This window comes from Halomonas sp. TH-94 (assembly GCF_057473365.1).
Window position 1 is genome coordinate 1 of the sequence record NZ_JBYCKL010000030.1, and the last position, 40,740, is coordinate 40,740.

38 protein-coding genes are annotated in these 40,740 nt (G+C 63.1%); 28 read left to right on the plus strand and 10 right to left on the minus strand.

The genetic code is table 11. From position 1 onward, the window contains the following. The 4 genes from frdD to frdA all read right to left on the minus strand — a co-directional run. The coding region (frdD, locus tag AC2VNO_RS05080; protein WP_486933117.1) for a fumarate reductase subunit FrdD at nt 1-286 on the minus strand (286 nt) is incomplete at its 3' end. Beyond that, nucleotides 283-681, minus strand: coding sequence for a fumarate reductase subunit C (locus tag AC2VNO_RS05085; protein WP_486933118.1), 399 nt, complete (start codon nt 679-681; stop codon nt 283-285). The genes frdD and AC2VNO_RS05085, both read right to left, overlap by 4 nt. A gap of 11 nt (nt 682-692) precedes the next feature. Beyond that, nucleotides 693-1,412 (minus strand): succinate dehydrogenase/fumarate reductase iron-sulfur subunit, encoded by a 720-nt coding sequence (locus AC2VNO_RS05090; protein ID WP_486933119.1) that lies wholly within the window; start codon nt 1,410-1,412, stop codon nt 693-695. Continuing rightward, the gene (gene frdA, locus AC2VNO_RS05095) at nt 1,409-3,214 is read right to left on the minus strand and encodes a fumarate reductase (quinol) flavoprotein subunit (protein ID WP_486933152.1); all 1,806 of its coding nucleotides are present in this window, start codon (nt 3,212-3,214) and stop codon (nt 1,409-1,411) included. The genes AC2VNO_RS05090 and frdA overlap by 4 nt, the downstream gene beginning before the upstream one ends. Nucleotides 3,215-3,497: 283 nt before the next feature. Here frdA and AC2VNO_RS05100 point away from each other — a divergent pair, with 283 nt between their 5' ends. From AC2VNO_RS05100 to AC2VNO_RS05130, 7 genes are all read left to right on the plus strand, one after another. Continuing rightward, nucleotides 3,498-4,952 (plus strand): anion permease, encoded by a 1,455-nt coding sequence (locus tag AC2VNO_RS05100; RefSeq protein WP_486933120.1) that lies wholly within the window; start codon nt 3,498-3,500, stop codon nt 4,950-4,952. 103 nt (nt 4,953-5,055) lie between these two features. After that, nucleotides 5,056-5,901, plus strand: coding sequence for a TatD family hydrolase (locus AC2VNO_RS05105; RefSeq protein ID WP_486933121.1), 846 nt, complete (start codon nt 5,056-5,058; stop codon nt 5,899-5,901). Nucleotides 5,902-5,950: 49 nt separating this feature from the next. Then, nucleotides 5,951-6,508, plus strand: a complete 558-nt coding sequence (locus AC2VNO_RS05110) for a DUF1285 domain-containing protein (RefSeq protein ID WP_486933122.1) — start codon at nt 5,951-5,953, stop codon at nt 6,506-6,508. Beyond that, on the plus strand, nt 6,505-8,736 hold the full coding sequence (locus AC2VNO_RS05115) for an ATP-dependent helicase (protein WP_486933123.1): 2,232 nt from the start codon (nt 6,505-6,507) through the stop codon (nt 8,734-8,736). Before AC2VNO_RS05110 ends, AC2VNO_RS05115 begins: the two co-directional genes overlap by 4 nt. Beyond that, nucleotides 8,733-9,563, plus strand: coding sequence for a sulfurtransferase (locus AC2VNO_RS05120; RefSeq protein WP_486933124.1), 831 nt, complete (start codon nt 8,733-8,735; stop codon nt 9,561-9,563). Before AC2VNO_RS05115 ends, AC2VNO_RS05120 begins: the two co-directional genes overlap by 4 nt. Before the next feature lie 83 nt (nt 9,564-9,646). Beyond that, nucleotides 9,647-10,621: a Gfo/Idh/MocA family oxidoreductase gene (locus AC2VNO_RS05125; RefSeq protein ID WP_486933125.1), complete on the plus strand. Its 975-nt coding sequence runs from the start codon at nt 9,647-9,649 to the stop codon at nt 10,619-10,621. Between the two features lie 11 nt (nt 10,622-10,632). Beyond that, on the plus strand, nt 10,633-11,727 hold the full coding sequence (locus AC2VNO_RS05130) for a DegT/DnrJ/EryC1/StrS family aminotransferase (protein ID WP_486933126.1): 1,095 nt from the start codon (nt 10,633-10,635) through the stop codon (nt 11,725-11,727). A 66-nt stretch (nt 11,728-11,793) separates the two neighbouring features. On the opposite strand, the gene AC2VNO_RS05135 is transcribed toward AC2VNO_RS05130, so the two are convergent. After that, complete coding sequence (locus AC2VNO_RS05135) at nt 11,794-13,464, minus strand: electron transfer flavoprotein-ubiquinone oxidoreductase (protein ID WP_486933127.1); 1,671 nt, start codon at nt 13,462-13,464, stop codon at nt 11,794-11,796. Nucleotides 13,465-13,836: 372 nt separating this feature from the next. Between AC2VNO_RS05135 and AC2VNO_RS05140 the strand changes: the two genes are divergently transcribed. From AC2VNO_RS05140 to AC2VNO_RS05150, 3 genes are all read left to right on the plus strand, one after another. After that, nucleotides 13,837-14,586 (plus strand): electron transfer flavoprotein subunit beta/FixA family protein, encoded by a 750-nt coding sequence (locus AC2VNO_RS05140; protein ID WP_486933128.1) that lies wholly within the window; start codon nt 13,837-13,839, stop codon nt 14,584-14,586. 40 nt (nt 14,587-14,626) lie between these two features. Next, on the plus strand, nt 14,627-15,553 hold the full coding sequence (locus AC2VNO_RS05145) for an electron transfer flavoprotein subunit alpha/FixB family protein (protein WP_486933129.1): 927 nt from the start codon (nt 14,627-14,629) through the stop codon (nt 15,551-15,553). Between the two features lie 184 nt (nt 15,554-15,737). Further along, on the plus strand, nt 15,738-16,349 hold the full coding sequence (locus AC2VNO_RS05150) for a superoxide dismutase (RefSeq protein WP_486933130.1): 612 nt from the start codon (nt 15,738-15,740) through the stop codon (nt 16,347-16,349). A 98-nt stretch (nt 16,350-16,447) separates the two neighbouring features. On the opposite strand, the gene AC2VNO_RS05155 is transcribed toward AC2VNO_RS05150, so the two are convergent. Further along, nucleotides 16,448-16,852, minus strand: a complete 405-nt coding sequence (locus AC2VNO_RS05155; protein ID WP_486933131.1) for a hypothetical protein — start codon at nt 16,850-16,852, stop codon at nt 16,448-16,450. A gap of 203 nt (nt 16,853-17,055) precedes the next feature. Between AC2VNO_RS05155 and AC2VNO_RS05160 the strand changes: the two genes are divergently transcribed. The 6 genes from AC2VNO_RS05160 to AC2VNO_RS05185 are packed head-to-tail and all read left to right on the plus strand — an operon-like array spanning nt 17,056 to nt 21,952. After that, nucleotides 17,056-17,829, plus strand: a complete 774-nt coding sequence (locus AC2VNO_RS05160) for a DUF3450 domain-containing protein (RefSeq protein ID WP_486933132.1) — start codon at nt 17,056-17,058, stop codon at nt 17,827-17,829. Further along, nucleotides 17,826-19,199 (plus strand): MotA/TolQ/ExbB proton channel family protein, encoded by a 1,374-nt coding sequence (locus AC2VNO_RS05165; RefSeq protein ID WP_486933133.1) that lies wholly within the window; start codon nt 17,826-17,828, stop codon nt 19,197-19,199. Before AC2VNO_RS05160 ends, AC2VNO_RS05165 begins: the two co-directional genes overlap by 4 nt. Then, nucleotides 19,183-19,716: a MotA/TolQ/ExbB proton channel family protein gene (locus AC2VNO_RS05170; protein ID WP_486933153.1), complete on the plus strand. Its 534-nt coding sequence runs from the start codon at nt 19,183-19,185 to the stop codon at nt 19,714-19,716. The genes AC2VNO_RS05165 and AC2VNO_RS05170 overlap by 17 nt, the downstream gene beginning before the upstream one ends. Then, nucleotides 19,709-20,116 carry an ExbD/TolR family protein gene (locus AC2VNO_RS05175; RefSeq protein ID WP_486933134.1) on the plus strand — a complete coding sequence of 136 codons (408 nt, stop codon included), beginning with the start codon at nt 19,709-19,711 and terminating at the stop codon, nt 20,114-20,116. The genes AC2VNO_RS05170 and AC2VNO_RS05175 overlap by 8 nt, the downstream gene beginning before the upstream one ends. Then, complete coding sequence (locus AC2VNO_RS05180; RefSeq protein ID WP_486933135.1) at nt 20,113-20,868, plus strand: energy transducer TonB; 756 nt, start codon at nt 20,113-20,115, stop codon at nt 20,866-20,868. Before AC2VNO_RS05175 ends, AC2VNO_RS05180 begins: the two co-directional genes overlap by 4 nt. Before the next feature lie 4 nt (nt 20,869-20,872). Beyond that, nucleotides 20,873-21,952 carry a tetratricopeptide repeat protein gene (locus AC2VNO_RS05185; RefSeq protein WP_486933136.1) on the plus strand — a complete coding sequence of 360 codons (1,080 nt, stop codon included), beginning with the start codon at nt 20,873-20,875 and terminating at the stop codon, nt 21,950-21,952. A gap of 37 nt (nt 21,953-21,989) precedes the next feature. Here AC2VNO_RS05185 and xthA read toward each other — a convergent pair whose 3' ends face one another. Then, entirely contained in the window at nt 21,990-22,823 is an 834-nt protein-coding gene (gene xthA, locus AC2VNO_RS05190; protein WP_486933137.1) for an exodeoxyribonuclease III, read from the minus strand. After that, a complete protein-coding gene (locus tag AC2VNO_RS05195) occupies nt 22,820-23,083 on the minus strand; it encodes a hypothetical protein (protein ID WP_486933138.1) in 264 nt (87 codons plus the stop codon). The genes xthA and AC2VNO_RS05195 overlap by 4 nt, the downstream gene beginning before the upstream one ends. Nucleotides 23,084-23,229: 146 nt before the next feature. Here AC2VNO_RS05195 and rhlB point away from each other — a divergent pair, with 146 nt between their 5' ends. Both rhlB and dinG read left to right on the plus strand, forming a co-directional pair. After that, the gene (gene rhlB, locus AC2VNO_RS05200; protein WP_486933139.1) at nt 23,230-24,504 is read left to right on the plus strand and encodes an ATP-dependent RNA helicase RhlB; all 1,275 of its coding nucleotides are present in this window, start codon (nt 23,230-23,232) and stop codon (nt 24,502-24,504) included. A gap of 5 nt (nt 24,505-24,509) precedes the next feature. After that, nucleotides 24,510-26,645: an ATP-dependent DNA helicase DinG gene (gene dinG, locus AC2VNO_RS05205; protein ID WP_486933140.1), complete on the plus strand. Its 2,136-nt coding sequence runs from the start codon at nt 24,510-24,512 to the stop codon at nt 26,643-26,645. Nucleotides 26,646-26,706: 61 nt separating this feature from the next. Here the strand turns inward: dinG and AC2VNO_RS05210 are convergent, their stop codons facing one another. Further along, on the minus strand, nt 26,707-27,783 hold the full coding sequence (locus tag AC2VNO_RS05210) for a 3-deoxy-7-phosphoheptulonate synthase (protein WP_486933141.1): 1,077 nt from the start codon (nt 27,781-27,783) through the stop codon (nt 26,707-26,709). 311 nt (nt 27,784-28,094) lie between these two features. On the opposite strand from AC2VNO_RS05210, the gene rpoE reads away from it, so the two are divergent. From rpoE to pdxJ, 10 genes are all read left to right on the plus strand, one after another. After that, entirely contained in the window at nt 28,095-28,700 is a 606-nt protein-coding gene (gene rpoE / locus AC2VNO_RS05215) for an RNA polymerase sigma factor RpoE (protein ID WP_486933142.1), read from the plus strand. A 182-nt stretch (nt 28,701-28,882) separates the two neighbouring features. Further along, nucleotides 28,883-29,590, plus strand: coding sequence for a sigma-E factor negative regulatory protein (locus AC2VNO_RS05220; RefSeq protein WP_486933143.1), 708 nt, complete (start codon nt 28,883-28,885; stop codon nt 29,588-29,590). Continuing rightward, nucleotides 29,590-30,585: a MucB/RseB C-terminal domain-containing protein gene (locus tag AC2VNO_RS05225; RefSeq protein WP_486933144.1), complete on the plus strand. Its 996-nt coding sequence runs from the start codon at nt 29,590-29,592 to the stop codon at nt 30,583-30,585. The genes AC2VNO_RS05220 and AC2VNO_RS05225 overlap by 1 nt, the downstream gene beginning before the upstream one ends. 145 nt (nt 30,586-30,730) lie before the next feature. Further along, nucleotides 30,731-32,155 (plus strand): DegQ family serine endoprotease, encoded by a 1,425-nt coding sequence (locus AC2VNO_RS05230; protein ID WP_486933145.1) that lies wholly within the window; start codon nt 30,731-30,733, stop codon nt 32,153-32,155. A gap of 198 nt (nt 32,156-32,353) precedes the next feature. After that, nucleotides 32,354-34,171 (plus strand): translation elongation factor 4, encoded by a 1,818-nt coding sequence (lepA, locus tag AC2VNO_RS05235; RefSeq protein WP_486933146.1) that lies wholly within the window; start codon nt 32,354-32,356, stop codon nt 34,169-34,171. 13 nt (nt 34,172-34,184) lie between these two features. Continuing rightward, nucleotides 34,185-34,988, plus strand: coding sequence for a signal peptidase I (gene lepB, locus AC2VNO_RS05240; RefSeq protein WP_486933147.1), 804 nt, complete (start codon nt 34,185-34,187; stop codon nt 34,986-34,988). Nucleotides 34,989-35,012: 24 nt separating this feature from the next. Next, nucleotides 35,013-35,705, plus strand: a complete 693-nt coding sequence (gene rnc, locus AC2VNO_RS05245; protein WP_228577325.1) for a ribonuclease III — start codon at nt 35,013-35,015, stop codon at nt 35,703-35,705. After that, a complete protein-coding gene (gene era / locus AC2VNO_RS05250; RefSeq protein ID WP_486933148.1) occupies nt 35,702-36,601 on the plus strand; it encodes a GTPase Era in 900 nt (299 codons plus the stop codon). The genes rnc and era overlap by 4 nt, the downstream gene beginning before the upstream one ends. A gap of 2 nt (nt 36,602-36,603) precedes the next feature. Beyond that, nucleotides 36,604-37,305, plus strand: a complete 702-nt coding sequence (gene recO, locus AC2VNO_RS05255; protein ID WP_486933149.1) for a DNA repair protein RecO — start codon at nt 36,604-36,606, stop codon at nt 37,303-37,305. A gap of 31 nt (nt 37,306-37,336) precedes the next feature. Next, nucleotides 37,337-38,152 (plus strand): pyridoxine 5'-phosphate synthase, encoded by an 816-nt coding sequence (gene pdxJ, locus AC2VNO_RS05260; RefSeq protein ID WP_486933150.1) that lies wholly within the window; start codon nt 37,337-37,339, stop codon nt 38,150-38,152. Nucleotides 38,153-38,159: 7 nt separating this feature from the next. Here pdxJ and AC2VNO_RS05265 read toward each other — a convergent pair. Then, on the minus strand, nt 38,160-40,740 hold a 2,581-nt coding region (locus tag AC2VNO_RS05265), incomplete at its 5' end, for an ATP-binding protein (protein WP_486933151.1).

Consider the following 40,740-nt stretch of genomic DNA (forward strand, 5'->3'; position numbering starts at 1 on the left):
GCTCGTCGCGTCCCAGGCGCAAGTCGAAAAGCCCATGTCGAATACGATGTGCGGCATGAAAGAGCGGCAGGCAGACTACGGCTCCGACGAACAATATGCCGGGAAGGCTGAACAGCAGTGAGCGGGCGCGTTCGGCATCGAGAGACACGATGCCGAGTGGGATCAGCAATGCCAGGAACAAAATGGCAGCCGGAACGACCACGGCGAAACAGACGCCGCCAGCGCTGAACAACCCCCACCAAAGCGGCTCGTCATAGGCCTGTCGATGCAAAGCGCTTTTTTTCATCGCGCACCTCCTGTGAATAGCCACACGAACAGCAACAGAACCAGCGCTACCCCGGCCCATTGTCCTGCCACGATGGCTTGGCTCGGCAGGGTCCGCCCCGCAATGCGCAGTGGCATCACGCGGGGGAAAAGTAGGAAGAAGGTCCAGGCATGATAGAGGCTCGCGACCAGGGCCAACCCGTTCAGCATCAGCACCGGTGTTGCGCTCATGAACTCGAGCCAGCTCGACCAGGCAGCATCGCTGCGCAGCAGAGCGATCATTCCGCCTATCAGACAAGCGGCGAAGAACAGCAGTGGCAGTACCGTCGCCTCTCTCACCATGTAAGCCACGAAATAGCGATGCTTCAACCACCAGGTTCGTTTCAGCGGGGGAAGCGCGTCGGAAGATTTGTGCATGGTATCCCCTCCTATCCCTTGAACAGTGCAATCAGCGTGTGCTTCGCCGCTTCCACTTTTCCCTGATTGACGGCAGCGGCCGGATCCACGTGCTTGGGACACACTTCGGAGCAAAAGCCGACGAAGGTACAGCTCCAAACGCCCTCGTGGCGATTGAGTTCGGCCATGCGTTGCGCCTTGCCTCGATCGCGGCTGTCGAGATTGTAGCGATGGGCGAGGGCGATGGCTGCCGGTCCCAGGAACTCGGGATTCAGGCCGAACTGTGGGCAGGCCGAATAGCACAGGCCGCAGTTGATGCAGTTGGCGAACTGCTTGTAGCGAGCCAGCTGGGTCGGTGTCTGGCGGTAGGGCTCCGTGTTTTCCGCATCAGTATCGATGAGATAAGGTTTCACTGCGGCCAAGTGTTCAAGGAAGACTTCCATGTCGACCATCAGGTCCCGGCGCACCGGGAAATGAGCCAGCGGCTCGATGCGAATGTCGGCCGGGTAGTCGCGAAGGAAGGTCTTGCAGCCGAGCTTGGGCATGCCATTGACCATGACGCCGCATGAGCCGCAGATCGCCATCCGGCAGGACCAGCGGTAGCTCAAGCTGCTGTCCAGTGTTTCCTTTATGTGGGTGAGGGCATCGAGCAGCGAGGTGCTGTCATCGATGGGCACCTCGTAGCGCTGCCAGAACGCCTCGGCCGCCTGTTCCGGCAGATAGCGCTTGATGCGGATGGACTTGGTACTCATGAGTGCGCTCCTTGCCCACCTTGGCTCGCGGTGCGGCCAGCTTCGCCATAGACCCGCTCGGCGGGTGCCGAGATACTCACGTCGACATCCTGCCACTGCAGCTCGGCCGAAGCGTCGCCGCGGTAGAAGACCTGGCTGTGCTTCAGGCAGTGGAGGTCGTCACGCTGCTGCATGCCTTCGTCGAGGCGCTGGTGGGCGCCGCGGGATTCGCGCCGCTCCAGCGCACCGAGGCAGGTCGCCTCGGCGATATCCAGGCCGAAACCCAGCTCGATACATTCGAGCAGCTCGGTATTGTAGATGCGGCTCTTGTCGCCGACGCGTATATGGCGATAACGCTCACGGAGCTTGCGGACGTTATCAAGGGCATCCTGCATGCCGGCTTCGGTTCGATAGATGCCGCAGCCGTTCTCCATGGTCTGGATGAGCTCATGCTTGAGTGCTACCCAGTTCTCTTCGCTGCTGCCTTCGCATAGCGTGGCCAGGGCCGCCTGTTGCCGTCGCGCCTGCTCCTGTCCCGGGCGAGCGTCGACGAAGTCATGCTCAGCCGCCGTCCGGCTGGCCCGCTCACCCGCAAGGCGACCGAATACCAGCAGCTCGGTGAGCGAGTTGGAGCCGAGCCGGTTGGCCCCGTGCAGTCCCACGGAGGCACACTCGCCGGCAGCGAAAAGCCCTTTGATCCGTGTTTCGCACTCGGCATCGGTTTCGATACCGCCCATGGTGTAGTGAACGGCCGGACGGATGGGGATGGGTTCGTGTACCGGGTCGACGTTGATGTACGACTTGGCCAGATCGCAGATGAACGGCAACCTCTCTTTCAACACGGCTTCGCCGAGATGGCGCAAGTCGAGGTAGACCACGTCGCTGCCGGCAAAGGTGCCGGTGCGGCCGGCCTGCTGCTCCTGCCAGAATGCCTGGGAGAGCTTGTCACGGGGACCCAGTTCCATGTACTTGTTCTGGGGCTGGCCCAGCGGAGTCTCCGGGCCGAGACCGTAGTCCTGCAGGTAGCGATAGCCATCCTTGTTGAGCAGGATGCCGCCTTCGCCGCGGCAGGCTTCGGTGATCAGAATGCCGGAACCCGGCAGGCCGGTGGGGTGGTACTGCACGAACTCCATGTCGCGCAGCGCTACGCCGTGCCGGTAGGCGATCGCCATGCCATCGCCGGTGACGATGCCGGCGTTGGTATTGAAGCGGAACAGCCGGCCGGCACCACCGGTAGCGAGTACCACGGCCTTGGTGCGCAGCAGGGTCAGTTCGCCGGTGGCTACCTGCAGGGCGATCACTCCGGCGACGGCCCCGTCGGTGACGGCGATGTCGAGGACGAAATACTCATCGAGTCGTTCGATCTCGGGATATTTGAGCGACGTCTGAAACAGGGTGTGCAACAGGTGGAAGCCGGTCTTGTCGGCAGCGAACCAGGTGCGTGCCGTTTTCATGCCACCGAAGCGACGCACCTGGATGCTGCCGTCGTCCTGTCGACTCCACGGGCACCCCCAGCGCTCCATCTGTACCAGTTCGCGATGGGCATGGCGCACGAAGTAGTCGACCACACCCTGTTCGGCAAGCCAGTCGCTGCCCGCAACGGTATCGTCGAAGTGCGCCTGCAGGCTGTCTTCTGCGCTGGTCACCGCCGCTGCGCCGCCTTCGGCAGCCACCGTATGGGAACGCATGGGATAGACCTTGGAAAGCAGGGCGATACGCTGACCGCTGCCGCTTTCTCGGGTCTGCTCGGCGGCAGCGATGGCAGCGCGAAGGCCTGCGCCGCCGCCGCCCACGATGACGATATCGAAATCTCTTTCCAGCATGGCTCCCCTTCCCTCTGATGCCTGATGCGCCGAGCCGTCGCAGCGCTTGCCCTTGGAGACTAGCATTGGCGCTCTGAGACAAGCCATTGGATCATCAGTGCTTGCCTATATATCTTGAGATAGGTCAATCAAGCGTTCGATAGCACCTTGCGCCGCTATTCACCGCCTCCGGCGCCAATTAATCTTCCGCTGGAAAGCCAGGGGTCGCATTGTCGTGTCTCGACGATTGCCTCAGCGCCATACTCATCAGCCTTGCTAAGGGCCGCTCATGATGTCTGCATGGATGTCTCACCTCTCTTGGAAATCACTGGCACCGGTACTGGTGGCTTTGCTGGTGGCGCTTTTACCAGCGCCCGAAGGCTTGCCCCCGCATGCCTGGTACTTCTTTGCCATCTTTCTCGGCTGCGTGGTCGGGCTCATCCTCGAGCCGCTGCCTGGCGCCGTCATCGGTCTTATCGGTGTCACGGTGGCAGCGCTGCTGGCCCCCTGGGTACTCTATTCACCTGAGCAGCTGGCTGCTCCTGGCTTCAACGTACCCAATAGCGCGTTCGCCTGGGCCGTGTCGGGATTCAACAATTCCGTCGTGTGGCTGATCTTCGGTGCCTTCATGTTCGCGCTTGGCTACGAGAAGACCGGGCTGGGGCGGCGTATCGCCTTGTGGCTGGTCAAGACCATGGGCCGGCGTACCCTGACGCTGGGGTATGCGGTAATGATCGCCGACACGATACTGGCGCCGTTCACACCCTCGAACACTGCCCGCAGTGCCGGCACGATTTATCCGGTGCTGCAGAATCTGCCACCGCTCTACGACTCCAAGCCCAACGATCCCAGCATGAAGCGTATGGGCAGCTTCCTGATGTGGACTGCCATCGCTTCCACCTGTGTCACCAGCTCGCTGTTCCTGACGGCTATGGCGCCCAACCTGCTGGCCATCGCCCTGGCCGAAACCGCCACCGGCGTTCGCATTGGCTGGGGTGACTGGTTCCTGGCGGTGGCGCCGGTCGGTATCCTGCTGCTGCTTCTGGTGCCGCTGCTGTGCTACTGGCTTTGCCCGCCCGAGGTGAAGTCGGGCAGTGCTGTGTCCGACTGGGCCGAAGGAGAGCTCAAGACGCTGGGGCGTCTGACACGTAACGAGCTGTTGCTTGTCGTATTGGTATTGATCGCTCTGCTGCTCTGGATCTTCGGCGGTGACGTTATTTCGGCGTCATTGGTCGGGCTGGTCGTGATCTGCGCCATGCTGCTCATCGGTATCATTAGTTGGAACGATATTCTTGCCAACAAGACGGCCTGGAATACCTTTGTCTGGTTTGCGACTCTGGTGGCGCTTGCGGGGGGCCTCAGCCAGGTAGGCTTCGTCGGCTGGTTCGGCAATCTGGTCGGCGCGCGTATCAGCCACTTCGATCCGCTGATAGCGATGCTGGCGCTGACGGTAATCTTCTATTTGCTGCATTACTTCTTCGCCAGCGTTACGGCGCATGTCACGGCGCTACTTCCCGTCATGCTGGCGGCGGCTTCGGGAATCCCGGGGATCGACATGAACATGTTCGTGCTGTTGCTCCTGCCGACCTTGGGTTTCATGGGTATCCTGACGCCCTACGGTACCGGGCCGAGTCCGGTCTACTACGGCAGCGGTTACTTGCCCGGGCCGCTCTGGTGGCGTCTCGGTGCCATCTTCGGGCTGCTGTTCCTGTTGGTATGGCTGGCGATAGGCGTCCCCTGGCTCATGCTCATTCTCTAGCATCCAGACTGGCGACTTGCGCCACTCCGCGTCGACGTGGAGTGGCGTTTTCGTATACCCTGCATCTCCTTTCAGGACATTGCAGAGGAACAACGAGACGCCCATGTTCGTCGACTCCCACTGCCACCTCGATCGCCTCGATCCCGTGACGCATGAAGGCAGCCTGGCGGCCGCCCTCGATGCGGCCCGCGCCCGCGATGTACACCAGTTTCTGGCCATTGCCGTCACGCTAGACGATGTACCGGCCCTGGCCGAGATCGCCCGCGAGCACGACGATGTTGCCATCAGTGCCGGCGTGCATCCGCTGCACCTGCTGGAACAGGAGCCCGAGGTTGAAACCATCAAGGAAGTTGCCGATCGCTTCGGCGCGGTAGCCATCGGTGAGTGCGGGCTGGACTATCATTATCTCGACAAGACGCCTGGTCGTGTGCCGTCGCGGGAGGTGCAGCTGGAGCGTTTTCGGCGTCAGCTGGTGGCGGCAACCGAACTCGAGCTGCCGGTGATCGTGCACACCCGCGATGCTCGCGACGAGACCATCGCGATGATTCGTGAGCACAGCGACCCGGACATCGGCGGGGTGCTGCACTGTTTCACCGAGGATCTCGACATGGCGCGTGAGGCGGTGAGGCACGGTTTCTACATCTCGCTTTCAGGCATCGCTACCTTCCGCAATGCCGATTCGCTGCGCGAGGTGGCCCGCCGGGTTCCCCTCGATCGCTTGCTGATCGAGACCGACAGCCCCTATCTGGCGCCGGTGCCGCATCGCGGCAAGCCCAACGAGCCGGCATGGGTGGTGGAAGTGGCCCAGTGCATCGCCGATGTTCGCGGTATCAGCCTCGATGAGGTGGCGATGCAGACCACGGCCAATTTCTATCGCCTGTTCCGTGCAGCAGCGCCCGAACCCAGCGCCGAGACACGCGACATTCTAGTGCGTGCCGGTCTGGTATAGCCGGCCGAGATGAATTACACGTGAAGGCATAACACTTCGAGGCGCAAGCATGAACCTTGATCCACTCCTCAACCACGTCGAGCCCGAAGGTGCCATTCCCCCCGTGGACCGTTGGCAGCCGACCCACGCCGGTGAGATGGATCTGGAGATCGCCGCCGATGGTCGCTGGTTCCACGAAGGCAGCGAAATGAAGCGTCCGCGACTGGTGCGGCTGCTCTCGACGCTACTTCGCCGCGAAGAAAACGGCGAATACTACCTGGTGACCCCGGTGGAGAAACAGCGCATTCGTGTGGTCGACCGACCCTTCGTGGTGGTCGAGGCCGAGTACGATGACGCGGCCGCCTGCTGGTGGTTGTCGACCAGTGCCGGCGATCGCCTGCGGCTCGATGAGACGCATCGGCTCCAGCTCAGTGCCACCCCGGACGGGACTCTGATTCCCGAGGTGCCGGTGCGTTTCGGTCTTGCTGCGCGTTTGGGCCGTAACGTCTACTACCGTTTGATCGAAGCCGCCGATCAGCGCTTGAGCGACGAGGGCATGATCGAACTCGGACTTACCAGCGCCGGCAACTGGCAACCGCTGGGCGAACTGCCTGCCGAGGACGCGTGAGACTGACGACAGAGCAACGCGCCGTCGTCGAGCACGGCGCCGGGCACGCTCGAGTCGCGGCAGTGGCGGGTGCCGGCAAGACCACGACGCTGGTCGCACGTGTACTGCATCTTCTGTCCCGCGGCGTACCGGCGCAGCGCATTTTAGTCTTGATGTTCAACCGCTCGGCCCGCGAGGATTTTCAGCGCCGTCTGGTCGAGATGGCGCCTGCCGGCCAGCGCCTGCCAGACGTACGTACCTTTCACTCTCTGGGCCACCGTTTGACGGTGAGCCTGACCCGCTGGGGCGCCTTGGCTCCGCGTCGTCTGATTGCCGCCGACTGGCAGGTGGAGCGGCTGCTGAGGCAGGCAACCCTGGAAGTGCTGGAAGATGGCGATCGGCGCGAACTGGCACTCGAAGCCGACACGCTGGAAGCGTTGGCCCACTTCTGTGGCCTGGTCAAGGCCGAGATGGTGCCGGCAGCCACGCTGCTGGACCGGCTCGATGTCGATGAAAACAGTGGCCACTTCGCCGACGCTTTCGAGCGCCTCGAAGCGCTGCTCGCCGAGCACGGGTTGATGACCTATTCTGATCTGCTCTATCGCCCGCTGCGGGCGCTGGAAGCCGATGCCGCACTTGTCGGCCGGGTCCAGGGCTTCCTCGATCATGCGATTATCGATGAGTATCAGGACATCAACCAGGCCCAATTGCGCCTGCTGGCGCTGCTGGCCGGGCGCAGTGCCGACGTCATGGCGGTGGGGGATGCCAATCAGTGCATCTACGAATGGCGCGGCGCCCATCCTGACACCATGCGTGAGCACTTTACCGGCACCTTCGGCGAAGCGACCGATTACCCACTGTCCACTACGTTTCGTCACGGCCATTCGTTGGCGTTACTGGCCAACCATGCCATTGCCGCCAACCGCCGTCGGCCCGATCAGCTGTGTCTGGCCGCCCCCGACAACCCGCGCACCGAAATCGCCGTGGGGCAGGGCAGGGCGCCGTTGCTGGCTACCTTGGAGCAGTGGCGTCGCCGCGACGGAGCTCTGAGCGATGCCTGCCTGCTGGTGCGCAGCTGGGCGCTGTCGGTGCCCGTTCAGCTACAGCTATTGCAGGCCGGCATCCCGTTCCGGCTCTCTCGAGAAGACCGCTTCGTCTTTCGCTTGCCGCTGGTCCAGGCGCTGGCCGGCTACCTGCGCCTGTCGCGTACACCGGCACTACTGAGCGACCCCGGGCATCTGTTACGCCTTCTCGAGCAGCCGACGCCATTCGTCGCACGCGAGCGTTTGGTGGCTCTGGCGCAGCGTCTGGCGCAAACGCGGCACTATCCCGAACGGGACGATCCCCTGCTGGCCGGCCTCAAGCCCATGCAGCGCCGTAATCTCAAGCGCCGCTGGACGCTGCTGTGTGAGCTGCCGCGCCTGGGCGATTGGGAGCCTGCGCGGCTGCTGGCGCACATCGTCGATGCGTTGGATGCCGAGAAGGTGCTCAAACGCGCCGCCGCTCGCCGCGAGAAGGGCGAGGAGGACGTGCGCCTGCTCGACGTGCTGGTGGAGCAGGCGGGAGAGAGTCCCGATATCGATGCCTTCATCGAACTGCTCGAGCGGCCCGTGGAGAATCATGCCGATGGCGTTCTGGTCACTACCGTTCACGGGGCCAAGGGTCTGGAATGGCCGCTGGTCATCGTCTCCGGCGTCAACGAGGAAGACTTCCCCCACTACAGTCGCGACAATCCTCTGTCGGCCGAACGACTCGAGGAGGAGCGGCGGCTGTTCTATGTGGCCGTGACCCGCGCCCGGGATCGATTGCTGCTGTTGCATGACAGCGGCGATCACCGACCCAGCCGTTTTATCGACGAGACGCGATGGGAAGAGTGTCGGCAGGTGGCCGCCCGCTTGATGGCTCCCCAGGATGAAAGCGCTTCGCTCAGTGTGACTTCACCTGCATTGGTCTCTCGCTATCTCGACGCGTTAGGGTGCGACGATATTCCGTTGGTGCCACTAGCACCCGGGGTCGCCGAGACGGGGAGCCGCTATTCGGCTCAGCTCTTTCATCCAGGCCAGCGACTGCGTCACGCGGTCTTCGGTGAGGGTGAAATCGTGGTGGTAGAAGGCGACCCTGCAGATCCCGTTATAGAAGTAAACTTCGTACAGGCTGGCCGTCGGCGTTTGCTGGCGTGTCGCGCCCCCATCGAACTGAGAGGGGAAAAGAGTGCCGTCACCGGGCTGGCCCAAGGAGAGCGAGCATGAGTCAGGTGTTGATAACCGCAGCCGAACTGGTCGCGTCGCTGCAAGAAGCTAACCCCCCGAAGGTGCTGGATTGCCGGGCAAGATTGGGCGATCGCGAGGCGGGGCGGCGTCTGTGGGAGAGCGGCCACGTACCGGGCAGTCTGCATTTCGACCTCGATAGCGATCTGGCAGGCCCGCCGGGTGAGGCTGGCCGCCACCCGCTGCCATCCTCGGAGAGGTTTGCCGACACACTCAGACGGCTAGGTATTTCGACCAAGCAGCCGGTGGTAGTGCTGGATGACATGGGAGGCCAACTGGCCGCAGCCAGAGCGTGGTGGATGCTCGCCGTGTGGGCCGGACATCCCGATGTACGCGTACTCGATGGCGGGCTGAGCGCCTGGCAGGAGCAGGGCGGTGGTTTGGCACTTGGCGAGGAGCCGTCGCCAATACCGAGCGATTGGCAGCCATCCTTCGACGACGGTGCCTGGATGGGCGCCGACGAGGTTTTCTCGGGGCGGGAGCTAAAGGTCGATGCCCGCAGTGTGGAACGGTTCAACGGCGAGGCCGAACCCATCGATCCGGTGGCAGGGCATATACCTGGCGCGTTCTGTCGTCCCAGCGGCGACAACCTGACGGAAGCAGGCCACTTCAAAGACGCCGAGACGCTTGAAATCGAGCTGCCGCAAGCCGAAGCCGTCGTGGCCTATTGCGGCTCCGGCGTCACGGCGTGCCACAACATTCTCGCCTACGCCATTGCCGGCCTACCCCTGCCGCGTCTCTACCCCGGTTCGTGGAGCGAATGGATCCGCGATTCGGCGAGACCGATAGCCCGTTTACCGCCAGACTGAACTTGAAGTACCGGGTGCGCGCCCTGTAATTTCATCCGCTCATTAAATGGAATTAATCGAGAACGGTACAGAGGGAGAACAATATGAATTTCGCGCTCATAGGTGCTGCCGGCTATATCGCGCCTCGCCATATGCAGGCCATCAAGGATATGGGGCACGACCTCGTGGCCGCTTACGATATCAACGACTCGGTCGGCATCATCGATTCGATATCGACCCATTGCTCCTTCTTCACCCAGTTCGAATACTTCCTCGAGCACGCCTGGCGGCTCAAGCGGCAGGGTGACAGAGCCATCGACTACTGGGTCGTCTGTTCACCCAATCATTTCCACAGCGCCCACATCACGGCTGGGCTGCACCTCGGCTGCGATGTGATCTGCGAAAAACCGCTGGTGTCGACGCCGGCCCAGCTCGATGAGTTGCGCTGCGTGGAGCAGGAGACCGGTCATCGCGTCTACAGCATCATGCAGCTGCGCCACCATCCGGCCATCCACGAACTTCGCGACAAGGTGGTGGCGGAGCAGCGAGATGGGCAGTACGACGTGGAACTGACTTACATCACCGCACGAGGTCCTTGGTATCTGGCCAGCTGGAAGGGGGATTCGCGTAAATCCTTCGGTGTGATGGCCGAGATCGGCATCCATTTCTTCGACATGCTGCATGTCATTTTCGGCGAGTTGAAGCGCGCCGTCCTGCACTATCACGATGAGCACAAGGCTGCCGGCTACCTCGAGTACGAGAAGGGAAGGGTGCGCTGGTTCCTGTCCATCGACGCCGAGGATCTCCCCGAGCACGTTCGCGGAAAACACTCGACCTACCGCAGCATCACCTGTGACGGTGAAGAGTTCGAGTTCTCGAGCGGCTTTTCGGATCTTCACACCGTCAGCTATCGCGAAATTCTCGCCGGTCGCGGCTTCGGCATCGAGACCGTACGTCACTGCCTCGAGACCGTCTATCATCTGGGAAATGCGACGTCGGAAGTGCCGCGAGAAGCCGAGGCCCACCCACAGCTGTCTCGTATCGCCCCGATGCAAATGAACCCTGGCACGCACGGCTGAAGGAGGGGCAGGTGAACTTCATCGACCTTGCCGCGCAGCAGGCACGCATCAAACCTCGACTGGACGCTGCCATCCAGAACGTACTGGCTCACGGACGTTATGTCATGGGGCCTGAAGTGGTCGAGCTGGAACGGCGCTTGGCCGACTATGTCGGTGTGGCTCACTGTATCGGCTGTGGCAACGGCACCGACGCGCTGCAGATAGCACTGATGGCGCTCGATGTGGGGCACGGGGACGAAGTGATCGTTCCGGGTTTCACGTTTATCGCCAGTGCCGAAAGCGTGGCTCTCACCGGCGCCAGACCGGTCTATGTGGATATCGATCCGCACACCTATCTGCTTGACCCCGCAAAGATCGAGGCCGCTATCACACCGCGAACACGAGCCATCATGCCGGTATCGATGTTTGGCCAATGTGCCGACATGGAGGCGATCGAAGCGCTGGCTCGGCGCCACCACCTTGGCGTGGTAGAAGATGCCGCCCAGAGCTTCGGTGCCACGCGCCACGGGCGGCGCTCCTGTGGGCTGTCGCGTATCGCCTGCACCAGCTTCTTTCCCAGCAAGCCCCTTGGGGCCTACGGCGACGGCGGAGCGCTATTCACCGACGACGAAGCGTTGGCCGCACAGGTGCGACTGGTGGCCCGGCACGGTGAGTCCCGCCGCTATCATCACTCACGCATTGGCATGAACAGTCGTCTGGATACCCTGCAGGCCGCCATCCTGCTGGCCAAGCTGTCGATATTCGACGAAGAGGTCACGCTTCGCCAACAGGTGGCTGAGCGTTACGACAAGCTGTTGCGCGAGTCCGGCAGCGTCACCCCACCTTGTGTAGCGCCGGGGAATACCAGCGTTTACGCTCAGTACAGTATTCGCGTGCCGCAGCGCGACGCACTCCAGGCGAAGCTTGCTGACGCCGGCATACCGACGGCCGTGCATTACCCACTTCCGCTCAGTCATCAGCCCGCCGTGGCCGATCGCGAGTGCAAGTTGCCCGTTGCCGAAAGGGTATGCCAGGAGATCATCAGTCTACCGATGCATCCCTACCTTGAGAGAGAGCAACAGCGGCAAGTGGTCGAGGAACTCCTGAAGGCGCTGGGCGAAAGCTGATTCGGCGGCGTGCAGCCATGAAATGAAAAGGGCGTGCCGACCGGCACGCCCTTTTTCCTGACACCGTCACATGTTGGGGTAGTTGGGCCCGCCGCCACCCTCCGGCGCCACCCACTTGATGTTCTGCGCCGGATCCTTGATATCGCAGGTCTTGCAGTGCACGCAGTTCTGGAAGTTGATCTGGAAGCGCGGCTTGCCCCCGTCGTCCTCGATCACCTCGTAGACACCGGCCGGACAGTAGCGCTGTGCCGGTTCGGCGTACGTCGGCAGGTTGTCGCGAATCGGCAGTTCCGGGTCCACTAGCTTCAGGTGGCTCGGCTGATCCTCTTCGTGGTTGGTGTTCGACAGGAACACGGAAGAGAGCTTATCGAAGGAGAGTTTGCCGTCAGGTTTGGGGTAGACGATCTTCTCGAATTGGCTGGCCGGCTTCAGTGCCGCATGGTCCGGGGTGGTGTCGTGCAGGTTGGGCAGCTTGCCGCCCAGCAATTGGTTGGCGAAGTTGTAGGCGCCGCCAGCCACGGTACCGTACTTGTGGATCGCCGGGCCGAAGCTGGCGCTCTCCTTGAGTTCGGCGTAGGCCCAGCTCTGCTCCCATTTCTGGGTGAAAGCTGTCAGATCCCGTCCACCCTCGTCACCGCTTGCAATAGCCTCGAAGACCGCTTCGGCCGCCACCAAGCCGGACTTCATGGCGGTATGCAGACCCTTGATCTTGGAGAAGTTGAGGGTGCCCGCGTCACAGCCGATCAACAGGCCACCGGGGAAACTCATCTTCGGCAGGCAGTTCAGGCCGCCCTTGGTGATCGCCCGGGCGCCGTAGGCCACGCGCTTGCCGCCCTGAAGGTGCTTGGCCAGCACGGGATGATGCTTCATGCGCTGGAATTCATCGAAGGGCGAGAGCCAGGGGTTCTGGTAGGAGAGGTCCATGATCAGGCCGACCACCACCTGATGGTTATCGGCGTGATACAGGAACCAGCCACCGTGGGTATCCTTGGCCAGCGGCCAGCCCGAGCCGTGCAGTACAAGCCCGGGCTCGTGCTGCTCGGCGGGAACGTCCCACAGCTCCTTGAGGCCGATACCGTAGTGCTGGGGATCCTTGCCTTCGTCGAGCTTGAAGCGCGAGATCAGGCTCTTGCCCAGATGGCCGCGGGCGCCCTCGGCGAAAAGCGTGTACTTGGCACGCAGTTCCATGCCCGGCGTAAAGCTGTCCTTGGGGGTGCCGTCGGCGGCCACCCCCATGTCGCCGATGAGAATGCCGCGAACGGTCCTGTCCTCATCGTGAATCACTTCTTGAGCGGCGAAGCCGGGGAATACCTCGACGCCGAGGGCCTCGGCCTGCTCGGCCAGCCAGCGGCTCAGATTGCCGGCACTGATCACGTAGCGCTTCATGTCGCCGCCGGTGTTGTGCATGCTCTTGGGAACCAAGGCATTGGGCAGCTTCTGGGCCTTCTCGGCATCCTTGAGCAGGTAGACTTCATCGCGAGTCGCCGGTGTAGTCAGCGGAGCGCCGCGCTCTTCCCAATCGGGAAACAGCTCGGCGAGCGCCCGAGGCTCGAATACGGCTCCCGAGAGGATATGGGCGCCGACTTCGGAGCCCTTTTCCACGACGCAGACCGTCAGCTCCTGGCCGGCTTCGTTGGCCTGTTGCATCAGGCGACAGGCAGCTGAAAGCCCCGAGGGGCCGGCTCCCACGATCACCACGTCGAAATCCATCGAATCGCGTTCTACTTGCTCAGACATCCACTCGCTCCTCCCTCGGCTTCGGCGTCGGACGGCTACCACCAACGTCGAAAGAAAATAAAACGGTCGTTTGCTTCTCGATATTCTCCATGATAGGCATAATAAACGACTCAGGACACCCCTACGATGGCAATGTGCCACACTGCCGTACCCCTGGAAGCCCGTGAAGGGATTGTTGCTACCAGCCTGGGTGTGGCAAATTGATGGGGTTTTTCCTTTTGGCGCCTATCAAACGCTTGCATGAAACGCCATGCATGACATGAGCAGGGACATGCCGCCCGGTTTCGCGGAATCGCTGACTCGCCCCGATCGTCAGTGGGCATCAGCGAGGCCCTAACTACAGGTTCACCCATTGAACCAAGCGAGGACACCATGAAAGTACTCGTCGCGGTCAAACGCGTCATCGACTACAACGTCAAGATTCGCGTCAAGGCGGATCACACCGACGTCGACCTCACCAACGTCAAGATGGCCATGAACCCCTTCTGCGAGATCGCCGTGGAAGAAGCGGTGCGGCTGAAAGAGAAGGGCGTGGCCACCGAGGTGGTTGCCGTGACCATCGGCCCCAAGGCCGCCCAGGAGCAGCTGCGTACCGCCCTGGCGCTGGGCGCCGACCGGGCCGTGCATGTCGAGACCGAAGAGCGCGTCGAGTCGCTGGCCGCCGCCAAACTACTGGCCAAGGTGGTGGAAGAAGAGCAGCCGAGTCTGGTCATCCTCGGCAAGCAGGCCATCGATACCGACAACAACCAGACCGGTCAGATGCTGGCGGCACTGGCCGGACTGCCCCAGGGCACCTTCGCCTCGGAAGTCGTGGTCGAGGGAGACAAGGTTCAGGTCACCCGTGAGATCGACGGCGGCTTGCAGACCGTCGAGCTCTCCCTGCCGGCCATCGTCACCACCGACCTGCGTCTCAACGAGCCGCGCTACGCCAAGCTGCCCGATATCATGAAGGCCAAGAAGAAGCCGCTGGACGTCAAGAGCCCGGCCGATTACGGCGTCGAGGTGGCAAGCCGGCTCACGCTGCTCAAGGTCGAATCGCCGGCCGAGCGCAAGGGTGGCATCAAGGTGGGCTCCGTCGACGAGCTCGTGGACAAACTCAAGAACGAAGCCAAGGTGCTTTAACACCGTTCTTTGAAAACCGAGCTTAGAAAGGAGTGAATTCATGAGCATCCTGGTACTCGCCGAACATCATGACGGCCAGCTCGCCGGCGCCACCGCCCACGTAGTCGCCGCCGCCCAGGCCATCGGGGGTGACATCGACATCCTGGTCGCCGGAGAGAACGTCGGCGCCGTGGCCGAGGCCGCTGCCAAGCTCGACGGCGTGAGCAAGGTTCGTGTCGCCGACCACGCCGTCTACGCCCACCAGCTGGCCGAACCCCTGTCTGCGCTGCTGGTCGAGCTGGCCGGCGACTACAGTCACCTGTTGGCCGCCGCTTCCACCACCGGCAAGAACGTGCTGCCGCGTGTAGCGGCACTGAAGGACGTCACCCAGATCTCCGAGATCGTCGAAGTGGTCGACGCCGACACCTTCAAGCGGCCGATCTACGCCGGCAACGCCATTGCCACGGTGAAGAGCGACGACAGCCTCAAGGTCATCACCGTGCGTAGTACCGGCTTCGATGCGGTAAGCGAAGGCGGCAGCGCTAGCATCGAAAGCGTCGATACCGTGGTGGAGAACAGCCAGTCCCGCTTCATCAAGCAGGAGCTGGCCCAGAGCGACCGTCCCGAGCTGGCCGGAGCGAAGGTGGTCATCTCCGGCGGGCGCGGCATGGGCAGCGGCGAGAACTTCAAGCTGCTCGACGGCATCGCCGACAAGCTGGGTGCGGCCATCGGGGCCTCCCGGGCCGCGGTGGACGCCGGCTTCGTGCCCAACGACATGCAGGTGGGGCAGACCGGCAAGATCGTCGCGCCGGAGCTCTACATTGCCGTGGGCATCAGTGGTGCCATCCAGCATCTGGCCGGCATGAAGGACTCCAAGGTGATCGTGGCGATCAACAAGGACGAGGAGGCGCCGATCTTCCAGGTGGCCGACTATGGCCTGGTGGGTGACCTGTTCGAGCTCCTGCCGGAGCTGGAAAGCAAGCTGTAAGCTCTCGAAGTTTCGCAAGAAGCCGGCCACGTGCCGGCTTCTTGCGTATAAGGCTTCATTGGCTTTGGCTATATGCTTTCTCCACGCTGGCTATTAGCGTTAATGGCAACTCTTTGCCATGCTAGGTGGATGCAAACGCGGGGGTCGTACTCTCGATTCCGTTGCTTTCATGGAGGAGTGAATAATGCCGCACACATTGCCCGAAATTCCCTACGCCTACGATGCACTCGAGCCGCATATCGATGCGATGACGATGGAGATCCACCACTCCCGTCACCACAAGACCTATGTCGACAAGCTCAATGCCGCGCTGGAGGGAACGGGGCTCGAAGACGTTCCGGTGGATGAACTGATGGCCAGCATCGACCGTGTGCCGCAAGAGAAACGCCAGGAGGTGATCAATAACGGTGGCGGTCACTCCAACCATTCCAAGTTCTGGCAGATGATGTCACCCAGCGGCGGCGGCAACCCCCAAGGCAAGGTAGCCCAGGCCATCGACAGCGAGCTGGGCGGCTTCGATGCCTTCAAGGAGGCCTTTACCAAGGCGGCTCTGGGGCGCTTCGGTAGCGGCTGGGCCTGGCTCAGCGTGACGCCGGAGAAGAAGCTGGTGGTGGAAAACACCCTGAACCAGGACAGCCCCCTCATGCACGGTAATACGCCGGTGCTAGGTCTGGACGTGTGGGAGCATGCCTACTACCTCAAGTATCAGAACAAGCGCCCCGACTATGTCAGCGCTTTCTTCAACGTGGTCAACTGGGAAGATGTGGAAAGCCGCTACCAGCAGGCCATCTCCTGACCGAGTGACGACTCGCAGAGCAAGCGCCGCAGCCACTGGCTGCGGCGTTTTCGTTAAGGCGGTTCGAATGGAATGCGCTGCTGGAAGACCAGCCGAACTTACCAGCCGAGCCAGTGCCGCAGTCGTTGGCTCGTCGAAGGTGCATGCCGGGCTGTGGCGCGGCTGGCATTGCCTCCCAACTGCCGTGTGGCTTCCTTGAGAGGCACGGTGATGGCCTCGAGATGGTGGTGACAGAGTCGCCGGTTCAGTGCGCCGGGGCACTGCGCTCTAAGCAGGCCGCAGTGATAGATCGCGGTTTCCAGTGCCAGGCAGGCCCGCGGGAAGGGGATGGCTTCCCGCCGGCAACGTTTCAGCTCTTCATGCAGCATGCTGAGCATCTGCGCATCCAGCCAGCAGGGCGTGTCGTCACCATTGGGAGAGGCGTCGACAGAGCTCTGTATGGCCTGGAAGGAAACGTGAAGAAACACGCTTGTGTAGTAGAGCTGAGAGCGTTCCGCGGTCATAGGGCACCATAATAAATCTCAATGAGACTGATTTGCATTATTTGCCATGTCGAGCGTCTCGTCAAACGCTGTGGCTGACCCAGTGGCCGGAAGCGCCAATGCGTTATCATTGATAACGGTTATCATTTATGGCATCGTTTTGCGCTCTGCCCGATTGGGCGGTAACGCTTTTCCGTTAAGTCGTCATTGCCGGGAGTCCGCACGTGAGACCGTTTCGCCATCCATGCCTCTGGGGGGCAGTTCTCTGGCTGGGACTGGCCGCCTCGGCGTACGCCGACCCTGAGCTTCGTCAGGAAGCCAGAGAGGCGCTGCGCAGCCAGGCCGAGCTACAAGCGCGCATCGATGCTACCGACGATGAAGGGCGTGCCATGCTCGAGGAGCTGCGCGAGCTGGAGCGTACCGAGCGCCGCCTGTCACGTGAAATCGCCGAGCTCGCCCCGCGCAACGAACGCCAGGCGGCAGACCTCGAACGGCGAGAGCATGCACTGGACACCTTGGAAGAAACTCGTGAGGCCTTGCCGGCCTTGCAAGAGCGTCTGGTAGAACGCCTTGCGCAGTGGGTCGAGAGCGACATGCCGTTCCTTCGCGATGAACGCCAGGCGCGGGTCGCAAGTTTGACTTCCCATGCCGGCGAGCTCTCCCTGGCCGAGCGCTGGGAGCGCATCATCGGAGCCTGGCGCACCGAGCTGGAGTACGGGCGCGAAGTCGATACCTGGCGCGGCTATCTGGGTGAAGGCGATTCTCGCCGTGAGGTGGACTACCTGCGCCTGGGACGGGTGGGGTTCTACTACCTCACTCCGGATGGGCGTGCCGGTCGTGTCTGGCAGGCCGATGCGGGAAGCTGGGCTTCCCTCGACGAAGCCCAGCGTCGTGAGGTGCGCAACGGCCTGCGCATTGCCCGAGATCGCCGTTCGCCCGAACTCCTTACGCTACCCATTTCTCAGCCGCTGGAAAGGGTCGGGGAGGACGACGCATGAGAGCGCCACGTTACGTCATCGCCTCGATCGCTGCCGCACTGCTGTCGGTACCGTGCATGGCTCAGGCCCAGTCAGAACCGCTGACTTCCCTGCGCGCCGAGCGTGAAGCCGCCGAGGCTCGCGACCAGGCGCGCCTGGCTGAACTGCTCGAGGATCGCAATGCCCTGGAGGCGGCTCTCGAAGAGGCTCGTGCCGCACACGAGCAGGCCGAAGTCCGCCACGCCGAACTGCAAGCCGAAGCGCAGATGCTGGCAGAGCGTCAGGCCGAACTCGACGCCCGCCAGCAGGAGCAGGGCGATGACTTCGAAGCCTTGCTGGCGTCACTTGCACGTCACAGCGGTGAGCTGCGCGATACGCTGGCCGACAGCTGGCTGACGGTGGGCGGTACGCCGCTGCCGCCGCGGCTGGACGAGGTGGAAGTTCTCGAGCTCAGCCACTTGGAGGCGTTCGTCGATAGCCTGATGGCACTGACGGCCAATACCGCAAGTGCGGTTCGCTTCGAGGCGCCTGTGGCAGCGGCCAGCGGTGAGATTGTCCCACAGCAGGTCGTGAGGCTGGGCGATTTCGTCGCCTTTACCGACAGCGATCTGTTGCGGCGCGGTGCCGACGACCAGAGCTTGGCGGTGGTGGAGCGTACCCCGCGGGAGGTGGCTACCAGCCTGGCAGCGTTTCATGCCGGCGAAACGCGTTCGCTGGTGCTCGATCCCACCCGTGGTCAGGTCATTTCGGCGTTGGCCCAGCAGCCAAGCCTTGTCGAGCGCTTCCATCAGGGCGGTGCGGTCGGCTATGTGGTGGTCGGACTCGGGGCCATCGGTCTGCTGGTGGCGCTGTTGCAATACGCCTACTTGTTGAAAGTGAGCCTGGCCATGCGTCGCCAGCTTCGCGATCTCGCCACGCTGCGCGACGACAATCCGCTTGGCCGAGTGCTGCTGCGCTTCCGCGCGCTGCATGACGATCCCGTACCGGAAGCGCTGGAAGCGCGCCTCGACGAGGCCGTATTGGCCGAGCTGCCCAGGCTCGAACGCGGCCAGCCGCTGGTCAAGCTGCTGGCTGCCGTGGCGCCGCTGCTGGGGCTGCTGGGTACCGTTACCGGCATGATCGTGACCTTCCAGGCGATTACCGTGTTCGGTACCGGCGACCCGCAGCTGATGGCGGGCGGTATCAGCCAGGCATTGGTGACCACGGTGCTGGGACTGATCACCGCCGTGCCGCTGCTGTTTGCGCATACGGCTCTTGCCGGCCGCAGCCGTCATCTGGCGGGTCTGGTCGAAGGGCAGGCCAGCGCGGCGTTGGCCGAGCAGCTCGAGCACCGCCCGCACGGGCCCGAGGGCGTTACCGGGAGCGCGCGTCGTGATGCCGCTCTGGCTTGAACCGCTGGAGCGTCTGGCCGAAGCCGGCGGCTCGGTACTGGTCGTCATCGCCCTGGTAGCCATGTTGCTGTTCAGTCTGGCGCTGGAGCGAGTGTGGTATTTCCGTCTTACCTACCGCCGGGCCAGGCGGGCCCTGGTCGAGCGCTGGGCGGCGCGTCAGGATCACCTGAGCTGGAGTGCGCTGACCCTGCGCGAGGCCTGGGCGCGCGAGCTGATCGGTCGGCTGCGTCGCCCGCTGCCCTGGCTCAAGCTGCTGGTGGGCCTGTGTCCGTTACTCGGCTTGCTGGGTACCGTGACCGGCATGATCGCCGTGTTCGACAGCCTGGCGATGACCGATACCAGCCAGGCCCGGGCCATGGCGGATGGCGTGGCGCGGGCCACGCTGCCGACGCTGGCCGGCATGGCAGTGGCGGTGGTGGGGCTGCTGTTTACCAGCCGTCTCGAGCACATCATTCGACGCGAGGACCAGCGGTTGCACGACCGCCTGGCTCGCGCCGTGGAGGATAACGATGCGTAGACGCCGTCTTGGCGCCGACGATGGCGAAGCCAGCGAGGTCAACCTGACCCCCATGCTGGACGTCGTCTTCATCATGCTGATTTTCTTCATCGTCACGACCAGCTTCATCAAGGAGAGCGGCGTGGAGATCGAGCGCCCCGAATCCAGCGCCGCCACACCGCGCCCCGATGCCCAGGTGATGGTCGCCATCACCCCCGAAGGGGCGGTGTGGGTCGATGGTCGCGCGGTGGACCTGCATCGTGTGGGCGGCGAGGTGGCCGGGCTGGTGAGCGAGGACGGTTCGGTAGTGATCCAGGCCGATCGCGACTCCACCACCGGCTTGCTGATCGAGGTCATGGACCGCATTCGTGAGGCCGGCGTGGAGCAGGTGGCGGTGGCCGCCAGTCGGAGCCGGCCGTGACGCGTATTCCTTTCTCCTCGCTGGGCGGTGTGGCCCTGGCGCTGCTGCTGTTCTGGCTGCTGGCGCTGCTGGTCACGCCGCCCGAAGAGGAGTTCGATGTACTCGACGTGAGCATGACCATGAACATGGTCGAGGCGCCGGAGTCGGTGCAGGAGGAAATGGCCGAGCCCAGCGCCGAGCCGCCTCCGCCCCAGGTCGAGGCCACGCCACCGCCGCAGCCCGAACCGCTGCCAGCGCTGGAGAGCGCTATCGCCATACCCGAACCCGAGCTACCACCCGAGCCGATGGAGCCGCTCGAGTTCGACAGCAGTCTGCCGGAGCTTGCCGAGATGCAGCCTGAGCCGCCGCCGGAGCCCGCTCCGCAGCCGCAGCCACAGCCCGAAGCGCAACCGGCGCCTGAACCTAGTCCGACCCCGCCGCAGCCGAGCGCAGCGCCCACCCCAGGGCCGGCGACCGAGCAGCCCACTCCTGCCGAAACCGGGCCGGTGGACGTCGGCGAGATCGCGCCCACCAGCCGCGTACCGCCTGAGTATCCCTCGCGCGCCCAGCGCCGCGGGCTCGAGGGGCATGTGGAATTACAGTTCCTGATTCGCCCCGATGGCAGCGTCGATCGCGCTTCCATTCGCGTGATCGAGTCGCAGCCGCGCAACGTCTTCGACTCAGCCGCCGAGCAGGCCGTGGCGCGCTGGCAGTTCGAGCCGGCCAGCGGCGTGCGCCGTGCGCGGCAGCGTCTAGAGTTTCAGCTGAGGTGACGGCATGAAGATCCGAGGTGCGACTCGCCTGATGGCTTGTATCGGTTTGCTGCTTTCCTTCGCGGCGCAAGCCGATGCGCCTGCGCTGCCCGGCGATATCATCGCCGACCTCGAACAGCTCCAGCGTCAGTTACAGCAGGGCGAGCATGCTCGGGTCGGCGAGAGGGCGCGCACTCAAGCGCAGCGCTTCGAAGGCGGCAACGTTGCCGACCGCTGGGCCAGTGCGCTCTATCGTCAACTGGCGGCGGGGGCCGAAGCGGGAGCGGGGCGCAACGAAGCCGCTGCCGAACATCTAAACCAGGCCCGCCGGGTTCAGGAGGCTCCGCAGCGCCAACGAGATCGCTGGCAGCGCGAGGAGGCGCGCTTGCGCCTGGCGGCAGGACAGACCGAGCAGGCGGTGGCGCTCTGGCTCGATTGGCACCAGCGGCATCGCGGTAGCGTCGATGACCGCTGGCGCTTGGCCCGTGCCCTGGCGGAACTGGAGCGCTGGGACGAGGCGGCTGGCTGGGTCGAGCTTGCCCTGGCCGACGACCCGGCCCCGGATGAACGTCGACAGGCGTTGGCTTCCACGGTCTTCCAGCGCGCTGGGCGTGGCGAGGAGGCCCTCGCCGGCCTGGAGGCCGCACTTGACGCTCAGGCTGAGCCCGACGCCTGGCGACGTGCTGCGGCACTGGCTCAGGGGCTCGGCGAGACCCAGCGCGCAGCGGCTATCTGGGAGGCCGGCTGGCGGATGGGAGTGTTGAGGGGCGAGGGCGACTTGCGCCAACGAATCGAGCTGCATCTGGCTGCCGGGACACCGGCCCGTGCAGCCGAATATCTGGAAAGGGCGCTTGCCGAGGCGTCGTTGCCCGACACTCTTGTCCACCGTCGGCTGCTGGCCCGCGCCTGGGAGGATGCCCGTGACCGTCAGCGGGCTCTCGAGGCCTGGCGCGAAGTGGCGCAGCGTAGCGAAGACGGCCGCGACTGGCGGCGCCTGGGTTTGCTGGCTCATTCCTGGGGGCGGCCGGACCTGGCCCAAGAGGCACTGCAGCAGGCGCAGCGGCGCGGTGCCGAGGTGGATCCGCACTGGCTTTCCCACCGCTAGCTCTCCTACCGCTAGGCAATGCCCGGCCGCCAAACGTTCAGAGGTCGAACTCGGTCCAGACCGGCGCGTGGTCGGAGGGGCGCTCCATGCCGCGTAGCTCGTAGTCGATGCCGGCATCGCGCACGCGCTCGGCAAGTGACGCCGTGACCAGAATGTAGTCGATACGCAGGCCGCGCCTGGGCTCGCGTTCGAAGCCGCGTGAGCGATAGTCGAACCAGCTGAAGCGGTCGTCCGCCTGTGGGTAACGCACACGATAGCTGTCGCTGAGCCCCCATGACTTGAGCGTGCCCAGCCACTCCCGTTCGATGGGCTGGAAGCTGGTCTTGCCCTCACGCAGCCAGCGCTTGCGGCTGGCCTCGCCGATGCCGATGTCGATATCTTCCGGGGAGATATTGAAATCTCCCATCACCACCAGCCGCTCGTTGGGCGAATGGCGCTCCTGCAACAGTTGGATCAGCTGGGCGTAGAAGGCGCGCTTGTTGGGAAACTTGGTGGGATGCTCGACGTTTTCGCCCTGTGGGAAGTAGCCATTCCATACCGTCAGGGCCTCACCGTCAGCGGTGCGCAGCCGGGCGCCTATCAACCGCCGCTGAGACTCCTCGCCATCGCCGGGGAGGCCGAAGAAGACCTCTTCAGGACCGTTCGGGCAGAGCGACTTGTGGCACAGCAGCGCGACGCCGTAGTGGCCCTTCTGGCCGTGGAAATGGACGTGGTAGCCCATGGCCTCGACCGCCGCGCGGGGAAACTCGTCGTCATGGACCTTGGTTTCCTGCAGGCCGATCACCAGCGGTCGGTGGGCGGCAATCAGCGCTTCGAGCTGATGCAGACGGGCACGCAGCCCATTGATGTTGAACGAGACCAGGCGTGTCACTCGTCGCGCTCCTCGTTGTCGCCGGCCTTGTGCTCAAGCTCAGCGGGTGCAGGGTGGATGGCAATGCCATCGCCTTGTTCCTGGCGGGCCAGCTTGCGGGCCGCCTGAAGCTTGCGTTGTTGGCGTTTCTTCTGGGTGAAACGGCGCGACGAGACCACCTGGTCGGGGTTCTCGTGGCGCCACTTCTTGTAATCCTTGCGCTTGCCGGTGCGGATGGTCACCTTGTCAGCCAGCGAGCGAGTCTTCTTGCGGCGTGTCATCAGGCCTGGCTCCATGGGGTGTCGAAGGGCAGCTGAAGTGACATTCTACCAGTCGAATGCAAGAGGCGCGCCCTCATCGCCATAGGCTGGTACAATATGCGGCTGTACGAAGTTCATCCCATTGCTACGGACAAGACATACAGCCTATGAGCGAGTCGGAACAGACCACAGCCCCGGCCGAGAACCGCAAGCCCAAGCGTCGTCGTCGCAAGCCGCGCCGCCGGCAGTCGAACTGGGATCTGCGCCAATTCCAGGTACCTGCCGTGGCGGGCAAGTGGCGCTTTCACGACTTCGATTTGCCCCTCCCGTTGATGCGCGCCATCCACGCCCTGGGCTTCGAGTACTGCACGCCGATCCAGGCGGAAGCGCTGACTCACACCCTGCTCGGCGGTGACGTGGTAGGCAAGGCACAGACGGGCACCGGCAAGACGGCCGCCTTCCTGATCTCGATACTGGCCTACTTCCTCGAGGAGGAAGAGCCCAACGGGCAGAAGCCCGGTGCGCCGCGGGCGTTGATCGTGGCGCCCACACGAGAGCTGGCGCTGCAGATCGAAAAGGACGCCAAGGCGTTGGCGCGCTTCACGGACCTGAACGTGGCCAGTGTGGTCGGCGGTATGGACTACCAGAAACAGCGTGAGCAGTTGGGCAAGACCGTGGACATTCTGGTGGCCACTCCCGGTCGCCTGCTCGACTTCCACGAGAAGCGCGACGTCGATCTCACCCAGGTCGAAGTGCTGGTGCTCGATGAGGCCGATCGTATGCTGTCGATGGGTTTCATTCCCGACGTCAAGCGGATCATTCGGCACACGCCCAAGAAAGAGGAGCGTCAGACCTTCCTCTTCTCGGCCACTTTCTCCGAGGACATCCTCAACCTGGCCAGCCAGTGGACCCATCAGCCGACCCACGTCGAGATCGAGGTCACGGTAGAGAACAAGGCCAATATCGATCAGCGCGTCTACATGGTCAGCGATGACGACAAGGCGCGACTGTTGGTCAACCTGCTCAAGCAGGAGAGCTTCGACCGGGTAATGGTCTTCGGCAACCGCCGTGACCTTGTGCGCAAGCTCGAGGAGCTGCTGAAGAAAGCTGACGTGAACGTGGCCATGCTCTCCGGCGACGTGCCGCAGAACCAGCGTATCAAAACGTTGGAACGGTTCCGCGAGGGCGACATACAGGTGCTGGTGGCTACCGATGTGGCCGGCCGTGGCATTCATATCGAGGATGTCAGTCACGTGATCAACTACACCCTGCCAGAGGATCCGGAGGACTACGTCCACCGTATCGGTCGGACCGGTCGTGCCGGGGCCGCCGGGGTGTCGATCAGCTTCGTCGGCGAGGAGGATGCCTTCTCGCTGCCGGAAATCGAGCGCTACATCCAGGACAAGCTGCCCTGCGTGCACCCGCCCGAGGGGCTTCTTTAACGGTCATGCTCGACGAGGCCCTCAAGGGCGAGATACAAGCCGCCTACCGTCGCGTGCTGGAGGCCCAAGGGCTGACGCCACGCTACGGTCAGCGGCTGATGATTGCCGAGATCGCTCGCACGCTGGGTGGCATCGAGGCCGACGACGCCGGTCGGCGGGTCTCAGACGAGCACGTTTGCGTTCTCGAGGCCGGCACCGGTACCGGCAAGACCTTGGCCTACCTGTTGGCTGCACTGCCCGTGGCCAAGGCCAAGGGCAAGCGCCTGGTGGTGGCGACCGCCACCATCGCCCTGCAGGAACAGGTGCTGTTGCAGGATCTGCCCACCCTCAAGGCCCACAGCGGTCTCGATTTCGATTACGCCTTGGCCAAGGGACGCGGGCGCTACCTGTGCCTGACGCGCCTCGAGCAAGCGCTGGATGGCGTCGAGGACAATCCCACCCTGTCGCTGTTCGAGCAGAGTCTCGCCCAGGGCGGCGGCGATCATTTCCAGGCCCTCGTACAGGAGATGGCCGATGCCTACGGCAGCGGCCGCTGGGAAGGGGATCGCGAAAGCTGGCCGACGGCGATCGACGACAGCGACTGGCGCCAGCTGACCATCGACCACCGTCAGTGCACCAACCGCCGCTGCGGCCATTTCGCCGCCTGCGCTTTCTTCCGTGCTCGCCGCGATATGGAAAGCGCCGACATCATCGTTGCCAACCACGATCTGGTGCTCGCCGATCTCTCGCTCGGTGGGGGTGTGGTACTGCCGCCTCCCAGCGACTGCATCTATGTCTTCGATGAAGGCCACCACCTGCCGGACAAGGCGTTGAACCATTTCGCTCATCGCGTGGGCATAAACGGTACGCTGCGCTGGCTGGGCAATCTGAAAAAATCCCTGACCGAGCTCAACCAGGCGTTGGCGGTGCAGCCGACCTTGGCGCGGCTGCTGGCCGGGCTGCCGGAAACCATCGCCGCGCTCGAGCCGCGCCTGGGTGAGGCCTTCTCGTTGGGGCATCAGTTGGCAGGGCGCCAACATGGCCTGGAGGAGGGTGAGGAGAACCTTCAGCATCGCTTCGAAATGGGGCGGGTGCCCGATGCCTTGCGCGACCATTCCGGCAACCTGCTGGTGGGCTTCGCCGAGCTGTCGCGCACCCTGGAAACCATGGCCGACATCCTGCGCGAGAGCCTCGACCCCGACAAGCATACCGGGCTCGCCCGCGAGCAGGCCGAAGCGTGGTTGCCGCTGCTGGCGCTGCTGCATGGCCGGGCACTGGAGGCGCATGGTTTATGGCAGGCCTACGGTGAGGCCGATGTGCAAGGCGAGGCGCCCAGTGCTCGCTGGCTGACCCTGGAACGCTTCGGTGGCGACCCCGAGCTGACCTTCTCGGCAAGCCCCGTGTCGGCCGCGCCGACGCTGGCCAAGAGCCTGTGGGGCAGCTGCTTCGGCGCCGTGGTGACCTCTGCCACGCTCACTGCGCTGGGTCGTTTCGAGCGCCTTCAGGAGCGGGCCGGGCTGGCGAACCGCTATCGCTACCAGCGACTGCCAAGTCCTTTCGACTACTCTCGTGCCGTGCTCAGCGTGCCTCGTCAGGCCGTCGACCCCGGCGATCGCGAAGCTCACGAGCGGGCCATCGTCGATTTCGTCGGTTCCCTCGGCGACAAGGAAGCGGTGCTGATGCTGTTCTCGTCGCGGGCTCAGCTGCGTGCGGTGGAGAAAGCGCTGTCGTCGAAGTGGCGTGAACGGGTGCTGGCTCAGGATCGCCTGCCCAAGCGCGAGTTGATCGAGCGTCATCGTGCGCGCGTCGATGCCGGCGAGGGCAGTGTGATCTTCGGGCTGGCGAGCTTCGCCGAGGGTATCGACCTGCCCGGCGATTACCTGACCCATGTGGTGATCACCCGATTACCCTTTGCCGTACCCGACGACCCGGTGGGCGCGACGCTGGCCGAATGGATAGAGAGCCGGGGTGGCAATCCCTTCATGCGCATCAGCGTGCCCGACGCCTCGATCAAGCTGGTACAGGCCTGCGGGCGACTGATCCGCAAAGAGGCCGACCAGGGGCGCATAACGCTGCTTGACCGGCGCGTGCTGACTCGCCGCTATGGTCAGGCCCTGCTCGACGCTCTGCCGCCTTTTACCCGTCAGATCGACGATATCTGAAAGCCGTAGGGCAACAAAAAGGCCCGCCATCAGGCGAGCCCTTATGGCCGAGGCGACTCGTTCAGCTCTGGCTTCTTTCCGCCAGGACAGGGGCGAGCTTTTGTGCCATTCGGGTCATGCTCTCCTCGGTCGTGCTCCAATCGATACAGGCGTCGGTCACGGAAACGCCGTACTGCATCTGGCTGTGGTCGTCGAGGATCTTCTGGCTGCCCCAGCCGATATTGGACTCCACCATCAGGCCCATGATCGAACGGTTGCCTTCCAGGATCTGGTTGGTGACGTTCTCCAGCACCAGAGGCTGCAGTGCCGGATCCTTGTTGGAGTTGGCATGGGAGCAGTCGATCATGATGTTGGGTTTGATGCCCGCCTTCTTCAGCTCCTGCTCGGCGAGCGCGACGCTGACGCTGTCGTAATTGGGCTTGCCGTTGCCGCCACGCAGCACCACATGAGCGTAGGCGTTGCCGCGGGTGCGGATGATTGCCACCTGGCCGCTCTGGTTGATGCCGAGGAAGTTGTGCGGGTGCGTTACCGATTGCAGGGCGTTGATCGCCACGTCAAGGCTGCCGTCGGTACCGTTCTTGAAGCCGACCGGGCTGGAGAGGCCCGAGGACATCTCCCGATGGGTCTGGGATTCCGTGGTGCGCGCGCCGATCGCCGACCAGCTGATGCAATCCTGAAGATACTGAGGAGAGATCGGGTCCAGCGCCTCGGTGGCCAGCGGCAGGCCGAGCTCGGAAAGGTCCACCAGCAGTTTGCGGGCGATATGCAGGCCTTCCTCGATCTCGAAGGAGCCGTTGAGGTGGGGGTCGTTGATCAAGCCCTTCCAGCCTACGGTGGTTCTTGGCTTCTCGAAATAGACGCGCATCACGATGAAAAGACTGTCTTTCACCTCATCGGCCAGGCGGCGCAGGCGGCGTGCATAATCTAGTGCGGCATCGATGTCGTGAATCGAGCAGGGGCCGATAACGACCAGCAGGCGAGGATCGCTGCCGTCGAGGATGTTCTGTATGGTCCGGCGCCCTTCGATCACCGTTCTCTCGGCGACTTCACCGAGGGGGATCTCGTTCTTGAGGGCTTCCGGTGTGATCAGTACGTCCTGGGACAGGACGTTGAGATTGCTGACCAGCTGATCTGACATGTTGCTACCTGTGTCGTGATGCGTTGATGGCAAGAGAATGAACTACTATACACCCGCCGAGTAAGAATTCAGCAATCGCAGCGGAACCCGAAGGCGGCGGGCTTGTCTCAGCGCGGGCGGCATGGCGGGCGGCATGGCGGGCGGCTTGAAGCGCAGCCAAGAAACAGGAACACTTGTCACTAACGGGCGAAGGCGCCCAGGGACATACAGCAGCCAATGGGCTCCAGGTTGATACCATGCAGGCACACTCTTCAATGACGCGACTTTCCCTCATCCCGCTTCCGGGCGCTGCCTGGTCGGGGAGGGGTTGAATGGGCAACCGGGAAACCGATCAGCAGCTCGTCGAGCGCGCGCAGAAGGGCGACACCCGTGCCTTCGATCTGCTGGTAAAGAAGTACCAGCACAAGATCATTGGGCTGATCGGACGCTATATACAGGATCACGCCGAAGTGCAGGACGTCGCCCAGGAGGCGTTCATCAAGGCCTATCGCGCGCTGGGTAAGTTTCGTGCCGAGAGTGCCTTCTATACGTGGATGTATCGGATTGCCATCAATACGGCAAAGAATCACTTGGTATCCCGAGGCCGGCGTCCTCCCGGCAGCGACATGGATATCGTCGATGCCGAGATTCTCGATCACAGCGGGCGACTGGCCGATATCGAGAGCCCCGAGTCATCGCTGGCGCGCGACCAGTTGGAGGCGGCGGTCTTCGAAGCCATCGAGAATCTGCCCGACGACCTGCGCACGGCCATAACCTTGCGTGAACTAGATGGGCTCTCTTACGAAGATATTGCCCATATCATGCAGTGTCCCGTAGGTACGGTTCGCTCGCGTATTTTCCGAGCGCGTGAGGCGGTGGACCAGCATATTCAGCCGCTGGTCACGACGGCTCGTACTCGGGAGTCGATGATTGAATGAATTTTTCCATAAGTTTTCGTCTCGGCGCTGAACTGTCTCGCACCGATGACGTCTGAAGCAGTGACCGCTTCAAGTAGAGTGGCAAAATCGTGGGCTGTCGGCATTCCGGTTGGGTGCGTTCGGGAATGTCGGAAAACATTGGTAGCAAGGCAGGGTGCCTTGTCGATGTGGGGGTGTGAGGAATGAGTCAGAATGCACGGGAATCGCTTTCTGCCCTGATGGACAACGAAGGTGATGATCTCGAACTTCGTCGGGCGTTGAAATCGCTCGAAGAAGAGCCGGATGCGGCGGAAGCCTGGCGGCGCTATCACTTGATGCGCAGCTTGCTGCAGCGGGATCATGACATCGATGTCAGCACGGATCTCTCGGCCGGCATCATGGCCAGATTGGAAGCAGAACCGGCGCCGATGGTGGAAGAAACTCGTTTCACTCCACGACGCACACCATCCATGGCGCGTGGTGCCGGGATAGCCGCTGCCGTCACTCTGATGGTGATCACCGGGGTGCAGTTTTACAACGGCTCCGATTTCACTCGCTTCGGCGGAGAACCTCAGGTCGCTGGCGGTGAGTCTCCGGCTGCGGCCGGCCAGCCGCAGCGTAGTCTTGCCTCACCGGCCGCGAGTGGCGGCCAGGCCATGCAGGCCGGGGCACCGCTTTTCTCTCCGGTGGCCTCAGGTGGGCAGTCCGGCTTGATGCCGGTCGGCGCTGGCTTCGACAACCCGCTGTTCCTGACTCCCAACCCGCGCCAGTCTCAAAGCTCCGACCAGGAGCAGGCGCGTCTGTTGCAATCCTATCTCGACCGCCACTCCCAGGGCGCTACCTATCTGAGCGGCGATGTCTGGATGCCATTGCTGCGCGCTTCGGGTAACGAGACGCCGGGGCAGCGCTGATGGCAGGCAGGCGTATACCATCACGCCTGGCGGTATTGGGTAGCGTCTTCCTGCTGACGCAACTTCCACCGGCGTTTGCCGAAACGTCGGTGGAACGACACCAGGCCGAGCGATTCGACTGTCGCCAGCTTGCCGAGTGGGAGGCGCCCGAATCGCCGGAGGAGTGGTTCGAGCGTAGCCTGTGGGCAGGCCACTGCCATGTCTATCAGGCGCGTGCGGTACGCATCGGTATCGATGGGGTCCGCACCCTGGCGCTTTCCCGCGATATTCAGGATGGTGTCGAGCGTGAAGTGGCACGCTTTCTCGATGGTCCGCCCGTCTTCTTCGAGCGTCGTGGGCATATCGGTCGCATGAGCTGGTCCAGCGACGACGCCGAGGGGCCTGCCTCTCCTGCCGGTATTGCACGTCATATCGATCGGTATTATCGACTCTCGATGGGCAGCGATGAGCGCATGGCGAATCGCAGTGCGGTGCGCCTCGATATCGAGCCGATCGACGGTATGCGTTTCGGCCATCGCCTGTGGCTCGATGAGCAAACGGCGTTGCCGCTCAAGCGCGAGCTGATCGATGAGCGTGGCCGTGTCGTCGAGACCTTTCAATTGACCGAACTCCAGACGCCGACGCTTTACCAGAACGGTGTCGTGCTGGACGCTGGCCGCACCCCGCCGCAACATCCCTGGCAGGCGGGTTGGCTCCCCAACGGGTTTCTCGATCAATCCGTGGATACGCATACCGACCGGCATGACCCGCAAGTGGGACACCGCATTTACAGCGACGGCCTTTCGACGCTGAGCATGTTCGTCGAACCCATCGAAGAGGGGCGCGAACGATTGATTCCCGGCCTGCACCGTTTGGGTATATCCCTGGCGGTAGTACGCCATGTGGCGGTAGAGGGCCGGCCGATGCAGGTCGTGGTGATGGGTGAACTGCCACCTCGCGTCCTGGCTCAGGTGGCGGAAAGCCTGGTCTGGCAGGAGCAGGCGGCTTCGGATTAGCGCATCTTTCAGAAGTCGAAACCGCTCGAATGTGTCTTGAAAGAAGCAGTGTGAGTCACCAATTTGCCAAAAAAGGCGTTACTGAAAACGTTTCACGAAACGACATTTTCGCTGAGAAAAGCACAACGCTGATGCAGGAGCTTCTATGATGCCAATGACGCGACACGTCACCCTTTGGGCGTTGCTGTTGGCCATGCTGCTATCGTGGCAGTCCGCCTTTGCCCGTGACTTGCCCGATTTCACCGTACTGGTCGAGCAGTCGGCCCCCGGGGTTGTCAATATCTCCACTACCCGAATGATGCCGGGGCGCTCCCAGGCCTTCGAAGGCTTCGGCGGGCAGGAAATCCCGGACATCTTCCGCCATTTCTTCGGCGACCGCATGCCGGCGCCACCCGGTGGTGGCGGGCCCGGAAGAGGGCAGGAGCGCCAGTCGCTGGGCTCCGGCTTCATCATCAGCGACGATGGCTACATCCTGACCAATGCCCATGTGGTGGAGGGGGCCGACGAAATCCTCGTGCGCCTCAATGATCGCCGCGAGCTGGAAGCAGAGCTTATTGGTGCCGACACACAGACGGACGTGGCCTTGCTCAAGGTCGAGGCGGCGGATCTGCCTACGCTGCGCATGGGGGACTCCGACGGTCTGCGCGTTGGCGAGTGGGTGGCCGCTATCGGCTCACCTTTCGGCTTCGACTACTCGGTCACCGCCGGGATCATCAGCGCCATCAATCGCACATTGCCGCGTGATGCCTACGTACCGTTCATCCAGACCGACGTTGCCATCAACCCAGGCAATTCGGGCGGCCCCTTGTTCAACCTCGACGGTGAAGTCGTGGGCATCAACGCTCAGATCTTCACTCGTAGCGGCGGTTTCATGGGGGTCTCTTTCGCCATTCCCATCAATGTGGCCATGGACGTGGCAAATCAGTTGCGTGACGACGGCCGTGTACGCCGCGGCTGGCTAGGCGTGATGATCCAGCCGGTTTCACGGGATCTGGCCGAATCGTTCGGCATGGACAGCGCAAGCGGCGCCTTGATCGCCGACCTCGATCCTGAGGGTCCGGCGGCACGTGCCGGGCTGCGTGCCGGCGACATCGTGCTGGAGGTCGACGGCGAAGAGGTCGAGCGCTCGCGCAACCTGCCGCGGCTGATAGGCCGGGTAACGCCAGGCGAGGAGGCGGACCTGACCATCATGCGCGATGGCGAGCGGCAGAACCTGGCAGTGGCCATCGGCGACTGGCCGGATAGCGAGCAGCCGGCCCAGGCACGCTCCGGCGCTTCGGATGCTCAAGCCCGACTGGGGATCGCAGCCGCCGAACTCGATGAAGCCGAACGGCAGCGGATGGGTATCGACAGCGGTGTCCTCGTGCGTGATATCGATCCGAGCGGCGCGGCGGCCGACGCCGGCATTCGTCCCGGCGATGTGATCGTCAGCCTCGATCATCATGGCGTCGAGGACCCGGCGCAGCTGCGCGAGCTGGTCGAATCCCTGCCCACCGATCGTGCCGTGCCCGTGCGCCTCTATCGTGACGGTCGCTCACTGTTCGTGGCGCTGCGCCTGGGTCGTAGCTGATCCCCAAGACGTTACCGCACTACGCGACACCTTCCGCCCAAGGGCGGAAGGTGTCGTCGTTTTTGCCGCCTCCTACGGCTGTGCTGTCCAACCCCTGGCCATGCCGGTACAATACCGGCCATTGAATTCATATGACGTGAACGGGCGCCGACCAAAACTGCCGCTGCCGCGCTCGTGTCGAACACCGGACTGGGTTAGATGAGCAACGAAGCAAGTAACGGAAAACTGAATCACATTCGGAATTTCTCCATCATTGCCCATATCGACCACGGCAAGTCGACCTTGGCGGATCGCCTGATCCAGAGCTGCGGTGGCCTGACCGAGCGCGAGTTGAAAGAGCAGGTGCTCGACTCGATGGATCTCGAGCGTGAGCGTGGTATCACCATCAAGGCTCAGTCGGTGACACTCGACTATCACGCCCAGGACGGCAACACCTACCAGCTCAACTTCATCGATACGCCAGGCCACGTCGATTTCTCCTACGAGGTATCACGCTCGCTGTATGCCTGTGAAGGGGCGCTGCTGGTGGTGGATGCCGCCCAGGGCGTCGAGGCGCAATCGGTAGCCAACTGTTATACCGCCATCGAGCAGGGGCTCGAGGTGCTGCCGGTACTCAACAAGATGGACCTGCCCCAGGCGGATCCCGACAAGGTGGCCCACGAGATCGAGGAGATCATCGGTCTCGATGCCACCGATGCCTGCCAGGTATCGGCCAAGAGCGGGTTGGGCATCGACGCGCTGCTCGAACGCCTGGTGCGCGACATTCCGCCGCCCAAAGGGGACCCCGAAGCGCCGCTGCAAGCGTTGATCATCGACTCCTGGTTCGATAACTACCTTGGGGTAGTGTCGCTGGTACGCATCTTCCAAGGCACGATGAAGAAAGGCGAGAAGATCCGTATCAAGTCGACGGGGCGCGACTGGCAGGCCAACGAAGTGGGTATCTTCACGCCGCTGCGCAAGGAAACCAACATTCTGCGCGCCGGTGAGGTGGGCTTCGTGGTGGCCGGCATCAAGGACATCCAGGGCGCGCCGGTAGGGGATACCATCACTCACGCCAAGTCGCCGGACGTCGAGCGTCTGCCCGGTTTTCAGAAGGTCAAGCCGCAGGTGTATGCCGGCATGTTCCCGGTGAGCGCCGACGACTATGAGGATTTCCGCGATGCGCTGGAGAAGCTGGCGCTCAACGATGCCTCGCTGGAGTACGAACCGGAGAATTCCGACGCCCTGGGCTTCGGATTCCGTGTCGGCTTTCTCGGTACGCTGCACATGGAGATCATCCAGGAGCGACTCGAGCGCGAGTACGACATGGACCTGCTCACCACGGCGCCCACCGTGGTCTATGAGCTGGCAATGAAGAACGGCGAGGTCAAGTATGTCTCCAACCCCTCCAAGCTGCCCGACATGGCGGACGTGGAGGAGATGCGCGAGCCGATCGTCAGGGCCAGCATCCTGGTGCCCCAGGAGTATGTCGGCAATGTGATAATGGAGTGCGAGAACCGTCGCGGCAACCAGCTCGACATGCAGTTTCTCGGCAGCCAGATCCAGCTCGTCTATGAGCTGCCCATGAGTGAAGTGGTAATGGACTTCTTCGATCGACTCAAGTCCATTTCCAAAGGGTATGCCTCGCTGGATTACAACTTCGAGCGCTTTGAGGCCGCCAAGCTGGTGCGCCTGGACGTGCTGATCAATGGCGACCGGGTAGACGCCTTGGCGGTGATCATTCACCGTGACCATGCTCATGGTCGTGGCCGGATCCTGGTCGAAAAGATGAAGGAACTGATCCCGCGTCAGATGTTCGATGTGGCGATCCAGGCCGCCATTGGCGGCCAGGTAGTGGCACGCTCCACCGTCAAGGCATTGCGCAAGAATGTGACGGCAAAGTGTTACGGCGGGGACGTGTCACGCAAGAAGAAACTGCTCGAGAAACAGAAAGCGGGCAAGAAACGCATGAAACAGGTCGGTCGGGTGGAAATTCCCCAGGATGCTTTCCTGGCCGTACTCAGGGTGAACGACTAGGACCGGCGATATCATGGATTTCTCTTTATTGCTGGTGGTGGCTGTCGCCATCACCGGATTCATTTGGTTGCTCGATATAGTCTGGTGGCGTCCGTTGCGCCGCAAGAAGCTGGCCTCCGTCGAGACCGCTACCACGGAAGGGCTGGACGAGAGCACCCGCGAGCGCGTCATGAAGGAGCCTTGGCCGGTCGATTACGCCCGCTCCTTCTTCCCGGTCCTGCTGGTAGTGCTGCTGCTGCGCAGCTTTCTGGTCGAGCCCTTCCAGATCCCTTCCGGTTCCATGCGTCCGACCCTGGAGGTGGGCGACTTCATTCTTGTCAACAAGTTCGCCTACGGCCTGCGGTTACCCGTGACCCACACGCGGTTCGTCGAGCTGGGCGAGCCCGAGCGCGGTGACGTCATGGTTTTCCGCTTTCCCAACGAGCCCTCGGTGAATTTCATCAAGCGCGTGGTTGGGCTGCCGGGCGATACGGTGCGCTACGAGGACAAGCAGCTCTATATCAACGGCGAGCCGGTGCCCAAGCGACTGCTGGACGAGTCGCCGCCTACTGCTCGGGGCGAGTGGCTGCTGGAAGAGAGCCTGGGTGAGGTCAGTCATCGTATCTACAATAATCCACGTGACCCAGGCCCACGCGTGCGCGAGATCGTCGTGCCGGAAGGGCACTTCTTCACCATGGGTGACAACCGCGACCACTCCAACGACAGCCGGTACTGGGGTTTCGTGCCCGAGGAAAACATCGTCGGTCGAGCTTTCGCCGTGTGGATGCACTGGGATGGAGGCTTGCCCAGCTTCACTCAGGTTCGCCGCATCCAATGATGGAACAGTAATGACAGGAATTACGTGAGCAAATCCCTTACCGCTTTCAGCCGACGTATCGGCCATACGTTCAACGACATCACGCTGCTGGAACTGGCCATGACGCACCGCAGTTTCGGTGGCCAGAACAACGAGCGCCTGGAGTTTCTCGGCGACTCCATCGTCAATTTCGTCATTGCCGAGGCGCTCTACGAGCGGTTTGCCTTGGCTCGTGAAGGGCAGCTTTCTCGCCTGCGGGCACGGCTGGTCCGTGGTCAGACCCTGGCTGAGCTGGCGCGAGAGATGTCCTTCGGCGAGTGTCTCCGGCTGGGTTCCGGCGAGATGAAGAGCGGCGGTCATCGCCGCGACTCGATTCTGGCCGATGCCGTGGAAGCCGTTCTCGGCGCCATCTATCTCGATGCCGGAATGGACGTAGCGCGAACCCGCGTGCTGGCCTGGTATGCCGAGCGCCTGGAGTCGATCGACCTGCAGGACACGCAGAAGGATCCCAAGACGCGACTGCAGGAGTTCCTGCAGTCGCGTCAATCACCGCTGCCACGCTACGATGTGGTATCGGTAGAAGGTGAAGCGCACGATCAGACGTTCACCGTTCAGTGTCACGTCGAGCTGCTGGATTCGCATACCCTGGGTACCGGGTCCAGTCGTCGGCATGCCGAGCAGCAGGCAGCCGAGCTTGCGCTGCTTCAGCTCGAGAACCGCAAAGGGCAGTCATCATGAGCGAGACCTGTGGATTCGTAGCCATCGTTGGCCGCCCCAACGTCGGTAAATCGACCCTGATGAACCGCATTCTCGGTCAGAAGGTGTCGATCACCTCGCGCCGACCCCAGACTACCCGACACCAGGTCATGGGCATCAAGACCGAGGGCGAGGCCCAGTTCATCTACGTCGACACGCCGGGGATTCATATCCTGGGGCGCGATCGCAACAAGGCGATCAACCGCTTCATGAATCAGGCTGCCACTCAGGCGCTGCGTGACGTGGACTGCGTCGTTTTCATCATCGACCGTACCCGCTGGACCGAGGAGGATCAGGTGGTCCTGACACGGCTGGAGCACGTCGATGCGCCGGTGATCCTGGCCGTCAACAAGGTCGACCGTCTCGAAGACAAGAGCACGCTGCTTCCGTGGCTGGCCGAGGTCGGTGCGCGACGTGAGTTTGCCGCCATCATCCCGATTTCCGCCAAGCACGGCACCAACGTGCCGGAACTGGAGTCGGAGGTCGCCAAACACCTCCCCGAGGGTATCCACCACTTCCCCGAAGATCAGATCACCGACAGGAGCCAGCGTTTCCTGGCGGCCGAGCTGGTGCGCGAGAAGATCATGCGTCAACTGGGGGACGAACTGCCCTATCAGGTGACGGTCGAGATCGAAGAGTTTCGCGACGAGGGCAGGGTGGTACATATCAGCGCCCTGATCTTGGTGGAGCGTGACGGTCAGAAGAAGATCCTCATCGGTGATAAAGGCGAGCGGATCAAGAATATCGGGCGCGAGGCACGGCTCGACATGGAGCGGGCGCTGGACGCCAAAGTCATGCTCAACCTGTGGGTCAAGGTGAAGCGCGGTTGGTCGGACGACGAGAGAGCGTTGAAGAGCCTCGGTTACGATCTCGACTGACCATGCAGCCACAGCCGGCCTTCCTTCTCCACAAACGCCCTTATCGCGAAACCAGCGCGCTGGTGGAACTGCTTACCCTGGAGCATGGGCGCGTCCGCGCGGTAGCTCAGGGAGTCCAACGGCCGGGCTCGCGCTCGCGCAGCCGGCTGCAGCCTTTCGCTCCACTGCACGTCACCTGGGGTGGGGATGGGGAGCTCAAGCGTCTGCGCTTGATGGAAAGTCGCGGTGCGGCGGCCCTGCTGGTGGGTGAAGGGCTGATTTGCGGCCTCTATGCCAACGAGCTGCTGACGCGAACGTTGCCGGTGGAGCTGCCGGCCGGGGACGTATTCGCCTTCTATGCGGCGCTGCTCGACGCGCTGCCGCGGCCCGAGGGCCGCGCCGTAGCGCTGCGACGTCTCGAGTTCTCCCTGCTCGAAACGCTGGATGCCGCGCCACGTTATACCACCCCGGAGGGAGGCGAGCTCGACCCCCAGGGCCGCTACCGCTTCGACAGTCTCTCGCGCGCCTTCGTGCCCGGTGACCCCGGTATCGATGGACGCACCCTGCGCCTGCTGGCAGGTGGCGATCTGTCTGCGCCGGGCCTGGCCGGGCCGACCAAGGCCATAGCCCGTGCGGCGCTGGCGCCCCTGCTTGGCGCGCGACCATTGCGCTCGCGTGAACTGATGCGCCAGCTTGCCGAACGGCGCCGCCCCCCCTCACACTGACTGCCTTACTTTATCTCTGCCGGAGAGCGACATGAATCCCCCGCGCATTCTGCTTGGCGTAAACATCGATCACATTGCCACCCTGCGTCAGGCCCGTGGCACTCGATATCCCGACCCTGTCCAGGCGGCGCTGTTGGCCGAGGAAGCGGGCGCCGACGGTATCACCGTGCACCTGCGCGAGGACCGTCGGCATATCCAGGAGCGCGACGTACGAATCCTGGCCGAGGTGCTCAATACGCGCATGAACCTGGAAATGGCGGTGACCGAGGAGATGCTGGCGCTGGCCGAGGAGATCCGCCCGGCGCATGTCTGCCTGGTGCCGGAAAAGCGTGAAGAGCTGACCACCGAAGGCGGGCTCGATGTGGTGGGGAGCTTCGATGCCATTGCCGATGCATGCCGCCGTCTGGCGGCTGCGGGCTGTGAAGTGTCGCTGTTCATCGATCCCGAACCCACTCAGATCGAGGCGGCCAAGCGCTGCGGAGCCCCGGTCATCGAGCTGCATACCGGGGCCTACGCCGAGGGCGAGGGCCGGGTGGCACGCGAGGAGCATGCGCGTCTGTCAGCTGCGACGGAGATGGCGCTGGAACTGGGGCTGACGGTCAATGCCGGGCACGGCTTGCATTACCACAACGTCGAGGCCATAGCGGCGATTCCAGGGCTGAACGAGCTCAACATTGGACATGCCATCATCGCCCGAGCTCTGTTTGTCGGCCTCAAGGAGGCCGTGGCCGAGATGAAGCGGCTGATCATCGCCGGCCAGGAGGCGGGTTTCATTGCCTCGCTGGAGGAGCACGATCATCACCATGAGCACGATCATCACCATGAGCATGATCACGACGCCGAATGATCCGGTTTCAGGGCGATTCACCATCCTGGAGAGGGGCAGCGGGGCTGCTACTGTCGAGAGGTGCGTTCGCCGTGGCTTGGTGAGTCTCGGCATGCCATTTGCGCAGTCGTTCGATAGCGCGGAAAAGATCGTCGAGCAGCGAGCTGAGATCATCCATTCCGCGTGATCGAATCCGGGTTTCCAGTGTCTCCGCCACCAGGGCAAGCTCCGGAGCGCCACAATAGCGGCAGGCGCCGTTGAGGGCGTGCACCGCATCCAGCAGGATCTCGGCATCGCCAGTCGCGAGCGCGGCGTGTAGCTCCTCGAGGGTCGCCGGCAATGAAGCGACGAGTTCGTCTATCAGCTCCCGGGCCAGGCTCTCGCTGCCGTTGGCCAGCCGTGCACCTAGCACCAAATCGACTACCGCCAGGTCGCTCGCCACTTCTTCCCTTTCTCGGCCAGGGAGCGTGGCGGGGGTGTCGGCAGGTTCGACCGAGGGTGGGACCAGGCCAATGTGGCGTTGCAGTACGGTCTCCAGCCGATTGGAATCCACGGGTTTTATCAGCACTTCCTGCAGGCCGGCGGCATGAAGCCGCTGGCGCTCGCTGTCATGGGCATGGGCGGTCACAGCGATGATCGGGCAGCGGGTCCAGGGCCCGCCTAGTCGGCGTAGTGCTTGGGTGGTCTCGATGCCGTCCATCCCGGGCATGCGGATATCCATCAGTACCAGGTCGAAAATTTCCCCTTCGGCGAGTCGCAGCGCCTCTTCGCCACTTCCTGCTTCGCTCAGCTCCAGGCCCGGGCGTTTGAGCAGCTCCCTCAGCAGCCGTCGGTTGATGGTGTTGTCATCCACTACCAGCACCCGCGGCTGAACGTCGCTTCTTGCTTCCAGCATCGGACGCTGCTTGGCTGCGTAACAGCGGCGCAGGGCATCGGCGAGTGCCTGACGCGAGGCCGGCTTGCACAGGATCTCGCAGCCTCGTGGGAGCTGCAGGTCGGGCATGTCGAGGGGCGCCATGTTGACCAGCAGCAGCACCGGGCAGGGGCAAGTCTGGAGGCGGGTTCGCCATTCATTGATGACATCGTCGTTCAGCTCGGTGGGTAGAGCGGCGACCATCAGTGCAGGGTAGGGGGGCGTCAGGTTCGGCTGAGTGAGTTCTTCCACCTCTCCGTCCCATAGCGTGAGCAGATGGTTCAAGGCATGGCGAGTCGGGGCGTGGGGTTCGTAGAGCGCCACGCGGCTGCCCTCGAGAATTGTCTCATGGGTCTCCACCGAGCAGCCCAGAACGTCGAGCGGTAATGTGAACGAGAAGGTCGAACCGTGTGAAGGTTCGCTTTCCACGGTGATCTGTCCACCCATCTGCTCGACCAGTTGACGGCTGATTGCCAGCCCAAGGCCCGAACCGCCGTACTGCCGCGGGTGGCTGGCAGCGGCCTGACGAAACGCCTGGAAAAGATTGTGCTGCTCCTGGGGGGTGAGCCCGATACCGGTATCGCTGATGCTGATACGCAGCAGGACGTGACCCGCATCGCGCTGCTCCTCGACCATGACGCGAACGATGACCTCGCCTCGCTCGGTGAACTTGAGCGCGTTGTGGGTCAGGTTGGTCAAGACCTGACGTATGCGCAGCGGGTCGCCACGGAGCGGTGAAGGCACGTCATCGTAGACCAGCCCAAGCAGGTGCAGGCCCTTCTGGTGAGCCAACGGTGCCTGTAGCGCCAGGGCTTCGTCGACCAGTGCGACCATGTCCAGTTCGGCGCGGTCCAGCTCCAGCCGGCCGGCCTCCATGCGCGAGAAATCGAGTACGTCATTGACCAGAGCCAGCAAGTTGTCGCAAGCCACCTGGACCTGGTCGAGCCACTCGCGCTGACGTGGTTCCAGGCGGGAGCGCCCCAACAGTCGGCAGAAGCCGATGATGCCGTTCAACGGGGTGCGGATTTCGTGACTCATGTTGGCCAGAAACTCCGACTTGATGCGATTCGCCTCCAGCGCCCTGCGGTGAGCCAGATCGAGTTCGATGTTCTTTATCTCGATGGTTTCCATCGACTCTTCCAGATCTGACGTGGTCTGCTCGATCAGTCGCTGGGTGTTCTCGCGCGACTGCTGCATCTCGTCGCCCAGGGCGTTGACGTGTCGTGCCAGGCGTCGTAGTTCCGGAGCCCCTTGCTCGGGTAGACGTGCCTCGAGGTCGCCACTGCGCAGGCGTCTGAGCGCTTCTGCTGCACCGTCCAGACTGGAGTCGAGCCGGCGGCCGAGCGCCGAGGCGATGACGAATAGCAGCAGCCCCAAGAGCAACAGGCTCAGCCCCGTGGTTGCCAGACGCCGATAGTAGTCCAGGGTGAGGGCGCGGGTATCGATATCGAGTTCGATCCAGGCCTGAGTGGCTCCGGAAGCACCGTTTTCCGCTGCGATCAGGGGCATCATCAGGCGCCACAGGTCGCCGCTGCTATCGAGCTGCATTTCGCGGGGCGACGATGTGGCTACCTGGGCACGATTCCGGCCCATTTCCAGCTCAATCAGCCCCTGATCGCTATAAATGCCTACCCCCCGCGTTTCCTCGATCTCGAGTAGACGCCTGGCCATGCCGTCGAGCCGGGGCTGGGCATCA

What these genes read in the sequence shown, in the direction of transcription:
- AC2VNO_RS05085 (WP_486933118.1), bottom strand. Translation starts at nt 681, where the DNA reads ATGCACAAATCTTCCGACGCGCTTCCCCCGCTGAAACGAACCTGGTGG.
- AC2VNO_RS05090 (WP_486933119.1), bottom strand. Translation starts at nt 1,412, where the DNA reads ATGAGTACCAAGTCCATCCGCATCAAGCGCTATCTGCCGGAACAGGCG.
- frdA (WP_486933152.1), bottom strand. Translation starts at nt 3,214, where the DNA reads ATGCTGGAAAGAGATTTCGATATCGTCATCGTGGGCGGCGGCGGCGCA.
- AC2VNO_RS05100 (WP_486933120.1), top strand. Translation starts at nt 3,498, where the DNA reads ATGTCTCACCTCTCTTGGAAATCACTGGCACCGGTACTGGTGGCTTTG.
- AC2VNO_RS05105 (WP_486933121.1), top strand. Translation starts at nt 5,056, where the DNA reads ATGTTCGTCGACTCCCACTGCCACCTCGATCGCCTCGATCCCGTGACG.
- AC2VNO_RS05110 (WP_486933122.1), top strand. Translation starts at nt 5,951, where the DNA reads ATGAACCTTGATCCACTCCTCAACCACGTCGAGCCCGAAGGTGCCATT.
- AC2VNO_RS05120 (WP_486933124.1), top strand. Translation starts at nt 8,733, where the DNA reads ATGAGTCAGGTGTTGATAACCGCAGCCGAACTGGTCGCGTCGCTGCAA.
- AC2VNO_RS05125 (WP_486933125.1), top strand. Translation starts at nt 9,647, where the DNA reads ATGAATTTCGCGCTCATAGGTGCTGCCGGCTATATCGCGCCTCGCCAT.
- AC2VNO_RS05135 (WP_486933127.1), bottom strand. Translation starts at nt 13,464, where the DNA reads ATGTCTGAGCAAGTAGAACGCGATTCGATGGATTTCGACGTGGTGATC.
- AC2VNO_RS05140 (WP_486933128.1), top strand. Translation starts at nt 13,837, where the DNA reads ATGAAAGTACTCGTCGCGGTCAAACGCGTCATCGACTACAACGTCAAG.
- AC2VNO_RS05145 (WP_486933129.1), top strand. Translation starts at nt 14,627, where the DNA reads ATGAGCATCCTGGTACTCGCCGAACATCATGACGGCCAGCTCGCCGGC.
- AC2VNO_RS05150 (WP_486933130.1), top strand. Translation starts at nt 15,738, where the DNA reads ATGCCGCACACATTGCCCGAAATTCCCTACGCCTACGATGCACTCGAG.
- AC2VNO_RS05155 (WP_486933131.1), bottom strand. Translation starts at nt 16,852, where the DNA reads ATGACCGCGGAACGCTCTCAGCTCTACTACACAAGCGTGTTTCTTCAC.
- AC2VNO_RS05165 (WP_486933133.1), top strand. Translation starts at nt 17,826, where the DNA reads ATGAGAGCGCCACGTTACGTCATCGCCTCGATCGCTGCCGCACTGCTG.
- AC2VNO_RS05170 (WP_486933153.1), top strand. Translation starts at nt 19,183, where the DNA reads ATGCCGCTCTGGCTTGAACCGCTGGAGCGTCTGGCCGAAGCCGGCGGC.
- AC2VNO_RS05175 (WP_486933134.1), top strand. Translation starts at nt 19,709, where the DNA reads ATGCGTAGACGCCGTCTTGGCGCCGACGATGGCGAAGCCAGCGAGGTC.
- AC2VNO_RS05185 (WP_486933136.1), top strand. Translation starts at nt 20,873, where the DNA reads ATGAAGATCCGAGGTGCGACTCGCCTGATGGCTTGTATCGGTTTGCTG.
- AC2VNO_RS05195 (WP_486933138.1), bottom strand. Translation starts at nt 23,083, where the DNA reads ATGACACGCCGCAAGAAGACTCGCTCGCTGGCTGACAAGGTGACCATC.
- rhlB (WP_486933139.1), top strand. Translation starts at nt 23,230, where the DNA reads ATGAGCGAGTCGGAACAGACCACAGCCCCGGCCGAGAACCGCAAGCCC.
- dinG (WP_486933140.1), top strand. Translation starts at nt 24,510, where the DNA reads ATGCTCGACGAGGCCCTCAAGGGCGAGATACAAGCCGCCTACCGTCGC.
- AC2VNO_RS05210 (WP_486933141.1), bottom strand. Translation starts at nt 27,783, where the DNA reads ATGTCAGATCAGCTGGTCAGCAATCTCAACGTCCTGTCCCAGGACGTA.
- rpoE (WP_486933142.1), top strand. Translation starts at nt 28,095, where the DNA reads ATGGGCAACCGGGAAACCGATCAGCAGCTCGTCGAGCGCGCGCAGAAG.
- AC2VNO_RS05220 (WP_486933143.1), top strand. Translation starts at nt 28,883, where the DNA reads ATGAGTCAGAATGCACGGGAATCGCTTTCTGCCCTGATGGACAACGAA.
- AC2VNO_RS05225 (WP_486933144.1), top strand. Translation starts at nt 29,590, where the DNA reads ATGGCAGGCAGGCGTATACCATCACGCCTGGCGGTATTGGGTAGCGTC.
- AC2VNO_RS05230 (WP_486933145.1), top strand. Translation starts at nt 30,731, where the DNA reads ATGATGCCAATGACGCGACACGTCACCCTTTGGGCGTTGCTGTTGGCC.
- lepA (WP_486933146.1), top strand. Translation starts at nt 32,354, where the DNA reads ATGAGCAACGAAGCAAGTAACGGAAAACTGAATCACATTCGGAATTTC.
- lepB (WP_486933147.1), top strand. Translation starts at nt 34,185, where the DNA reads ATGGATTTCTCTTTATTGCTGGTGGTGGCTGTCGCCATCACCGGATTC.
- era (WP_486933148.1), top strand. Translation starts at nt 35,702, where the DNA reads ATGAGCGAGACCTGTGGATTCGTAGCCATCGTTGGCCGCCCCAACGTC.
- recO (WP_486933149.1), top strand. Translation starts at nt 36,604, where the DNA reads ATGCAGCCACAGCCGGCCTTCCTTCTCCACAAACGCCCTTATCGCGAA.
- pdxJ (WP_486933150.1), top strand. Translation starts at nt 37,337, where the DNA reads ATGAATCCCCCGCGCATTCTGCTTGGCGTAAACATCGATCACATTGCC.